Annotated in this window: 48 protein-coding genes and 2 pseudogenes (2 of these 50 cut by a window edge); 22 read left to right on the top strand and 28 right to left on the bottom strand. The window is 71.6% G+C overall.

The window, feature by feature from the left end; translation table 11 throughout:
- The 3 genes in view from IO33_RS0103280 to IO33_RS0103270 are tightly spaced (at most 45 nt apart) and all read left to right on the top strand, a layout consistent with a single transcriptional unit that may run on beyond the window.
- A protein-coding gene (locus tag IO33_RS0103280) for a sugar transferase (RefSeq protein ID WP_209438795.1) crosses the window boundary here: on the top strand, positions 1–1,441 show its 3' portion. It extends 38 nt beyond the left edge of the window; the window shows 1,441 of its 1,479 coding nt (coding positions 39–1,479); its start codon lies off the left edge, out of view; its stop codon occupies positions 1,439–1,441.
- 13 nt (positions 1,442–1,454) lie between these two features.
- The gene (locus IO33_RS0103275; protein ID WP_031159910.1) at positions 1,455–2,021 is read left to right on the top strand and encodes a DapH/DapD/GlmU-related protein; all 567 of its coding nucleotides are present in this window, start codon (positions 1,455–1,457) and stop codon (positions 2,019–2,021) included.
- Between the two features lie 45 nt (positions 2,022–2,066).
- Positions 2,067–3,194: a glycosyltransferase gene (locus IO33_RS0103270; RefSeq protein WP_031159908.1), complete on the top strand. Its 1,128-nt coding sequence runs from the start codon at positions 2,067–2,069 to the stop codon at positions 3,192–3,194.
- 48 nt (positions 3,195–3,242) lie between these two features.
- Here IO33_RS0103270 and IO33_RS0103265 read toward each other — a convergent pair whose 3' ends face one another.
- Positions 3,243–4,442 carry a glycosyltransferase family 4 protein gene (locus tag IO33_RS0103265; protein ID WP_031159906.1) on the bottom strand — a complete coding sequence of 400 codons (1,200 nt, stop codon included), beginning with the start codon at positions 4,440–4,442 and terminating at the stop codon, positions 3,243–3,245.
- Between the two features lie 27 nt (positions 4,443–4,469).
- Positions 4,470–5,450, bottom strand: a complete 981-nt coding sequence (locus IO33_RS0103260) for an NAD-dependent epimerase/dehydratase family protein (RefSeq protein ID WP_031159904.1) — start codon at positions 5,448–5,450, stop codon at positions 4,470–4,472.
- Between the two features lie 212 nt (positions 5,451–5,662).
- Between IO33_RS0103260 and IO33_RS0103255 the strand changes: the two genes are divergently transcribed.
- The 5 genes from IO33_RS0103255 to IO33_RS46865 are packed head-to-tail and all read left to right on the top strand — an operon-like array spanning position 5,663 to position 12,439.
- A complete protein-coding gene (locus IO33_RS0103255) occupies positions 5,663–7,183 on the top strand; it encodes a hypothetical protein (RefSeq protein WP_245235667.1) in 1,521 nt (506 codons plus the stop codon).
- Positions 7,180–8,775 (top strand): hypothetical protein, encoded by a 1,596-nt coding sequence (locus tag IO33_RS53455; RefSeq protein WP_031159900.1) that lies wholly within the window; start codon positions 7,180–7,182, stop codon positions 8,773–8,775. The genes IO33_RS0103255 and IO33_RS53455 overlap by 4 nt, the downstream gene beginning before the upstream one ends.
- Positions 8,772–10,313 (top strand): lipopolysaccharide biosynthesis protein, encoded by a 1,542-nt coding sequence (locus IO33_RS0103245; protein ID WP_031159898.1) that lies wholly within the window; start codon positions 8,772–8,774, stop codon positions 10,311–10,313. Before IO33_RS53455 ends, IO33_RS0103245 begins: the two co-directional genes overlap by 4 nt.
- Before the next feature lie 47 nt (positions 10,314–10,360).
- Complete coding sequence (locus IO33_RS0103240; protein ID WP_031159896.1) at positions 10,361–11,914, top strand: hypothetical protein; 1,554 nt, start codon at positions 10,361–10,363, stop codon at positions 11,912–11,914.
- Positions 11,915–11,917: 3 nt separating this feature from the next.
- Positions 11,918–12,439 (top strand): FAD synthase family protein, encoded by a 522-nt coding sequence (locus IO33_RS46865; RefSeq protein ID WP_078963254.1) that lies wholly within the window; start codon positions 11,918–11,920, stop codon positions 12,437–12,439.
- On the opposite strand, the pseudogene IO33_RS0103235 reads toward IO33_RS46865, so the two are convergent.
- Positions 12,326–13,027 (bottom strand): annotated as a pseudogene (locus IO33_RS0103235) (CDP-alcohol phosphatidyltransferase family protein); the annotation flags it as partial. The gene IO33_RS46865 and the pseudogene IO33_RS0103235 sit on opposite strands and share 114 nt — an antisense overlap.
- 42 nt (positions 13,028–13,069) lie before the next feature.
- Between IO33_RS0103235 and IO33_RS0103230 the strand changes: the two are divergent.
- Entirely contained in the window at positions 13,070–14,437 is a 1,368-nt protein-coding gene (locus IO33_RS0103230; protein WP_245235664.1) for a glycoside hydrolase family 55 protein, read from the top strand.
- A gap of 107 nt (positions 14,438–14,544) precedes the next feature.
- Here the strand turns inward: IO33_RS0103230 and IO33_RS0103225 are convergent, their stop codons facing one another.
- Positions 14,545–14,847, bottom strand: coding sequence for a hypothetical protein (locus IO33_RS0103225; protein ID WP_157857784.1), 303 nt, complete (start codon positions 14,845–14,847; stop codon positions 14,545–14,547).
- Positions 14,807–15,013 carry a hypothetical protein gene (locus IO33_RS0103220; protein WP_031159887.1) on the bottom strand — a complete coding sequence of 69 codons (207 nt, stop codon included), beginning with the start codon at positions 15,011–15,013 and terminating at the stop codon, positions 14,807–14,809. The genes IO33_RS0103225 and IO33_RS0103220 overlap by 41 nt, the downstream gene beginning before the upstream one ends.
- 483 nt (positions 15,014–15,496) lie before the next feature.
- On the opposite strand from IO33_RS0103220, the gene IO33_RS0103215 reads away from it, so the two are divergent.
- Complete coding sequence (locus IO33_RS0103215; RefSeq protein ID WP_031159885.1) at positions 15,497–17,017, top strand: hypothetical protein; 1,521 nt, start codon at positions 15,497–15,499, stop codon at positions 17,015–17,017.
- A 44-nt stretch (positions 17,018–17,061) separates the two neighbouring features.
- Here IO33_RS0103215 and IO33_RS0103210 read toward each other — a convergent pair whose 3' ends face one another.
- Positions 17,062–18,243: a glycosyltransferase family 4 protein gene (locus tag IO33_RS0103210; protein WP_051926370.1), complete on the bottom strand. Its 1,182-nt coding sequence runs from the start codon at positions 18,241–18,243 to the stop codon at positions 17,062–17,064.
- Between the two features lie 337 nt (positions 18,244–18,580).
- Between IO33_RS0103210 and IO33_RS0103205 the strand changes: the two genes are divergently transcribed.
- Positions 18,581–18,913, top strand: a complete 333-nt coding sequence (locus IO33_RS0103205; RefSeq protein ID WP_051926369.1) for a hypothetical protein — start codon at positions 18,581–18,583, stop codon at positions 18,911–18,913.
- 205 nt (positions 18,914–19,118) lie between these two features.
- On the opposite strand, the gene IO33_RS0103200 is transcribed toward IO33_RS0103205, so the two are convergent.
- The 12 genes from IO33_RS0103200 to iolC all read right to left on the bottom strand — a co-directional run bounded on the left by IO33_RS0103200 (position 19,119) and on the right by iolC (position 32,743).
- Complete coding sequence (locus IO33_RS0103200) at positions 19,119–19,436, bottom strand: hypothetical protein (RefSeq protein WP_031159879.1); 318 nt, start codon at positions 19,434–19,436, stop codon at positions 19,119–19,121.
- Between the two features lie 71 nt (positions 19,437–19,507).
- Positions 19,508–19,825 (bottom strand): hypothetical protein, encoded by a 318-nt coding sequence (locus IO33_RS0103195; RefSeq protein ID WP_031159877.1) that lies wholly within the window; start codon positions 19,823–19,825, stop codon positions 19,508–19,510.
- 63 nt (positions 19,826–19,888) lie between these two features.
- Positions 19,889–20,209 carry a hypothetical protein gene (locus IO33_RS0103190; RefSeq protein ID WP_031159875.1) on the bottom strand — a complete coding sequence of 107 codons (321 nt, stop codon included), beginning with the start codon at positions 20,207–20,209 and terminating at the stop codon, positions 19,889–19,891.
- A 346-nt stretch (positions 20,210–20,555) separates the two neighbouring features.
- A complete protein-coding gene (locus IO33_RS0103185) occupies positions 20,556–20,975 on the bottom strand; it encodes a hypothetical protein (RefSeq protein ID WP_245235663.1) in 420 nt (139 codons plus the stop codon).
- Between the two features lie 195 nt (positions 20,976–21,170).
- Positions 21,171–22,025 (bottom strand): ABC transporter permease, encoded by an 855-nt coding sequence (locus IO33_RS0103180; protein ID WP_031159871.1) that lies wholly within the window; start codon positions 22,023–22,025, stop codon positions 21,171–21,173.
- Positions 22,022–24,673 carry a CocE/NonD family hydrolase gene (locus tag IO33_RS0103175; protein ID WP_031159868.1) on the bottom strand — a complete coding sequence of 884 codons (2,652 nt, stop codon included), beginning with the start codon at positions 24,671–24,673 and terminating at the stop codon, positions 22,022–22,024. The genes IO33_RS0103180 and IO33_RS0103175 overlap by 4 nt, the downstream gene beginning before the upstream one ends.
- 213 nt (positions 24,674–24,886) lie before the next feature.
- Positions 24,887–26,293, bottom strand: a complete 1,407-nt coding sequence (locus IO33_RS0103170; protein WP_031159866.1) for an APC family permease — start codon at positions 26,291–26,293, stop codon at positions 24,887–24,889.
- A gap of 330 nt (positions 26,294–26,623) precedes the next feature.
- Complete coding sequence (gene mmsA / locus IO33_RS0103165; RefSeq protein ID WP_031159864.1) at positions 26,624–28,126, bottom strand: CoA-acylating methylmalonate-semialdehyde dehydrogenase; 1,503 nt, start codon at positions 28,124–28,126, stop codon at positions 26,624–26,626.
- Between the two features lie 16 nt (positions 28,127–28,142).
- Positions 28,143–30,020 (bottom strand): 3D-(3,5/4)-trihydroxycyclohexane-1,2-dione acylhydrolase (decyclizing), encoded by a 1,878-nt coding sequence (gene iolD / locus IO33_RS0103160; RefSeq protein ID WP_031159863.1) that lies wholly within the window; start codon positions 30,018–30,020, stop codon positions 28,143–28,145.
- The gene (gene iolB / locus IO33_RS0103155; RefSeq protein WP_031159861.1) at positions 30,017–30,841 is read right to left on the bottom strand and encodes a 5-deoxy-glucuronate isomerase; all 825 of its coding nucleotides are present in this window, start codon (positions 30,839–30,841) and stop codon (positions 30,017–30,019) included. Before iolB ends, iolD begins: the two co-directional genes overlap by 4 nt.
- 7 nt (positions 30,842–30,848) lie before the next feature.
- On the bottom strand, positions 30,849–31,727 hold the full coding sequence (locus IO33_RS0103150) for a Cgl0159 family (beta/alpha)8-fold protein (protein WP_031159859.1): 879 nt from the start codon (positions 31,725–31,727) through the stop codon (positions 30,849–30,851).
- A 65-nt stretch (positions 31,728–31,792) separates the two neighbouring features.
- Positions 31,793–32,743 carry a 5-dehydro-2-deoxygluconokinase gene (gene iolC / locus IO33_RS0103145; protein WP_031159857.1) on the bottom strand — a complete coding sequence of 317 codons (951 nt, stop codon included), beginning with the start codon at positions 32,741–32,743 and terminating at the stop codon, positions 31,793–31,795.
- A 402-nt stretch (positions 32,744–33,145) separates the two neighbouring features.
- Between iolC and IO33_RS0103140 the strand changes: the two genes are divergently transcribed.
- Positions 33,146–33,346, top strand: coding sequence for a helix-turn-helix transcriptional regulator (locus tag IO33_RS0103140; protein WP_031159855.1), 201 nt, complete (start codon positions 33,146–33,148; stop codon positions 33,344–33,346).
- A gap of 208 nt (positions 33,347–33,554) precedes the next feature.
- Here the strand turns inward: IO33_RS0103140 and IO33_RS0103135 are convergent, their stop codons facing one another.
- Positions 33,555–34,604, bottom strand: a complete 1,050-nt coding sequence (locus IO33_RS0103135; RefSeq protein ID WP_031159852.1) for a zinc-dependent alcohol dehydrogenase family protein — start codon at positions 34,602–34,604, stop codon at positions 33,555–33,557.
- A 126-nt stretch (positions 34,605–34,730) separates the two neighbouring features.
- Positions 34,731–36,926 (bottom strand): MMPL family transporter, encoded by a 2,196-nt coding sequence (locus IO33_RS0103130; RefSeq protein WP_031159850.1) that lies wholly within the window; start codon positions 36,924–36,926, stop codon positions 34,731–34,733.
- A 160-nt stretch (positions 36,927–37,086) separates the two neighbouring features.
- Between IO33_RS0103130 and IO33_RS0103125 the strand changes: the two genes are divergently transcribed.
- The 4 genes from IO33_RS0103125 to IO33_RS0103110 all read left to right on the top strand — a co-directional run bounded on the left by IO33_RS0103125 (position 37,087) and on the right by IO33_RS0103110 (position 41,562).
- Positions 37,087–37,743: a TetR/AcrR family transcriptional regulator gene (locus tag IO33_RS0103125; RefSeq protein ID WP_031159848.1), complete on the top strand. Its 657-nt coding sequence runs from the start codon at positions 37,087–37,089 to the stop codon at positions 37,741–37,743.
- Between the two features lie 110 nt (positions 37,744–37,853).
- A complete protein-coding gene (locus tag IO33_RS0103120) occupies positions 37,854–38,801 on the top strand; it encodes a PrsW family intramembrane metalloprotease (protein WP_031159845.1) in 948 nt (315 codons plus the stop codon).
- A gap of 75 nt (positions 38,802–38,876) precedes the next feature.
- Complete coding sequence (locus IO33_RS0103115) at positions 38,877–39,116, top strand: heavy-metal-associated domain-containing protein (RefSeq protein ID WP_031159843.1); 240 nt, start codon at positions 38,877–38,879, stop codon at positions 39,114–39,116.
- A gap of 193 nt (positions 39,117–39,309) precedes the next feature.
- The gene (locus tag IO33_RS0103110) at positions 39,310–41,562 is read left to right on the top strand and encodes a heavy metal translocating P-type ATPase (protein WP_031159840.1); all 2,253 of its coding nucleotides are present in this window, start codon (positions 39,310–39,312) and stop codon (positions 41,560–41,562) included.
- A 785-nt stretch (positions 41,563–42,347) separates the two neighbouring features.
- Here IO33_RS0103110 and IO33_RS0103105 read toward each other — a convergent pair.
- Both IO33_RS0103105 and recD2 read right to left on the bottom strand, forming a co-directional pair.
- Positions 42,348–43,637 carry a citrate synthase gene (locus IO33_RS0103105; protein WP_031159838.1) on the bottom strand — a complete coding sequence of 430 codons (1,290 nt, stop codon included), beginning with the start codon at positions 43,635–43,637 and terminating at the stop codon, positions 42,348–42,350.
- A gap of 236 nt (positions 43,638–43,873) precedes the next feature.
- A complete protein-coding gene (gene recD2 / locus IO33_RS0103100; protein ID WP_031159835.1) occupies positions 43,874–46,126 on the bottom strand; it encodes an SF1B family DNA helicase RecD2 in 2,253 nt (750 codons plus the stop codon).
- 53 nt (positions 46,127–46,179) lie between these two features.
- On the opposite strand from recD2, the gene IO33_RS0103095 reads away from it, so the two are divergent.
- The 4 genes and pseudogenes from IO33_RS0103095 (at position 46,180) to IO33_RS0103080 (ending at position 49,250) form a co-directional block, all read left to right on the top strand.
- Positions 46,180–46,665, top strand: coding sequence for a hypothetical protein (locus IO33_RS0103095; protein ID WP_031159833.1), 486 nt, complete (start codon positions 46,180–46,182; stop codon positions 46,663–46,665).
- 116 nt (positions 46,666–46,781) lie between these two features.
- Positions 46,782–47,114 (top strand): annotated as a pseudogene (locus tag IO33_RS0103090) (substrate-binding domain-containing protein); the annotation flags it as partial.
- An 80-nt stretch (positions 47,115–47,194) separates the two neighbouring features.
- Complete coding sequence (locus IO33_RS0103085; RefSeq protein WP_031159828.1) at positions 47,195–48,097, top strand: ribokinase; 903 nt, start codon at positions 47,195–47,197, stop codon at positions 48,095–48,097.
- A gap of 406 nt (positions 48,098–48,503) precedes the next feature.
- Positions 48,504–49,250 (top strand): VC0807 family protein, encoded by a 747-nt coding sequence (locus tag IO33_RS0103080; RefSeq protein WP_031159826.1) that lies wholly within the window; start codon positions 48,504–48,506, stop codon positions 49,248–49,250.
- Positions 49,251–49,315: 65 nt separating this feature from the next.
- Here IO33_RS0103080 and IO33_RS0103075 read toward each other — a convergent pair whose 3' ends face one another.
- The 4 genes from IO33_RS0103075 to IO33_RS0103060 all read right to left on the bottom strand — a co-directional run bounded on the left by IO33_RS0103075 (position 49,316) and on the right by IO33_RS0103060 (position 52,976).
- Complete coding sequence (locus IO33_RS0103075) at positions 49,316–49,765, bottom strand: hypothetical protein (RefSeq protein ID WP_031159824.1); 450 nt, start codon at positions 49,763–49,765, stop codon at positions 49,316–49,318.
- Positions 49,766–49,834: 69 nt separating this feature from the next.
- The gene (locus IO33_RS0103070) at positions 49,835–50,644 is read right to left on the bottom strand and encodes a sugar phosphate isomerase/epimerase family protein (RefSeq protein WP_051926376.1); all 810 of its coding nucleotides are present in this window, start codon (positions 50,642–50,644) and stop codon (positions 49,835–49,837) included.
- A 32-nt stretch (positions 50,645–50,676) separates the two neighbouring features.
- On the bottom strand, positions 50,677–51,828 hold the full coding sequence (locus IO33_RS0103065; RefSeq protein ID WP_031159820.1) for a dihydrodipicolinate synthase family protein: 1,152 nt from the start codon (positions 51,826–51,828) through the stop codon (positions 50,677–50,679).
- Positions 51,825–52,976: a Gfo/Idh/MocA family protein gene (locus IO33_RS0103060; RefSeq protein ID WP_031159819.1), complete on the bottom strand. Its 1,152-nt coding sequence runs from the start codon at positions 52,974–52,976 to the stop codon at positions 51,825–51,827. The genes IO33_RS0103065 and IO33_RS0103060 overlap by 4 nt, the downstream gene beginning before the upstream one ends.
- Before the next feature lie 234 nt (positions 52,977–53,210).
- On the opposite strand from IO33_RS0103060, the gene IO33_RS0103055 reads away from it, so the two are divergent.
- A complete protein-coding gene (locus tag IO33_RS0103055; RefSeq protein WP_031159818.1) occupies positions 53,211–54,257 on the top strand; it encodes a LacI family DNA-binding transcriptional regulator in 1,047 nt (348 codons plus the stop codon).
- Between the two features lie 253 nt (positions 54,258–54,510).
- Here IO33_RS0103055 and IO33_RS0103050 read toward each other — a convergent pair whose 3' ends face one another.
- Both IO33_RS0103050 and IO33_RS51635 read right to left on the bottom strand, forming a co-directional pair.
- Positions 54,511–55,758, bottom strand: a complete 1,248-nt coding sequence (locus tag IO33_RS0103050) for an FAD-dependent monooxygenase (protein WP_031159816.1) — start codon at positions 55,756–55,758, stop codon at positions 54,511–54,513.
- Positions 55,759–55,902: 144 nt separating this feature from the next.
- The gene (locus IO33_RS51635) at positions 55,903–56,220 is read right to left on the bottom strand and encodes a hypothetical protein (protein ID WP_107069209.1); all 318 of its coding nucleotides are present in this window, start codon (positions 56,218–56,220) and stop codon (positions 55,903–55,905) included.
- Between the two features lie 363 nt (positions 56,221–56,583).
- Here IO33_RS51635 and IO33_RS0103035 point away from each other — a divergent pair, with 363 nt between their 5' ends.
- Positions 56,584–57,171: the 5' portion of a bifunctional helix-turn-helix transcriptional regulator/GNAT family N-acetyltransferase gene (locus tag IO33_RS0103035; protein ID WP_031159812.1), read on the top strand. The gene runs 342 nt beyond the window's last position; 588 of the gene's 930 nt are visible here — the first part of the coding sequence; the start codon lies at positions 56,584–56,586; its stop codon lies beyond the right edge, outside the window.

Genomic DNA, 57,171 nt, shown 5'->3' with positions numbered 1-57,171 from the left:
CTTCTCCACGCCGTACCGAACTGTTCACCGCCACGGCACGCGAGGTCATGGATACGGCGCCCTCTCCGTCTGTGTGGACCTCGCCGGGGCGGCGCTGCCCGTGACGGCGGCGATCACTCGGGGCCAGGGGCCCCGTACGCTGCTCCTGGCCGCTGCCGCCGTCGCGTTGTGGCCGCTGATCGGCGCGGCGAGCAAGCGGTACGCGTCCGGGGTCTGGGCCGACGCGGTCGATCTGCGGGCCGTGCTGAGGGACTGGCTCATCCTGGTCGGCGCCCTGGCCGTGCTCCGTGTGCTGTGCGGACAGAACGACGGCCACATCGAGGCCTTCACCGCGCTGCTGCCCGCGCTGGCCCTCACCGCGACCTGCCAGATGGTGATCCGCCGCCGGCTGCGGGCCGCGCGCAGGGACGCCCGGGTACTGCGTCGCGTACTGGTCGTCGGCGAGGGCCCCCTGGTGGACGCCGTGGTCGCGCAGCTCGCCCAGCGCACCGACCACGGCTATGTCATCGTCGGCGCCTGTGCGGTGGGCGAGCAACCGGTGTCCTCGGGTGTCGCCGTGTGCGTACGGCTGGCCGGCGAAGCGCCCCAGCCACCGGAGACGGACGCGGCGGGGGTGCTCGACGCCGTCGACGAACTGGCGGCCGACCTGGTCTTCGTGGCGGTGAGCCGGCACATGTCGGGCGAGCGGCTGCGCCGGCTGTCCTGGGCGCTGCACGACCGGGGCTGCCCCCTCGTGGTGCTGCCCGGCATCGTCGACGTGGCCCGCCGTCGGCTGCGGGCCACCTCGGCCGCCGGACTGACGATGCTGCACATCGCACCGCCCGCGCGCCGCGGGATCCCGGCGCTGTTCAAGGCCGTCGTGGACCGGGCGGGCGCCCTGCTGCTGCTCGTCCTGCTCTCCCCCCTGCTGCTCGCCGTGGGACTGGCGGTGCGGTGCGGCTCACCCGGTCCCGCCCTGTACCGCCAGACACGGGTGGGCCGATACCACACGCCTTTCTCCATGTGGAAGTTCCGCACGATGGTGGTGGGCGCGGACCGGCTCAAGACCGAGCTGGAACTGGAAGAGGCGAACGAGAACGACGGGCACATGTTCAAGATGCGTCGTGACCCGCGGATCACCCCCGTCGGCCGCATCCTGCGCCGCTACTCGCTCGACGAGCTGCCCCAGCTCTTCAACGTCCTGCTCGGCCACATGTCCCTGGTCGGGCCGCGCCCCCCGCTGCCCGAAGAGGTCGTCAAGTACAACCTGGTGGAACGGCGCCGGCTCACCGTCAAACCGGGCCTGACGGGGCTGTGGCAGGTGAGCGGACGAGCGGACCTCTCCTGGAACGAGACCGTCGCGCTCGATCTGCGGTACATCGACAACTGGTCCCTGGCCGGGGACGTCACCGTGATGGCCCGCACCGTGCGAGCGGTACTGGACGGCCAGGGCGCCTACTGAAAGGCACAGCGTCATGGCAGCGACATGGTCCCTGCGCGACTTCACCGGTGCCGGTTACGACAAGGGGCGGCCCCTGCTCGTGCAGGCCGCCTGGTTCGCCGTCGAGCACCTCGTCTTCGTCAAGTGGTGGTGTCCGGCCCGCTGGCGTCCGTCGCTGCTGCGGGTCTTCGGCGCCCGCGTCGGCCGGCGGGTGCTGATCCGGCACGGGGTGCGGGTGCACTGGCCGTGGAAGCTGGAGATCGGCGACGACGTGTGGCTCGGCGAGGGCGCCTGGATCATCAACCTCGAACCCGTCAGCATCGGCCACGACTGCTGTGTCTCGCAGGACGCCCTGCTGTGCACGGGCAGCCATCTGCGCCGTTCCCCCACGTTCGAGTTCGACAACGGCCCCGTCCGCCTGGAGCCGGGCAGCTGGGTCGCCGCGCGGGCGGTCGTCCTGCGCGGCGTCACCGTCGGCCGTGGCGCGGTGGTGGGCGCCGGTGCCGTGGCTCACCGGGACCTGGCGCCGGGCACCGTCCTGACGGCGGGCGGCGCAGCGGGGACGACAAGGTCGACATCCACGAAAGAGGTCAGGGCATGAGAGGCCAGGGCATGAAAGAGGTCGGCGCATGAGAGAGGTCAGCGCATGAGGGTGGTCCAGGTGGTCACGCTCGTCAGCGACGACGGCACCTTCGGCGGCCCGCCGAGCGTGGCGCTCGCCCAGCTGCAGGAGATGGCCGAACGCGGACACGACGTACGGCTGGTGTCGTTGTGGCGGGGCCGCACACCGGCTCCGGGGCACCTCGGCACCGTCCCCTTCGTCTCGCGCCGGGCGCGGACCGTGGTTCCCGGCCAGGGCTGCCTCGGCCTTCTGCACCCCTTGCTGCTGGGGGATCTGTGGCGGGCCATGGGGCGCGCCGACGCCGTTCACCTCCATGTGGGCAGGGACCTCGTGTCCCTGGCCGCGCTCGCCGTCGCCCGGCTGCGGCGCGTCGGCTTCGTCGTCCAGACCCATGGCATGGTCGAGCCCCGGACCGGTGCCGTCCCGCTCCTCTTCGACAGCGTCTTCGTCCCCTTGCTCCGGCGGGCGCGCTGCTGCCTCGTGCTCACCGAGCGGGAACGGCGGGCCCTGTCCGCGGTCCTGGGCGCCGGGCAGCCGCCGCTGGTGACGCTGCCGAACGGCGTGCGCCTGTCCGCGCACGCGCGCCCCGAGCGGTCGTCCGACGGCCAGGAAGTGATCTTCCTGGCCCGGCTGCACCCGCGCAAACGCCCCGAGGCGTTCGTGGAGATGGCCGCGCTGGTCCACAAGGAGATCCCGAAGGCACGGTTCACCCTCTACGGCACGGACGAGGGATCGCTGGGGCAGGTGAACCAGCTCGTCGCCGACCGGGGGCTGACCGACGTGGTGCGCTACGGCGGCCCGCTGGAGCACTCCGCGGCGCTGCGGGCCTACCGCGGGGCCGCCGTGTACGTCCTGCCCAGCGTGCACGAGCCGTTTCCCATGACGGTTCTGGAAGCACTGGCCGAGGGCACCCCGGTCGTGTGCACGAGCAGCTGCGGCATCGCCGGGGAACTGGCGGACAGGCAGGCCGCGATGGTGACCGACGGCAGCCCGCAGGCCCTGGCCGAGGCGGTGAGCGGACTGCTGACCGACGAGGCGCTGCACCGCCGGCTGACCGGCGCCGGCCACCGGGCGATCCGGGAGGTCTTCTCCATCCGCGCGGTGGTGGACCGGCTGGAGGGCATCTACCGCAACCGCTCCCGGCAGAGGTGAGCGCGGCGCCCCGGCGCGGGATCCGGCGCGGCCGAACGGCTTCGCCGCTCAGCGCGCCGGGGCGCCTGCCACCGCGGTGAGGATGTCCTCGAAGCGGGAGGCGGAACCCTCCAGGGCGAACTCCCGCTCGGCCAGGGCACGGCTCCGCTTGCCCAGGGACGCGGCGTGCTCCGGGTCGGACAGGACGTCCCGGACCCAGGCGGCGGCGGCCTCCAGCGAGGACTCGTCCGGCGGGAAGACCGCCGAGCCGGCCTCGTCGAGCAGCCGGGCGGCCAGGTTGTCGGCGGGCATCAGACCGAGCACCGGGCGCCCGGCACACAGGTACGACAGGGTCTTCGAGGGGACCGAGAACCTCCCGGCGTCCCCTTCCAGCAGGACGACGAGCACGTCGCCGGTGCCCAGTACCTCGGGCAGCCGCCGGTAGGGCTGGAAGGGCAGCAGCGTCAGCTCGACCGCGCGGGCGGCGGCGGCCTCCCTGAGCACGGGCACGGCCGGGCCTTCGTTGACGACCACGAGCCGCACCCGCTCGCCCCGCTCGCGCAGGCGTTCCGCCAGCCGCACCAACAGGACGGGGTTGTGCTTCAGGCCCAGTGTGCCGGCGTAGAGCAGCGTCTTCACACCGGTCAGCCGCTGCTCGTCCGACCAGGCGTTGGCCCGGGCCACGGGCACGATCTCGTCCAGCGGCGCCCAGTTGGGGATCACGGTGACCTTGTCGGCGGTGCCCCACTGCCGGTGCACCTGCACGAAGGAGTCGGCGATCACCACGATGGCGGCGGCCTGCCGGGCCGCCCACTTCTCGCCGGCACCGAACACCTTCGCCGCGATACCCATGGCGCCCGCGACATCGGCGGCGGCGAAGCTCCTGAGCGCGACGGCGGTGACGTCCTGGTGCCACAGCACCCAGGGGACGCGCCGCCGCTTCAGGACCGCCGCGGTCACCGCGAGCACCGGAATCGGCAGGTTGGCCAGCAGCGCCACCTCGGGCCTGGCCCGTGCGACCTGCCGGGCCAGCTCGACGCCCAGCCGGGTCTCCTGGAAGAGCCGGTGCACATAGGCCTGCTTCCGCAGCACCGTGCGCTCGCCGATGGTGGCGAAGCGCAGCCCGGCGACGTCGGCGCCCAGGTCGCCCTTGCCGCTGAGATAGGCCGCGCAGGTCGAGTGGACCACCGCGTGCCCGCGGCGTGCCAGTTCCCGGCTGAGCTGGGCCTGGAAGGGGTGACCGCTGTAGTCGTGAACGAAGATCCTCATCGGCTTGTCGCGTCCTCGCACCGGGGCTCAGCCGTGGGCACGCTTCACCTGGTCGTAGACCCAGGCGTAGGTCCTCTCCAGGCCGTTGGCCAAGGAGATCGAGGGCTCCCAGCCGTGGATCTCGCGGATCAGGGTGTTGTCGGAGTTGCGGCCGCGCACCCCCTGCGGGGCGTCGAGCCGGTAGCTGCGTTCGCAGCGGATGCCCGCGATCTGCTCGACGATGTCGACGAGCTGGTTGATGGTCACGAGTTCCGAGGAGCCGAGGTTGACCGGTACGCCGCTGTCCCCGCGCATGATCATCCGGGTGCCGTGCAGACAGTCGTCGATGTACATGAAGGAGCGGGTCTGCCGGCCGTCGCCCCAGATCTCGATCCGGTGGTCACCGCAGAGCACCGCCTCGGCCACCTTGCGGCACACCGCCGCCGGGGCCTTCTCCCGGCCGCCGGCCCATGTGCCGTGCGGGCCGTAGACGTTGTGGTAGCGGGCGACACGGGTGGTGAAGCCGTAGTCCTCCGCGTAGTGCCGGCACATGCGCTCCGAGAAGAGCTTCTCCCAGCCGTAACCGTCCTCCGGCTGCGCCGGATAGGCGTCCTCCTCCCGCAGCGCCGTGACGTCGGGGTCCGTCTGCTTGCCGGCGGCGTAGACGCAGGCGGAGGAGGAGTAGAAGTAGCGCTCCACACCGGCCTCGTGCGCGGCCTGCAGCATATGGGTACTGGTGAGCACCGACATCATGCACGCGGCCTTGTTGTTCTCGATGAAGCCCATGCCGCCCATGTCCGCGGCCAGCATGTACACGTGCCGGGCCCCCTGGACGCCGCTGCGGGCGCCGTCCAGCAGCGAGAGGTCCGCGATCACGTTCTCCGCGCCCTCGTGGACCTGGTACCAGGCGCGCAGGGGCTTGATGTCGATGGAGCGGACGGTCAGCCCCTGGTCCAGAAGGGCGCCCACGAGGTGCCCGCCGATGAAGCCCCCGCCCCCGGCAACGACGGCGTCGACCTGCTTGTTCATGGACAACTCCTCGGGTGAAGGGGAGACCTGGGGGAGGGCCGGCCGGACCGGCAGGAACGTTCGCCGCCCAGAGTATTCACCTTCGCCCTATTTGCCCCGCATTGGCACGCCCCCGGTTCCCACCCGCCCCCTGCCGCCAACAGGAGTGGATCACGCCCGATTTATGCGTGGCTGAGGTGGTTTAAGGGCATTGCGACGCTATATATCGGCCAGTGAGGTTTCCGCAGCAGCACTCGCCGACCACAGAAGTCCCGGTGCGGGGCGCGGGCGTCCGCAGTGCGCCCGCGGTCTGCGTCTGGGCCGTCGTACTGACCGTCCTGCTGCCGGTGCTGGTCCTGCGGCCGCACCAGGGGCCCGTGCCGATGGCGCTCGTGCTGCAGGCTGCCGTCGTGGCACACACCGGTGCCGCCCTCACCCGCGTGCTCACCGCACCCCAGGTCCGGCTCGTCGGCCTCGGCTTCTGGATGTTCTCCTACATCTGGTTCGGGCTGGCCCCCCTGTCGATGCTCTCCTCGGACAGCTACCCCTGGCCCTACCGGGCCGGCGCCGAAACCTCTCTGCGGGCCGTGGCGACGGTCGAGCTGGGGCTGCTCGCCTACAGCGCCGGAACCGCCCTCGCCGCCCGGCGCGCACACCTGCACGCCGCCCGTCCCGGCCTGCCGGAACGGCTGCTCGCCCGGCGCCTCGCACCCTGGCGCGTCCTGCTGCTGTGCGGATGCGCACTGTCCCTGGCGGTGGTCCTGCTGCACGGTCAACCCGGCGGCGTCGGCGCCTACTTCACCAGTCGTCAGGCCATCAACGAGACCGGCGCCCTGGACGAGGCACCGGACTCCTTCCTGCAGCCGCTGCGCAGCTGGTCCCTGTCCGTGCCCGCGTTCTGGGGCCTGCTGGCCCTGCTGCGCGTGCCGCGCCTGCCCGACGGCGACCGCCTGCTGCGCGGGGCCCGCCTGCTGCTGCTCCCCCTGCTCGCCGCGGTGAACATCATCGTCAACAACCCGATCAGCAAGCCCCGGTTCTGGGCCGGCACGGTGCTGCTGACGCTGCTGTTCAACGTGCCCCGGCTGAGCCGGCCCCGGGCCGCCCGCGCGGTCGCCGGCGCCGTCCTCGCCACGGTGCTCGTCGTCTTCCCCTACAGCGACTACTTCCGCTACGACGACCGGCACGCCCTCTCCGTCGTCTCACTGTCCGAGCAGTTCACCACCAAGGGCGACTACGACGCCTTCCAGCAGGTGCAGACCGGTCTCGACTACGCGCGGGAGAAGGGGATCTCCCCCGGACAGGCACTCGGACCCCTCTTCTTCATGGTGCCGCGCTCGGTATGGCCGGACAAACCCGAGGACACCGGGATCGCACTGGCGCAGTACGCGGGTTACCGCTTCCTCAACCTGTCCGCGCCCCTGTGGATCGAGAGTTACCTGTGGGCCGGACCGCCCGCCGTGGCCCTCGTGTTCCTGCTGCTGGGCGCGGTGGGACGCCGTATGGACGAGGCGCGCGACCGCCTGCTCGGCCGGCCCGGCGCACTGGCGGTCCTGGTGGTCCCCGCCTTCGCCTTCTACCAGTTGATGTTCCTGCGCGGCAGCCTGCTCGGCATCACCGGTCCGATGCTGCTGCTGCTGACCGTTCCGCTGCTCATCTCCACACCGGCCCGCCGGGCCCCCGAACTCGCCTCACCGGCGCTGCCGTCCGCCCCCACCCCGCACGCCTCACTTCCGCACGCAGGAGGACATCTGTGACCGGCCCGCTCCCCTTCGACGACCGTTTCGACGAACCGGAACAGCTCCGCGAGCAACTGCGCCTGCTCCTTCGCCACCGCGTCGCCATGGCGCTGGGAGTCGTCCTGGGCCTGCTCGGCGGGCTGGCGGTGGCGTGGTACGGCACCGGCACCTACAGCTCCGCCAGTGACGTGCTGGTCCGCGCCGGGGCCGACCCCTTCGGCTCGGTCAACGTGCCCGCCGACAACCAGATCAGCATGAGCACGGAGCAGCAGATCGCCGCCAGCGCGGCCGTGGCCGTCCGTGCGGCGCACACCCTGGGGCAGCCCGACAGCCGTGCCGCCACGCTGCAAAGCCGTCTCCGCGTCACCAACCCGGGCAAGTCCCAGGTGCTGCGCTTCGAGTTCACCGCCCGCGATCCGGGACGCGCGGCACGCGGCGCCAACGCCTTCGCCGAGGCCTATCTCGCCGACCGCAAGAGCCGTGACGAAAGCGCGGTGCAGCGTGCCGTCGGCGGCATGAAACAGCAGATCGCCGCGCTGACCCGGCAGGTGAAGAAGGACTCCGAGAAGGACTCCGAAGACGACAGCGGCACCTCCGCCGCGAAGAGCGAGATCAGCAGCCTGCGCAAGCGCGTGTCCGAGATCAGCTCCCGGGACACCGACGGCGGCGACATCGTCCGCCGGGCCACCGCACCCACCAGGCCCTCGGGCCCGGGGCCGCGGACCCTGATCGTCCTCGGCCTGGCCTGCGGTGCCGTCCTGGGCGTCCTGCTGGCCTGGCTGTGCTCGGCACTCGACCGCCGGGCCCGGTCGGCCCGCGAGGTGCAGGCCGCCCTGCGGGCACCCGTGCTGGGCGTCCTGCCCCGTGGCCGCCGCACGGGCGACGCCCCGCTGACGGTCGGCCGCACGGCCGGCGCCCGCTCCCAGGCCTACCGCTCCCTGGCCTACCGCCTGGCGCACGCCTGGCTGTCCGGGGGTACCGGCTGCCTGCTCGTGGTGGCCCCCCGGCGCCACGACGCCGCCGGCACCGTCGCCGCGAACCTGGCCGCGGCCTTCGCGGAGTGCGGCCGGCAGGCCGTGCTCGTCGACGCCGACCCCGACGCGCCCGCCCTCGCGGGCCGGCTGCCGCTGGTGCCGGAGGCGGAGCGCGCCGGGCAGGAGACGCCCCTGCCCGAGGGGGGCGTCCTCGTCGACGCGGGCTCCGCGGGCCGGTTCGCCCTCTGCTCCAGCGACAGGACCGGCGCCCCCCTCCAGGCCGACGTGTCCCGGGCGACGGAGCAGGTGGCGTCCGGCACCGGCTCGCCCGTCACGGTCGTCGCGACCCGGCCCCTGCTGGAGCACCCGAACGCGCTGGCGCTCGCCGAGCACGTCGGCGGTGTCCTGGTCGTCACCGGACGGGACACCCGGCGGGAGGACCTCAGGCAGGTGAGCGACCTCATCGGCTGTTCGGGCGGGCTCCTGCTGGGCGCCGTGGTGGACACCGGGCCGGTGCGGCGGGGCCGGTACGCCGCCGTGCTCCGCCGGCTGCGGCGCCGGTCCCGGACCGAGAGCGTCCTGCCGGCCGCGCAGCGTGCGGGACAGCACGACACGCTGACGGTCTCCCGGCGATGACGGCCCCCGGGGCGGCCCCGTACGCCACTGCCGGGACCGGCGCCCGCGGCACGGTCGCCGCCGCCGCACGGGGCGGGGTGTGGGGCGCGGTGGGTTCCGGTACGAACGCCGTGTTCGCCTTCCTCCTGGTCGGCCTGATCACCCGGGCCCTCGGAGCGCACGGGGCCGGCGCGATCTTCACCGGCGTCGCCCTGTTCACCATCGCCAGCAACGTCTGCAAGCTCGGCGCCGACACCGGGCTCGTCCGCTTCATCCCCGGTGATCTCGCCCTCAACGGCGGCCGCTCGGTGGGCTCGCTGCTGCGCATGGCGGTACTGCCGGCCCTGGCGGCCTCCTCCGCGGCAGCCCTGGTGCTGCTGTGGTGCCCCGCGGTGGCGACCACGCTCCTGCCGCACCTGCCGCCCGCCGACGCGCTCGTCCTGATCCGGTTTTTCGGCCTGGTCCTGCCGGCTGCCACCGTCAGCCTGATCCTGCTCGGCGCCACCCAGGGGTACAGCACCGTGGTGCCGTTCGTCTCCGTGGAGCAGATCGGCAAGCCGGTCCTGCGGGTGCTGATCGCGGTGCCCGTGGCGTGCTGGGCGCCCGGGATGCTGTCCCTGGCGGCGGCATGGCTGCTGCCGGCGCTGGCCGGTCTCGCCGCCGCGTGGCGGGGCCTGGGACGCTGCCGGGCCGCCCACCCCGGCTCCGCCCGCGCGGGCGGGGCGTCGGTCTCCTGGCGGGACTTCTGGGTCTTCTCCGCGCCCCGCGCGATCTCCTCCGTCTTCGACATCAGCGCGGTCTGGGTCGGGGTCATCCTGCTGTCGGCGCTGGCCACGGACACCGAGGCGGGCATCTACACCGCCATCGGCCGCGTCGTCACCGCGGGCACCCTCCTCCAACTCGCCGTCCGGCTGGCCGTCGCACCCCAGCTCAGCCGGCTCCTCGCGGTCGGCGAGGCCGCCGAGGCACACCATCTGCACCGCACCTCGACCTGCTGGATCGTCCTGTTCTCCTGGCCGCTGTTCGTTCTGATCGCCGGCTTTCCCCGCACCGTTCTCGCCCTGTTCGGGCCGGAGTTCACCCAGGGTGCGCCCGCGCTGGTGATCCTGTGTGCCGCCGCCGTCGTCAATGTCGCGGTCGGCAACGCGCAGACCGTGCTGCTCATGGCCGGCAGGAGTTCGTGGCACCTGGCCTGCACCGCCGCGGCGTTCGCGGTGCAGCTCACCGTGGGCCTCCTCGCCGTGCCCCGGTGGGGCATCCTCGGCGCGGCCGTCTCCTGGGGTACGGCCATCGTCGTGGAGAACCTCTCGGCCGCTCTGCTGGTGCGGCTGCGCCTCGGATTCACCACCGTGGCCGCCGGTTACCTGCGCGCCCTCGGCATCGCGACGGCCGTCTCGGTGGTGCCGGCAGGCGTGCACACCCTGTTGGGTGACACCCCGTCAGGACTCGCACTCAGCCTGACTGTCGGAATGTCGGTATTTGGTACTTTTGTGTGGCGATACCGTACGCCTCTGGGAGTAAGCGAGCTGGTCCAGGTGCTGCGCCGTCGCACCGTGTGAGGCATTGCCCTCAACCTGCCCGCCCCCTCTCCTTCGAGGTGTCCCCCTTGCGCCACAGCAAGCTCCGTAAGAAGGCGGTCACGGGTCCGGCTGCCGCCGTCCTCATGTGCGCAGGCGCCCTGCTCTGCTCCCCCGCCGCCGCCGTCACGCGGCACGATCCGGCCACGCTCACCGCCGATCCGCTGGCCACCTGGCAGACGGACGGCGTCGTCTGGTCGCTGGCCCAGGCCCGCGGTGTCGTCTACGCCGCGGGCTCCTTCCAGTCGGTCCGCCCGCCCGGTGCCGCCGCCGGCACCGGGCAGGTTCCCCGGCACAACTTCGCCGCGTTCGACGCCGCGACCGGCGCCCTGCTGCCCTGCGCGCCGTCCTTCACCGACGGCGCCGGCCCGTACAGCGCCGGCACGGTACGGGCCATGAAGCCCTCCCCCGACGGACGGGTGCTGTACGTGGGCGGCTCCTTCGGCCACGTCGGGTCCACGGGGGTGGCCAACGCCGTGGCCCTCGACACCGCCGACTGCACCCTGCGCAAGGACTTCCGGCCCGTGGTGTCCGCGACCGTCCGGGCCATCGAGACGACCGGCCGACAGGTGTATCTGGGCGGCGACTTCGACAAGATCTACGGCCGGAGCCGACCCCACGTCGCCGCCCTGACCTCCACGGGCTCCCTCCTGCCCTTCAAGGCGGACGTCGACCGGCCCGTGCGTGCCCTGTCGGCCGCGCCCGTGCAGCGCGTCCTGCTGACCGGAGGGGACTTCGAGCGCGTCAACGGCAGGCGGGCCCACTCCTTCGCCGCACTGGACCTCACCACCGGGGCGACGGTCCGCACCTTTCCGGGCTGGCTGCCGCCCGGGTCGACGGTCAAGGCGATCGCACGGGACGGCTCCCGCTTCTACGTCGGCGCCGAAGGGGAAGGGGTCGGCGTCTTCGACGGACGGATCGCGGGCCGGCTCCGCGACGGCGCCCTGCTGTGGAAGGACACCTGCCTCGGCGCCACCCAGGCTGTACTGCCCCACGACGGCATCCTCTACAGCGCCTCCCACGCGCACGACTGCTCCCGGACCCCCGGCGGGTTTCCCGAGCGGGGCGTCCGGCACACCCTCCTCGCCCAGTCGGTCACCGACCGCAGGATCCTGCACTGGTTCCCCGACACCGACGGCGGCCTCGGGGAAGGGGTGGGTCCGCGCACCCTGACCATGGCGGGCGGTGTCCTGTGGGTCGGGGGCGAGTTCACCCAGGTCAACGACCGGCCCCAGCAGGGGCTCACCCGCTTCGCCGCCACCGCCCCCCCGAGCGCGCCCCAGAGCCCGGCCCTCGGGGTCCTGGCCGCGCACCCGGGGAAGGTCACCATCGGCTGGCACGCCGTGTGGGACCGCAGCACCGCCGTCCTGACGTACCGGCTCTACCGGGACGGAAAGCTCGTCTCCCGGCAGGCCAGGGCGTCCGCGGCCTGGGACCTTCCGGCCATGAGCTACACCGACTCGGTGGCCGCCGGCTCCCGCCACCAGTACGCGATCGAGGTGACGAACGGCAGCCGCACCTCGCCCCGGTCCGCGATGATCGTGACGGTGCCCGCGCGCGGTGGCCGGACGAGCGGAGCGTGAGCGGTGACAGCGACACTCACCGGGTACGCGCCCGGCGTCTGGGACCTGTTCCACATCGGGCACCTCAGCATCCTGCGCGAGGCGCGCCGGCACTGTGACCGGCTCGTGGCAGGGGTGGCGTCCGACGAACTGACCAGGCGCCTCAAAGGAAGGCCTCCGGTCATCCCGCTGGCCGAGCGCCTGGAGATCGTCCGCGGCGTGCGGCACGTCGACGATGTCGTCGTGGAGACGCACGGGGACAAACTGCAGATCTGGAAGCAGGTCGGCTTCCATGTCGTGTTCAAGGGGGACGACTGGAAGGGCACACCCAAATGGGAGATCCTCGAACGCCGTTTCGCGAAGGTCGGTGTCGAAGTCGTCTACTTCCCCTACACCGTCCACACGTCCAGCACGCTACTGCGCAGGGCGCTGGAGCTGATGGAGCTCGCGGAACCACTTCACCAAGAAGGCCACCATGAACAGGACATGGGCCAGCAGGAGCACGCAGTACAGGACAAGGAAGAGGTCCCGACTGCCCAGAAATAGGAAGCAGACGCAGGTCGTGCCGTAGTCGACCGGCAGGAGCAGGACGGACCCCCACGCCGAGGCGGGGCCACCCCTTACCGCCGCCACCCGCCCCTTGAGCTGCTGCGTGAGAATGCCGGCGAAGAAGATCACCACCGAGGCGAGCTGGAACACCATCGGGGCCAGCAGGAGCAGCGGACTGCGCAGGTCGAAGAAACGGTAGAACGCCACCAGCACCACCAGGTGCAGCAGGACGATCCTGACGCAGTCCAGCACATGGTCCAGCCATTCGCCCGACAGGCTCGCGGAACGCTGGCTCCGCGCGAGCTGACCGTCCGCCGCGTCCAGGGCGAATCCCAGGGCAAGGGCCACGCCGACACAGACCGACATCACGGGCTCGGGCCGCAGCAGAGCCACCGCCGCCAGGGCCGGAAAAGTGAACAAGGCGCCGAGTAGCGTCAGCTGATTGGGCGTCGCACCGATCCGGCAGGCCAGCGCCGCCATCACCCGGCCGGCCGGGCGATTGACGAACCGGCTGTAGACCGACACGCCCTTCGCCGGCTTCTGTGCCGTCGACAGTTGCCTCAGCATTTCCGCGAACTCGGCCATAACCCTCCTTGGTGACACCAAACGCGAGAAAGGAAGGCAACTATGACAGAACAGGATGGCGAAATGGCCCGCGACCGTCGGCGCATTCTGCGCGGCGGAACATCACTGCTGGTCGCGGCGGCTCTGCCCGCCGGCAGCGCGTCCGCCAAAAGTGCGTCTCCCCGGCGTGCGGCCGTCGGGCCGATGTCCACCGTCAACGTCACCGATCTCGGCGCCGTGGGCGACGGATCCACCGACGACACCCAGGCATTCGAAACCGCGTACGCGCTCGCCGCCACCCACGTCCGCGGCGGGGTGGGCCGGCTGGTCGTCGAGATCCCCGCCGGGGACTTTCTCATCACGCGTCCGCACGCCCTGCTGAACGGCGTCGCCCCACCACGGCCGGCCAACGGTCTGCGCTTCGTCGGGGCGGGAAAGAACATGACCACGCTCGTCTTCCGCCCGGACACCGGGCCGGGCTCCTATCTGTGCCGGAACGAGGACGCCTGGTCGAACCTCTCCTTCGAACGCATGCAGTTCCGCTCCGACACCCCGGGCGCGTCCTTCTTCAGTTCCTACTCCACCGGACTGGCCCAGGACTACCGGTTCTCGGAGTGCGAATGGCTCGGGGAATGGGAGTACGGGCTGGCCCTCGACGGCACCAACACCAACTCGGAGATGCTGTGGCAGGCCTGCACGGTCGCCGGCAGCTACCGCAAGGCCTTCCTCTACTCCGGGATCACCGGACACGCGCAGACCACCCCCAACGACCAGGACCAGTTCCTGAACTACTGGTTCACCGACATGAAGGTCGAATACGAGTGGGGCAACTTCCTGGAGTTCCCCTACGGCGGATCCATCTCCTGCCGCGGCGGGTCGTACATCATCACCGGCAAACGCCCCGTGCGCACCGAGGAATACGGCACCACCAGCACCTTCTTCCGCTTCCCGGTCAGCCGGCACCACGATTCGGTGCAGCGCTTCCACGCCCAGGACATCCGCTTCGAGGTGCGCAGTCCGGACGTGCGGGTCATCGACTGCGTGTGGAGCAGCGGCACGATCCACTTCGCCGACTGCGACGACACCGCGAACGCCTTCATGGACTTCTCCGCCGAGGTCCGTCCGCACCAGTACAGCGTCGGACCGCGGGGGCCGCTGATCCGCTACGACTCCTGCCAGCTCGTGGGCCGTCACCAGTACCGGACGACCCACCGGCAGGACACCCAGCCGGCCGTCGTCCGCTACGACATGTGCCTGCTGCGGAACCACCCGCAGAGCGAGTTCGCCGTCACCGACGGCGCCGACGCGAATCCGGCCCCCTTCGTACGCTTCACCGACTGCCTCGGCACCGGGCCCGCCGGCGACACGCCCGCACCACCGCCGTCCACCGGCCCGGCCGTGCCCCCCGGCGGGACCTCTCCCACGGACTGAGGCGGCCGCCCGGTCGCCGGCGTAGGGGGCCCGGGGGTCCCCGGCGCCCCGCCTTTGTGTACGGCACGGTGGTCCGGCACCGCCAGGCGGTGCCGGACGCCGCCGCGTCAGACGTACTTGGTGGTCTTGACGCAGAAGTCGATGCGGGTGATGTCCGGGTCCTTGCCGTTCGCGTTGGCCAGGGCGTGCAGTCCGGTGTCGGCCGCCTTGCCGTCGGGGAAGCCCGTCGTGCTGTCGTACTTGTAGACGTTGACGCCGGTGCTGCCCGTGACCGCGACCTGGACGACGCTGCGGTGCGCGGACGAGGGGATGTTGAAGCCGAACACCTCGCCCTGGGCGTTGCTGCCGATGGTGAGCTGGAGGTTTCCGTCACCGGGGATCGCGACGGGCCCGGTCACCGGGTTGGTCACGCTGATCGCGGTCGCGCCCGAGGGGCAGGGCGGGGGCGGGGGCGTCTGGCACGGCGTGCACCCGGTGGGCGGCTTCGTCGAGCACGCCGAACACCCGGACGTGGGGGGCTTCGTCGCGCACGACGACGAGCACCCCGGTGTGCTGCTCGTCGAGCAGGTCGGGCACGCCTGCGCCGCGCGGGGAACCGCATGGGCCGCCGCGGGCCCGGCGGCGATACCGAATGCCACGGTCGCGGTCAGGCCGGCGCCGACGAGCCCCGCTCCCCAACCCAACCGTCGTGACTGCGTCTTCGTTCGGCCAGCTACTCGCATAACGAGCACTCCTCCTCAATGCTTGGGTACCTGACCTCGGGTACCTGATCTCGCCCTGGCGAACTCTCACGCCATTTCCTTTGGCAGTTCGAGCTTGACCAAGTGTCCGCGCCGGGCGTCCCCACACTGGCACGAGTGGACTGCCGTTATGGATTACGACTCCTTTTCCTAGGCCATTCGAGCTTCAGTAGGGGCCTGAAGGGCGGAGCGTGGATCCGCACGGTGCCAATCGGATGGATCTCGCGGCAAGCCCGCTTGTCGAATTCGGTGACGCGGGGCGGGGTGTCTACTTTCGGAAAGCTTCTCGCCACCCGTATCCCTCGACCCGGGATGTTCCATGCGCCTACGGAAAAGCACCTCAAGGACCGCCACCACGGCCTTTGCAGCGGTCCTCCTTGCCGCCGCCTCCCTCACGACCGCCTCCGGCGCGCCGGCAGCACACGACGAAAAGACCCTGACCGCCGCACCGTTGGCGACCTGGCAGACGGACGGTGTCGTCTGGTCGGTGGCGTACGCACGCGGTGTCGTCTACGTCGGCGGCACCTTCGGCAGTGTCCGCCCGCCCGGCGCGAAGCCCGGTCACAAGGAGGTCGCCCGAAGGAACTTCGCGGCGTTCGACGCCGTGACCGGCAAGCTGCTGCCGTGCGCCCACTCCTTCACCAAGGGCGCCGGCACCGTACGCGCGCTGAAGGCGTCGCCCGACGGCAAGGTGCTGTACGTCGGCGGGTCGTTCGGCCGGGTCGACCGCACCGGCGTGGCCAGCGCGGTCGCGCTCAACACGGCCGACTGCTCGCTGCGCAAGGACTTCCGCCCCGCCGTGTCCGCGACCGTGCGGGCCATCGAGACCACGGACAAAGCGGTGTACCTGGGCGGTGAGTTCACCCTGGTGAACGGCCAGACCAGGAATCACCTCGCGGCGCTCGGCCGCAACGGCTCGCTGCTGCCGTTCCGTGCGGACCTCGACGAGCCGGTCCGCGCGATCCTGGCCGCGCCCGATCACGGCCAGCTGCTCGTCGGCGGCTCCTTCCACACCGCCAACGGCAGTCCGGAACAGGCGCTCGTCTCGCTGGATCCCACGACCGGCGCGACGGTGAAGTCCTTCCCGGACTGGCTTCCGGAGCGGTCCGCGGTGTCGTCCCTGGCGCGCAACGGCGAGCACTTCTACCTGGGGGCGGAGGGCGCAGGGACGGGCATCTTCGACGGCCGTATCGCCGGCCGGCTGTCCGACGGCGCGATGGTCTGGAAGGACAACTGCCTGGGCGCCACCCAGGATCTCCTCGTGTACAAGGACGTCCTGTACAGCGCGTCCCACGCCCACTACTGCGCGCTGACACCGGGCGGCTTCCCGGACGGGCCCCGCCGGCACTTCCTGGCGCAGTCGGCCGACGAGAAGCGCATCCTGCACTGGTTCCCCGACACCGACGACGGCATCGGTGAGGGTGTCGGCCCCAGGACGCTCACGATGGCGGGCGAAGTGCTGTGGGCCGGCGGCGAGTTCACCACGGTCAACGGCAAGCCCCAGCAGGGCCTGACGCGTTTCGGGGCCGGCCCCGGCAGCTCGGCTCCGGAGGCGGTTCCGGCGCTCGCGAGCGACGACTCGCGCGCCGGAAAGATCACGCTCACCTGGCGTGCCGCATGGGACAGGGACGACGCGGAGCTGACCTACCGGATCTACCGGGACGGAAAGCTCGTGGCCACACGGAAGAAGCGGTCGGCCGAATGGGACCGCCCGGAGATGAGGTACACGGACTCCGTCTCCCCCGGCTCCCGTCACCGCTACACGATCGCCGTCAGCGACGGAGAGAACACCATGCCCCGGTCGGCGCCGCTCGACGTGACGGCGGCGACCGCCAAGTGACCGGCCGGAGCAGGGAGACGGGACGACGCCGAGGGGACAGCCCCTCAGGTGGTGATGGACTCCCTGCTCTGGCTGGGCACGAACGGCGTGGTGCCGGTGCCGAGCAGTTCCCGGTACACGTCGAGCACCGCGTCGCCGGTCTGCCGGACGTCGTGGTCGGCGACCACATGCGCGCGGCCCTGGGCACCCAGGGCCGCGCGCAGCGGCGCACGGCGCAACAGCGACGTCAGCGCCCGGGCCAGCGCGTCCACGTTCTCCGGCGGCACCAGGCAGTGCGGCAGATGTCCGGGCGGCAGGCTCTCGCGCACACCGTCCACGTCGGTCACGAGGACCGGCCGGGCACACGCCATGGCCTCCAGCGGGACCAGCGCCCGGCCCTCCCGGCGGGACGGCAGGACCACGACGTCGGCGGCCCGGTACCAGGGGGCGGCGTCGGGTGCCGGGCCGGCGAACTCCACCGACGCGGGCGCGCCGGCGCGCAGCCGGTCCGCGTCCGGACCGTCACCGACCAGCACCAGCCGGGCGGCCGGCGCCTGCCGTACGACGGCCGGCCAGGCCCGCAGGAGCACGTCCTGGCCCTTCTGCCGGCACAGCCGCCCCACGCAGACCACGAGCGGGCCCGCCGCGGACCGGGCGACGGCACCCTCGGGCCGGAACCTGCGCGTGTCGACTCCGTCGGGGACCATCTGCCACTGGGCGCTGATGCCGTGCCGTTCCCCGGTACGCCGCTCCGCCTCGCTCACACAGAGGACGCGCGCCGCCCACCGTGCCCCGAACTGCTCCCAGCGCACGGCCGCGTGGGCCCGGACGCCGTCCACGGCCTCGAACGACCAGGCGTGCGGCTGGAAGACGGTCGGGAGCCGGCCGCGCACCGCGAGCCGCACGGCCAGACCCGCCTGGGCGCCGTGCGCGTGCACCACGTCGGGGCGCAGCTCGCGCAGCACCTGGGTCAACCGGGCCACCTCGCCGGGGAGCCGGGACCCGGGTGAGCGGCTCGCGTTCCAGGGCAGCACCCGGCAGCCCTGCGCGCGCAACGCGTCCGTCAGCGTGCCGCCACGCGGACAGGCCACGCTGACGTGCGCCCCCGCCTCGCGCTGCGCCGCCGCCAGGTCCGTCACGAACCGGGCGACACCGCCCTCGACCGGCTGGGTGACGTGCAGGACGTGCGGCTCACGTGCGGCGGACGGCGTCGCACGGCGCGGGACCGGACCGAGGGGAACGCGCATGGCCGAGGCTTCCCTTCCGAAGAAACATTTCGAACCCGGCGCAGGGCGTACGATCGTAGGTTCGACATAAAACGCGTCGGATTCGGGAGGCAACACTAGCCCCTGTTTCCACACGGACGTCAACCGTGTCGGAATGACGATCCTCCTCCGGAGCTATTCACCGCGCAGAAATCACCTGCTTGGCGCCGCGCCGGACCGGCGGAAGCCAAGGGATAATCCGATAAGAATTCCCGGGATGTCGTGCGGGATGTACGAGTTCTGGAGAACTTGTGGTCAGCGGAGTTTCCCGCGACGCCCCTCTCTCGTTAACTCAGCGGAAGCGAGAGAAAGGAACACAATGAAGAGTCTGAAGGCTGCCGCCATCGTTGTCGGCACCCTGGCCATGGCGGGCGTCGCGGCGCCGGCCGTCGCGGCGGACGTACCGGCGCAGGGCCTCCTCGATGACGGCAAGACGGTTGCCCGCACTCTCCCTCACGCAGCCGACATCCCGACGGGCGAACTGGCCAACGACGTCAGGCAGACGACGGACGGCGTGAAGAAGTCGGGTGTCGTCAAGACCCCCGTCTTCGGCGGTACCCTGCCGAACCCGATCAACGGCAAGACGCCCGCCGCGCTTCCGGTCCTCAACAAGGGGGGCAAGGCGCCCGCTGCGCTTCCCGTCCTCAAGTAGAAGACGCACCCGCAGGGCTTCCGGGTCGGCTCCGTTGTTCTCGGAGCCGGCCTTTCCTTGTTCCGGCGTTCCGGCGTTCCGCGGTATCGCCGTCTCGTCAAAAGGTCAAAAAACGCGTGCAGAATGCACGAGCACCATGCACGGGAGAGCGGGGACAGCCGACAGCGGCCCGCCGAGACTCGACGGGCCGCCAGGCTGGGGCTGCTCAGAACAGGAGGCCACCGGCGTAGGGGGCCCACTGCGACTGGTCGACCTCCGCCGTGTTGCAGGCGGCGTAGTGCGAGTTCGGCGCGGCGACGCCGCCGAGGACGGCACCGTTCGACCACGGCGCGATGCAACGGCCGTCGACCAGGGAACCGTTCACGACGGCGATGCCCTGCTGCGGAGCGTTCACCACAATCGGCGACTCCGAGAAGCCGTCGCCGCCGGTGACGGTGGTGTTGTTGTCGGCCGCAGCGGTACCGCCGGCCGCCAGGACGATTCCCGCAGCCAGGACGCTGAGGGCCGTGACCTTCTTACGCATGAGTTGCGCCTTTCGGGTGAGTGACGGGGAGGGGACGTCTGCCCTGCTCCGAGTGCTCGGAGCGCGGGGAGTTAGAAGAGCAGGCCGCCCGTGTAGCCGGCGTGCTGCGACTGGTCGACCTTGGCCGTGTCGCACGCGGCGTAGTGCGAGTTCGGCGCGACGACCCCGCCGAGGACCGCACCGTTCGACCACGGCGCGACGCAGCGGAGATCGACGGCATTGCCGTTGACCACGGCGACGCCCTGCTGGGGGGAGTTCACGACGACCGGGGACGACGAGAAGCCCTTGCCGCCCGTGACAGTGGTGCAGTTGTCGGCTGCGGCGGTACCCGCGGCCGCCAGGACGACACCCGCGGCGAGGGCGGAGATGGCCGTAACCTTGTTACGCATGGGATGTCCCTTCCGGACTGCGTTTCGGGGGGTTCACCTGCTCGGAATTGCTCGAAGCAGGGGTCAGAAGAGCAGGCCGCCCTGGTACGCGGCGCGCTGCGACTGGTCGACCTGCGCCGTGTCGCAGGCGGCGTAGTGCGAGTTCGGCGGAACGACACCACCGAGAACGGCACCGTTGGACCACGGCGCGATGCAGCGACCATCGATGAGCGTGCCGTTGACGACGAGCACACCCTGCTGCGGGGCGTTCACGACGACCGGGGACGACGAAAAGCCGTCACCACCAGTGGCGTTGGTCGTGTTCGAGTGGGCGGAGGCAACGCCAGCGCTGCCGCAGACAGCGCCAAGGGCGAGTGCAGTGATGACCGCGAACTTCCTGGTCAACTCGGTTCCTTCCTGGATTCACGGTAAGCCGCGCTTACATAGCAAGAAACCGAAATATGCGGCGAAAAGTCACGCGGACACCGGGCATACCGGGCGGATTCCACCGGATGGCGGAACGGCGCCGCGCATTCGATTCATTCGGGCTGCACGGACCCGGAGTGAACGCCGACATGCGTCCGGCCCACTGGCAAGGAGGAATCCAGTGGGCCGGACAGGTTTTGAGGCGTGGGTGCGGCACGACATCGACGCCGGGTGGGTGTGCGGCAGCAGCGGTGTCGGGTCTCCGGCGAGGGAACCGGATCAGAGTGTCAGAACCCCGGTCACGCCGACTCCTGACGGTTCCGCGTCACCCCTGATTGAGCAGGCTACCGAGCCCGGCGCTGGTCGGCCCATTCAGCGGGTGGACCTGAACGGCTCCGGTACCGAGCGGATTCTTCACCGGAATAGCGGGCTTCTTGTTGGTGCTGCGCCCCATACCGTCCAGGTATACACCGGAGATTTTCGCGGCCTTGTTCTTGCCGGTCACCGTCGACGCCTGGTTCTGGTCGAAGGCGCTGCCCTTGGTGAGGTTCCCCTGCTTGGCCACTCGCATCACCGTGTCGGCCGCGGGCACGAGCGCCGGGGTCACCTCGGTCTGGGACATGAGGCCGAGCGGTCCGGTTTCGCTGGCCGGCGCCTTTCCCGCGGCCGACGCCGCGACAGCCGAGCCACCCACGAGACTCGCGCCGATGGCCAACGCCGCAGTTGTGAAAACTGCCTTCTTCATGATTCACCTCACTTGAAGTTATCTCTGATCCGACAGACGCAGAACATAGCAGTCCACAGTCGTCCCAAAGTGACGCACTACTCCATACGCATGAATGCCATGGGAGTGAAGGAGCGCATTCCCGGGGTTTATACAGAGGTATTCACATCTGGTCGGCGAATCAATTGATCGTATGGTGCTTCAAGCGTGGGAGAACTACGACACCACGTCCTTGCGGGCGAACCCGCGGAAGGCAAGCGCGATGAGCACGAGTGCGTAGCTCAGAGAGATCGCCGTCCCCTGGATGATGCCGGACCACTCGGGGTGCGGCTGGACGGTGTCGGCCCAGGCGAACTGCCAGTGCGCGGGCAGGAAGTCACGCCAGTGGCCGAGAGCGGTGACGGCGTCCAGGACATTGCCGACGACGGTCAGGCCGACCGCGCCGCCGACCGCGCCGAGCGGGGCGTCGGTCTTCGTCGACAGCCAGAACGCGAGCCCCGCGGTGACCAGCTGGGACACGAAGACGTACGCCACGGTCACCGCCAGCCGCTGCAACGCCGTACCGGGGTCCAGCGCGCCGCCGGTGGGAATCTGCAGCGGGCCCCAGCCGTAGGCCGCCGTACCGACGGCGAGCGCGACCACGGGGAGCAGGACCATCGCGGCGAGGCTCAGCCCGAGCGCCACCACCAGCTTGGACCACAGCAGCCGGGCGCGCGGCACGGGCGCGGCGAGCAGATAGCGCAGCGAGGACCAGCTCGCCTCCGAGGCGACCGTGTCCCCGCAGAACAGGGCGACCGGGATGACCAGCAGGAAGCCGGCCGAGACGAACAGGTTCACCGCGGCGAAGTTGGCGCCGGAGGCGGTCGCCGTGTCCATCAGGGTGACCTGGCTGTTCCGGCCGCCCGGGTCACCGCCGACGGCGAAGGCGATCAGCAGCACGAACGGCAGGAGCGCGAGGATCGCGCCCATGACCAGGGTGCGGCGCCGCTTGAGCTGCCGGACCAGCTCGACGCGCAGCGGCAGGGTGTGCCGCGTCCGGTAGCCGGAGGCGACCTCGGTGAGCGTGCTCATGCGGAACCTCCGATCAGGGTGAGGAAGGCGTCTTCGAGGCGGCGGTGCGGGCCGACCGAGGCGAGGGGCACTTCCAGCCGCACCAGCTCCACCACCAGCCGCTCGGCGGTGCCGCCGGGTTCGAGCCGGATCAGCAGTCCGTCGTCGGTGCGCACGGCGGAGGCGACGCCGGGCAGCGCGGCCACCTTGTCCACGACCGGCTCCTCCACGCTTCCGGCGGTGCCGACGAGCAGGGTGTCGCCGGAGCCGACGATCTCGCCGACCGGACCGGCCTGGACGAGCCGGCCGCGGTCCATGACCACCAGATGGGTGCAGGACTGCTCGACCTCGGCGAGGAGATGGCTGGAGACGATCACCGTGCGCCCGCCGGCCGCGTAGCGGATCATCACCTCGCGCATCTCGCGGATCTGGGGCGGGTCGAGACCGTTGGTGGGCTCGTCGAGGATGAGCAGGTCGGGCAGCCCGAGCATGGCCTGGGCGATGGCGAGGCGCTGGCGCATGCCCTGCGAGTAGGTGCGCACCGCGCGGGCGAGCGCGTCGCCGAGCCCGGCGATCTGCAGGGCCTCGTCCAGGTGGGCGTCGCCGGGCGGGCGGCCGGTGGCCTGCCAGTACAGCTCCAGGTTCTCCCGGCCGGACAGGTGCGGCAGGAAGCCCGCGCCCTCCACGAAGGCGCCGACCCTCGACAGCACGGGCGCTCCGGGCCGGACGGCGTGGCCGAAGACGCGGATCTCGCCGTCGTCCGGTGTGATCAGGCCCATCAGCATACGCAGGGTGGTGGTCTTGCCCGCGCCGTTGGGTCCGAGCAGACCGAGCACCTGGCCCTTCTCGACGCGGAAGGACAGCTCGCGCACCGCGTACCGGTCGGCGGACTTCGCGTACCGCTTGCTCAGGTCCTTGATCACCAGCGGCACCTCGGCCAGCCCTGCATCGGGCGCGGGGCCGGCCGTCCGGCGGCGGGCGGTGAGCAGCAGGGCGAGCGCGGTGGCCGCCGCGGCCACCGGAAGCCACCACACCCAGGCGGGCAGGGGCGCCGCGGCGGTGGCGACGGCGGGGGCCGTCGGCACGCTCAGGTCGCTCTTGAGGGAGACGGTGTAGGTGGCCGGGGCGGCCGGTGAGGCGTAGCCGAGGTCGGTGGAGGCGAGGACCAGGCGGAGCCGGTGGCCCTTCTGTACCTCGTGGTCGATCGCCGGGAGGGTGAGCGGGACGTCCTTGCCGGTCCTGGCGCCGGTCACCCGGAGGGGGGCGACCAGCTGGGAGGGCAGCACCTGCTGGGTGCCGTCGGGGCCGACGTCGTAGACCTTGCCGAAGAGGACGGCGTCGTCGCTGGTCGAGGCGATGTGGACGGTCGCGGTCGGGGTGCCGGTGATCTGCAGGTCGCGGGTGAGCGGGGCGGAGTCGAACCGGGCGTACTGACCGGGGAAGTCGAGAGAGACGCCGAGGCCGAGCGCGGAGAGCCGGCTCAGGCCGCCGGAGCCGCCGAGGCCGGGCAGCGCGGAGACGCCGGGCGGGCTGGCGCCGGCCGGGTTGGCCACCCGCTGGGCGCCGCCGGTCAGGGCGATGCCGCGCGGGTGGTCGCGCAGGCCGGGGTAGGCGGTGGCGCTCGCGCCGCGCAGCTGGGCCGTGCCGTCCGTGGAGTTCACGCCTCCGGTGCGGGTGATCCGGAAGGCCGGACCGGTCGCGGCGCTCCTGTCGCCCTTCAGATACCGGTCGAACCACGCGCGCACGCGTGCCTGGCCCCGGTCGCTCTCCATGTCGCCGCCGTCATGGCCGCCCGCGATCCAGTCGACGTCCACCGGGGCGCCGTTCGCCCGGATCGTCTTCTCGGCCGCGTCGGACTGGGCGAGGGTGAACAGGGAGTCCGTCTGGCCCTGCATGAACAGCGTGGGCACCTTGATACGGGAGCCGACGGCGGACGGCGAGCGCTCCCGAAGCATCTCGCGGGCGGCCGGGTCGGGGGTGCCGGACTCGGCGACCCTGTCGTACATCCGGCACAGCGCGGGGTCGAAGCGGGTGCAGCCGCCGCCGGTGTTGAAGAAGACACCGGCCCACAGCTTCTTGAAGACGCCGTTCGGGAACAGGGCGTCCGCGAGGTTCCAGTAGGTGATGGCGGGGGCGATGGCGTCGACCCGGTGGTCGTGTCCCGCGGCGAGCAGCGAGACCGCGCCGCCGTACGAGCCGCCGGCCATGCCCACGCGCGGGTCGCCGGGTTTGTCGAGCCGGACCTGGGGCCGCTTGGCCAGCCAGTCGATGAGCCGGGAGACGTCGGCGACCTCGCCCTCCGGGTCGTTGAGCCCGATCCGGCCGGTGGACCTGCCGAAGCCGCGCGCGGACCAGGTCAGGACCGCGTAGCCGTGCCGGGCGAGGTCCTGGGCCTGCTCGCGCACATCGTCCTTGCTGCCGCCGAAGCCGTGCGCCAGCAGGACGGCGGGGTGGCGGCCGGTGTCGGCGGGGGTGAAGAACGAGGTGTCCAGGCGCACGCCGTCGACCGCCATCACCTGGTCGCTCACCCGCACCGCGCGCGTGTCGTCGGAGGCGACGGCCGCCGTCCATGTCCCGGTGCCGGCGAGCGCCACGACGGCGGCCGCGGCGGCGAGCAGCCGGCGCGGCCCCTTGAGCAGCCCTCGCAGCGAGGACACCCGAAGATCCATGCCCTCAACGGTAAGGGCCGCCACCGACATCGGGGGAAGCCGCTGGGCTGAACGCCGGGCCCTCCCCCGGGAGTACGGGGCGGGCCCGGCGTACAGCAGGCGTGGTAGGAGGGACCGGTCGGGCGCACGCGGCGGGGCCGCACCTCGGATGCGGCCCCGCGCCTGACTGTGTCGGTTGTACTGCCCGGAGGCCGGGAGCCGGAAGCCGGCCCCCTACGCCACCGCCTCCTCCGCCTGGACGTCCTCCGGCAGGGACACCAGCCAGCGGGTCTCCCGGCGCGGGCGGAGGTAGAAGGCCCAGTAGAGGGTGGCGACGGCGGTGATGCCACCCGTCCACCACAGGTACGTCGGGTCCTGCTCGACCAGGATGTAGAGGAGCACCGCGATCAGCAGGACCGGCATGACCGGCCACAGCGGCATCCGCCACGCCTGCTTCCCGCCGTGCGCCCCGCGCCGGGCGAGCAGCGCGGCGACCGCGACCAGCAGGTACAGGCCGGTGACCGCGACGCCGGTGACGCCGTAGAGCGTGTCCAGGTTGACGAAGCAGAGGAAGGCACCGGGGACGCCGACGACGAGGGTGGCGACCCACGGGGAGCCGAACCGGCCCAGCTTGGCCAGGGCCTTGTTGACCGGCGAGGGCCAGGCCTTGTCGCGGGCGGAGGCGAACAGGACGCGGGAGTTCTGGATGACCATGACGATGCCCGCGTTGATGATCGCGAGGGCGACGCACAGGCTGACGAAGGTGCCGACGCCCGAGTTGCTCCAGGCGATGACCATGCTGGAGATGTCGCCGCCGGTCAGGGCCTTCAGGTCACCGGCGCCCAGGGTGATCGCGACGACCGGCACCAGGATGACGACGCTGGAGATGGCGAGGGTCGCGAGGACGGTACGGGCGACGTTGCGACGCGGGTTCTCCAGTTCCTCGGAGAGGTAGACGGCGGTGGAGAAGCCCTGGGTGGCGAAGAGGGCGATGGCGAGTCCGGACAGGACCATCATGGCCGTGACCGGGTTGACGTGGGCGTGCTCGCCGGCGACCTGCAGGGAGCCGAGGCTGCTCACCGCGCGGTGGGAATGGGTGAAGCCGAGGAGGGCGACGACTCCGGCGGCGACGACCTCCAGGACCAGGAAGATGCCGGTGATCCAGGCGTTGGCGCGCAGGTCCAGCAGACCGGCGAGGGTGGCCGCGAGCATCACGCCGGCGCCCGTCCAGGACGGGTCGAGGTGGATGAGCGGGGCGAGGTAGTCCGCGGTGCCCATCGCGATGACCGGAGGGACGATCATCACGACGAGCAGTGACATCACGAAGGCCAGCCACCCGGCGAGCCGTCCGGCCAGGGTGGAGACGATGGCGTACTCGCCGCCCGCGCTGGGGATGAGGGTGCCCAGCTCCGAGTAGCAGAACGCCACGGGGATGCAGAGCAGCGCGCCGATGGCGAGGCAGAGTGCCGTCGCGGTGCCCAGGCTGGAGAACAGGTCGGGCACGATCACGAAGAGCGTGGAGGCGGGCGTGACGCAGGACAGCGTCAGCAGGGTGCCGCCGACGACACCGATGGAACGCTTCAGCCCGGGTGAGTGGGCCGGCGCGGTGTCAACCACGGACTTCTGGAGCGTGTCGGTCATGCGGCGGTTCCGATCGACTCGTGCGGATGCCTCCGGCGGATGGGACGATGCCGCATGGAACCCCGACGAAAACCGCCACGTCAATGGGCGTTTACCTTCGGAATCCGCACCTCCGTAGAGTCCTACGCCGCATCACTTTCCCAGGCCATGGCGACCAATAGGAGCATCCATCAAGCCCTTTCGGAATGTGACCTTGCTTTCGAAGGTCAATTAACTCAAGCTCCTTCGCCACCCGTTTCGTCCCGCACAAACGAGAACCGCAGCGTACGGCTCAAAAAAATGTCAGGCCGTCCGGAATCCGGACGGCCTCACGAAGGGCGGTGACTACCCTCAGTGGTTACGCGGGAAGCCCAGGTCGACGCCCGCCGGGGCGTCGGCGGGGTCGGGCCAGCGGGTGGTGACGACCTTGCCGCGGGTGTAGAAGTGCGTGCCGTCGTTGCCGTAGATGTGGTGGTCGCCGAAGAGCGAGTCCTTCCAGCCACCGAAGGAGTGGTAGCCGACGGGGACCGGGATCGGGACGTTCACGCCCACCATGCCGGCCTCGATCTCCAGCTGGAAGCGGCGGGCCGCGCCGCCGTCCCGGGTGAAGATCGCGGTGCCGTTGCCGAACGGCGAGGCGTTGATGAGGGCCACACCCTCCTCGTAGGTGTCGACGCGCAGCACGCACAGCACCGGGCCGAAGATCTCGTCCTGGTAGGCCCTGGCGCTCGTCGGCACCCTGTCGAGCAGCGAGATGCCGATCCAGTGGCCGTCCTCGAAGCCCTCGACGCTGTAGCCGGTGCCGTCGAGCACGACCTCGGCGCCCTCGGCCGCCGCACCCTCGACGTAGGAGGCCACCTTGTCGCGGTGGACCTTCGTGATGAGCGGACCCATCTCGGAGGCCGGGTCGCTGCCGGGACCGATCTTGATCTTCTCGGCACGCTCACGGATCTTGTCGACCAGCTCGTCGCCGATGGAGCCGACCGCCACGACCGCCGAGATGGCCATGCAGCGCTCGCCCGCCGAGCCGTACGCCGCCGAGACCGCCGCGTCCGCCGCCGCGTCCAGGTCGGCGTCCGGCAGCACCAGCATGTGGTTCTTGGCGCCGCCCAGGGCCTGCACACGCTTGCCGGCCGCGGACGCCGTGGCGTGGATGTAGCGGGCGATCGGGGTGGAGCCGACGAAGGAGACGGCCTTGACGTCCGGGTGCTCCAGCAGCCGGTCGACGGCCACCTTGTCGCCGTGCACGACGTTGAAGACGCCGTCGGGCAGACCGGCCTCCGACAGCAGCTCGGCGATCCTGACCGACGCCGACGGATCCTTCTCGGACGGCTTCAGCACGAAGGTGTTGCCGCACGCGATGGCCATCGGGAACATCCACATCGGGACCATCGCCGGGAAGTTGAACGGCGTGATGCCGGCGACGACACCGAGCGGCTGGCGGATGGACGAGACGTCGACGCGGCTGGCGACCTGCGTGGACAGCTCGCCCTTCAGCTGCACGTTGATACCGCAGGCCAGCTCCACGATCTCCAGACCGCGCGCGACCTCGCCGAGCGCGTCGGAGTGCACCTTGCCGTGCTCGGCGGTGATCAGCTCGGCGATCTCGTCGCGGTGGGCGTCGAGCAGCGCGCGGAACTTGAAGAGGATGTTGGTCCGCTGGGCCAGCGAGGACTGGCCCCAGGTCGCGAAGGCGTCCTTGGCCGCCGCTACGGCCGCGTCCACCTCCTCGACCGACGCGAACGCGACCTTGGTGGTGACCGCGCCGGTCGCCGGGTCGGTGACCGGCCCGTACGTGCCCGACGCGCCTTCGGCGGTCTTCCCGCCGATCCAGTGGTTGACGATCTTCGTCATGCCCAGAGACTCCTTCTTACAGATGGCGGCGTCGGGTCGAGACGTGCCGTTCGTACAGCTCACGGGCCTTGACCGCGGACGGTCGGGTCGCGGTCTCGGCCACAGGAACATCCCACCAGGCCTGCGCCGGAGGCGCGCCCGACACAGTGTCGGACGTTTCGGTCTCCACGTAGACACATGTGGGAGTGTCGGCGGCGCGGGCCTGAGCGAGCGCCTCCCGCAGGTCGCGCACGGTCTTCGCGCGCAGCACCCGCATCCCCAGGCTGGCCGCGTTGGCGGCGAGGTCGAGGGGCAGCGGGGCACCCGTGTACGTCCCCTCCGGTGTGGGGAAGCGGTAGGCGGTGCCGAACCGCTCGCCGCCCACGGACTCCGAGAGCCCGCCGATGGACGCGTACCCGTGGTTCTGCACCAGCAGCACCTTGATCGCGATCCTCTCCTGCACGGCGGTCACGATCTCCGTCGGCATCATCAGATAGGTGCCGTCGCCGACCAGCGCCCACACGTTCCGCTCGGGGGCGGCGAGCTTCACCCCGAGCGCGGCCGGGATCTCGTAGCCCATGCAGGAGTAGCCGTACTCCAGGTGGTACTGGTCGCAGGACCGGGCCCGCCACAGCTTGTGCAGGTCGCCGGGGAGCGAGCCGGCCGCGTTGATGATGATGTCCGAGGCGTCCACCAGGGCGTCCAGGGCGCCGATGACCTGCGTCTGGGTCGGCCGTACGTCGAGCTCGTCGGCCTCGAAGCAGGCGTCGACGCGCTGCTCCCAGCGCTCCTTGTCCTCGGTGTACTCGCCGACGTACGACTCCGCCGCCCTGTGCCCGTGCATCACCAGCGCCTCCGTCAGCTCGCCCAGGCCGCTGCGGGCGTCGGCGATCAGCGGGAGCCCGGCCAGCTTGTGGCCGTCGAAGGGCGCGATGTTGAGGTTGAGGAAGCGGACGTCCGGGTTCTCGAAGAGGGTGCCGGAGGCGGTGGTGAAGTCGGTGTACCGGATGCCGACGCCGATCACCAGGTCGGCGGTGCGGGCCAGTTCGTCGGCGGTCGCGGTGCCGGTGTGGCCGACCCCGCCGACGTCCTGCGGGTGGTCGTGGCGCAGCGAGCCCTTGCCGGCCTGGGTGGAGGCGACCGGGATGCGGGTGGCCGACGCGAACTCGGCGAGGGCCGCCTCGGCCCGGCTGTGGTGGACGCCGCCGCCCGCGATGACCAGCGGCCGGCGCGCCTCGCGGACGACGCGCACCGCCTCGGCGAGCTCGGTCGGGTCCGCGCCCGGCCGCCGTACGGTCCACACCCGGTCGGCGAAGAACTCCTCCGGCCAGTCGAAGGCCTCCGCCTGCACGTCCTGCGGCAGCGCGAGGGTGACCGCGCCGGTCTCCACGGGGTCGGTGAGGACCCGCATCGCCTGGAGGGCGGACGGGATCAGGGCCTCGGGGCGGTGGACGCGGTCGAAGTACTTCGACACCGGGCGCAGCGTGTCGTTGACCGAGACGTCGCCCGCGTACGGCACCTCCAGCTGCTGCAGGACCGGGTCGGCCGGGCGGGTGGCGAAGACGTCACCGGGCAGCAGCAGGACCGGGAGGTGGTTGATGGTGGCGAGGGCGGCGCCGGTGACCAGGTTGGTGGCGCCGGGGCCGATCGACGTCGTCACCGCGTGCGTGGACAGGCGGTTCGACTGGCGGGCGTAGCCGACCGCCGCATGGACCATGGACTGCTCGTTGCGGCCCTGGTGGTACGGCATCTCCCCGGCGTACTCGATCAGCGCCTGGCCGAGCCCCGCGACATTGCCGTGGCCGAAGATGCCCCAGGTGGCGCTGATCAGCCGGTGCCGTTCGCCGTCGCGTTCGGTGTACTGGACGGCGAGGAAACGGACCAGTGCCTGGGCGACGGTCAGCCGGATCGTCATCGGTAGCCCCCTGTGCTCTCTACGTGGTCGGGGTGGAAGCAGATCCGCCACTCCCGGGTCTCGCCCGGACCCGCCATGACGTTCAGGTAGTACATGTCGTGCCCGGGCTGGGCGATGGACGGGCCGTGCCATCCGTCGGGGACCAGGACGGCGTCCCCGGAGCGGATCTCGGCGAGCACGTCGGAGCCGCCCGCGCGCGAGGGGAACACCCGCTGGTAGCCGAGACCGTTCGGGCCGTCGATCTCGAAGTAGTAGATCTCCTCCAGCTCGGACTCCTCGCCCGGCCGGTGCTCGTCGTGCTTGTGCGGCGGGTACGAGGACCAGTTGCCGCCCGGAGTGATCACCTCGACGGCGATCAGCCGGTCGCAGTCGAAGGAGTCGGCCGAGGCGAAGTTGCGCACCCGGCGGGCGCAGCCGCCGCTGCCGCGTTCCTCGACGGGGACCTCCGGCGCGGGGCCGTAGCGGGCGGGGAGTCGTCGCTCGCACTTCGCTCCTGCCAGGGCGAAGCGGCCTCCCGCGCCGGAGGCGATCTGGACCCGGGTGTCCCGGGGCGCGTACGCGAAGTCGGAGACCGACGCGAACACGCTTTCCCGACCCAGGAGTTGGAACTCACTGTGCTCAATTTGTACGGTACATCCGCCTTCCAGCGGAAGCACGATCCATTCACTGTCCCCCGTGGTGAACGTATGCGTACCGTTCGGTGCCAACTCCACGACACGCAGGCTGCTGTGCGTCCAGCCGGCCCGCTTCGGGTCGATGTCGACGGCGTACTGGGCGTTCGCGGTGGCACCCCGGGGCAGGTGCAGGTCGGTACTGGTCATGCGGCCCTCACAGCAGTCCTACGGCGGTGTCCACGGCGGCGGCCACATCGCCGTCCGCCGGGTACAGCAGCGAGCGGCCGACCACCAGGCCGCGCACGGTGGGCAGTTGCAGCGCGCCGTGCCACTTCTCGTACGCGGCGACCTGGTCCTCGGGCGAGTCGCCGATGTCGCCGCCGAGCAGCACGGCGGGCAGCGTGGAGGTCTCCATGACCCGGGCCATGTCGTCGGGGTTCTCGGTGACGGGCACCTTCAGCCAGGTGTATGCGGAGGATCCGCCGAGGCCGGAGGCGATGGCGATGGACTTGGTGACCGCTTCGGCGGACAGGTCGTTGCGGACCTTTCCGTCGGGGGTGCGGCGGCTGAGGAACGGCTCGACGAAGACCGGCAGCCGGCGCGCGGCCATCTCGTCGATGGCACGGGCGGTGGACTCCAGGGTGGTCAGGGAGCCGGGGTCGTCGTAGTCGATGCGCAGCAGCAGCTTGCCCGCGTCGAAGCCGAGGCGCTGGATGTCCTCGGGGCGGTGCCCGGTGAAGCGGTCGTCCAGTTCGAAGCTGGCCCCCTGCAGGCCGCCCCGGTTCATGGAGCCCATGACCACCTTGTGGTCGAGGGCGCCGAGCAGGAGCAGGTCGTCCAGGATGTCGGCGGTGGCGAGGACGCCGTCGACGCCCGGGCGGCTCAGGGCCAGGCAGAGGCGTTCGAGCAGGTCGGCACGGTTGGCCATGGCGAGCTTGCGGTCGCCGACGCCGAGCGCGCCGCGGGCCGGGTGGTCGGCGGCGACGATCATCAGCCGGCCGCTGTCGTTCAGCAGGGGGCGCCGGGCCCGGCGGACGGCGGCCTCGGCGATCGCCTCGGGGTGATGGGTGCGGATGCGGACGAGTTCGGCCACGTCGACACGGGAGCGCCGGCCGGCGTCCCCGCCCTCGGTGTGCGTGCCCGCGACCCGGCCGGCCCTCACAGCACCGCTCCGGCGTCGAGCGCGGCGGCCACCTCGTCGGGGGTGGGCATCGCGGAGGAGCACTCCAGGCGGGAGGCGACGATGGCGCCGGCCGCGTTGGCGTGCCGCATGATCGTCTCCAGGTCCCAGCCGGCCAGCAGGCCGTGGCAGAGCGAGCCGCCGAAGGCGTCTCCGGCACCGAGGCCGTTGAGGACCTCGACGGGCAGCGGCGGGACCTCGGCCGACTCGCCGTCGCGGCTGACGGCGAGCACCCCCTTGGGTCCCTGTTTGACGACGGCGATCTCGACTCCGGCCCGCAGGAGCGCTCGGGCCGCCGCATGCGGGTCGCGTACGCCGGTGGCGACCTCCACCTCGTCCAGATTGCCGACGGCGACGGTCGTGTGCTTGAGGGCCTCGGCGTAGAAGGGGCGGGCCTCGTCGGGGTCGGTCCAGAACATGGGCCGCCAGTCGAGATCGAAGACCGTCGTGCCCGCCTTCGCCCGGTGGGTGAGGGCCGCGAGGGTGGCCGTACGGCTGGGCTCCTCGCTCAGGCCGGTGCCGGTGACCCAGAAGACCCGGGCCTCCCGGACGGCGCCGAGGTCCAGCTCGTGGGCGTCGATCTCCAGGTCGGGGGCCTTGGGCTGCCGGTAGAAGTAGAGCGGGAAGTCGTCCGGCGGGAAGACCTCGCAGAAGGTGACCGGGGTGGGCAGGCCGGGGACCGGGGTGACCCAGCGGTCGTCGACACCGAAGCCGCGCAGCGCCTCGTGCAGATAGGTGCCGAACGGGTCGTCGCCCGTGCGGGTGATCACGGCCGTGCGCCGGCCGAGCCGGGCCGCGGCGACCGCGACGTTCGTCGCCGACCCGCCGAGGAACTTGCCGAAGGACGACACCTGGGCGAGCGGGACACCGGTTTGCAGCGGGTAGAGGTCCACTCCGATCCGCCCCATGGTGATCAGGTCGTAGGCCATCGGCTTCCCTTCGTCATGACTCTCCCCGGTTTTGTAGTCCCGCACGCCGCGCCCTGTCAATGTTTTGTCCAGACATTCGGACCAATTCTCGACGGTACCCGTTCTCGGCGCTGCTCCCGGTCGCCCGCACGCCCGCGCCGCGCGCGGGCAGCGGCGCGAGAGCGACGCGACCCACCGACACCCCCGCGTACGCTTTTGCGACGCCTCCGTCACAAACACCCCTTCCGTGTCACGGGTGTCACATGTACGCGGGTTGTGCGTCACACCGTCTCGACAGGCCCTGCCCTGTGGTCACTCAGCGTCGTTCACCGGACACAGGCTTGGTGATCGCCAGCGCAGCGCCCGGCTCCCCCGACGACCGCCCCCGGTCGCCGCTGCGGCGCGCGCAGGGAGGTGCAGCTCATGACCGACCAGGGACTCTGGTCCTACAAGGAGATCGCGGCACACATCAGAGTGCAGCCGGACACCGTACGGTCCTATCGCAAGCACGGGCTGCTGCCCCCGCCCGACCATGTGGAGGGCGGCAAGCCCTACTGGTACGCGGACACCGTCCGCGCCTGGGTCGCCTCCCGCCCCGGCAACCGCGGCCGCCGCCCCGACTGACCCGGCCCGGTCACACGGCCCGGGATACCCGCGCTGTGCCCCACCGTCCACGTGGGGCACAGCGCCGCTCAGGGGCCTGTCCGCACATCCCGTGCCCACCGGCACGCCCGCGGCTGCACCTTCCGGAGGGTGAGGGCGGTCCTCGGTCAGAAGTGGGCGGCCCGCCGAGGGCGCCCCGGGACGGGCGCGACCGGCACCGGCACGGCGGTCAGGCGCGGCTCCAGGGCTCGATGACCGTGACCCCGGCCCCCGGCGCCGTGCCCATCGCGGCGAGGGCCGCCGGTGCCGCGTCGAGGGTGAGGGTGGACGTCACCAGGAGGTCGGGGCGCAGGACACCGGAGCGGACCAGGCGGAGCATGCCGGGGTAGGCGTGGGCGGCCATGCCGTGGCTGCCGAGCAGTTCCAGCTCCAGGGCGACGGCCCGGGCCAGGGGGACGGGGGTGGTGCCGTCGGCGGAGGGCAGCAGCCCGACCTGGACGTGCCGGCCGCGGCGGCGCAGGCCGTTCACGGAGGCCGCGCAGGTGGCGGGTGAGCCGAGGGCGTCCAGGGAGAGATGGGCGCCGCCGCCGGTGAGCTCGCGGACGGCGGCGGCCGGGTCGGACACATCCGTGGCGTCCAGGCACTCGGCGGCGTCGAACTCCCGCGCCAGGCCGAGCGCTTGCGGGGAGACGTCGACGGCGACCACCCGGGCCCCCGAGGCCGCCGCGATCATCACGGCCGACAGCCCGACCCCGCCGCAGCCGTGCACCGCGACCCACTCCCCCGCCGCCACCCGGCCCTGCTGCACCACCGCGCGGTAGGCGGTGGCGAAGCGGCAGCCGAGGGCGGCGGCGGTGGCGTAGGCCATGTCGTGCGGGATCGCGACCAGGTTGACGTCGGCGTGGTCGAGCGCGACGTACTCGGCGAAGGAGCCCCAGTGGTGGAAGCCGGGCTGGGTCTGGCGTTCGCACACCTGCTGGTCGCCCGCGGCGCAGGCAGGGCAGGTGCCGCAGGCGCAGACGAACGGCACGGTGACCCGGTCGCCGGGCCGCCATCCGGTCACCCGGGAGCCCACGGCCTCGACGACACCGGCGAGTTCGTGCCCGGGCACGTGCGGCAGCGTGATGTCGGGGTCGTGGCCCATCCAGCCGTGCCAGTCGCTGCGGCAGAGACCGGTGGCCTCCACTCTGACGACCACGCCGTGCTCAGCGGGTTCCGGATCGGGTACCTCCCGCACCTGTGCGGGGGTGCCGTACCGCTCGAAGACGACCGCTCGCATGCGCGCTCCTTCCGGGAACCTCCGCGAAGACTAGTGCTGTGGCCGGACCGGGTGACCGGTCACCGATCGTCCTGGCCGGTCGCGGCCGCACGACGGGAACCGCAGGGCCGGTGCGGACCCGCGCCCCTACGGGGCGTCCCCGCCGCCCTCGCTCACCCCGAACCGCGCGTGGAAGCGCCGCAGCGGCGCCGGCGCCCACCAGGTGGCCCTCCCCGTGAGCCGCATGATCGCCGGGACCAGCAGGCTCCGGACGACCATCGCGTCCATCAGCACGGCGAGCGCGATACCGAGGCCGAGCATCTTGGTGTTGGTCACCCGAGACGTGCCGATCGCCACCATCACCACCGCGAGGATGACCGCCGCCGCGGTGATCAGCCCGCCCGTGCGCTGCAGTCCGTGCCGCACCGCCGCGTCGTGGTCGCCCGTGCGGTCGTACTCCTCCTTGATGCGGGAGAGCAGGAACACGCCGTAGTCCATGGACAGTCCGAAGGCCACGCAGAACATCAGCACCGGCAGGGTGGTCTCGATGGAGCCGGGGCTGGTGAAGCCGAGCGCACCGGAGAGATGGCCGTCCTGGAAGACCCAGACCACGGCGCCGAACATCGCCGTCAGGCTCAGCGCGTTGAGCACCACGGCCTGCACGGGTATCAGCACGCTCCCGGTGAGCAGGAACACCAGCAGGAGGGTGACGACGGCGATGAACACGGCCGCCCAGGGCAGACGCTGGGCTATCGCGTGCTTGGTGTCGACGAGGACGGCGGCCGTACCCGTCACCCGGGTGCCGAAGGGGGCGTGCAGCGCGCGCAGGTCACCGGCCAGGCGCTGGGCCGTGTCACCGACGGCTTCCCCCTTCGGCTGCACCGTGAAGTAGGCGGCGTCGCCCTTGACCAGCGGGCCGTCGACACGGACCACCTCGGGCAGGGCGGCCACCCGCTGCTTGTACGCGGCGTACTGGGACGCGGTGGCCCTGCCTTCGGCGAGGACCTCCAGGCCGCCGCCGGGGCTGCCCGGGAAGCCTTCCCTGATGTGCTCCTGCACCACGTGGGACTCCGCGGTCGAGGGCAGCTGCCGGTCGTCGGCGGTACCGAACTTCACGCCCAGGAAGGGCAGTCCGAGGGTGACCAGCAGGACGGTGGTGCCGAGGGCGAAGAGCGGGGCGCGGCGCATCACCAGGCCGGCGGTGCGCGCCCAGGCCGTCCCCTCGGCCGCCTTCGGGTCGCGGCGCCGGCGCAGCAGGCGGCGCAGGTCCAGGGAGTTGACCCGGTGGCCGAGCAGGACCAGTGCGGCCGGGAGCAGGATCAGCGCGGCTGCCGCGGCGAGCAGGACCACGGCGATGCCGGCGTAGGCGAAGGACCGCAGGAAGTACTGCGGGAAGACCATCATGGCGGCGAGGGACACGGCCACCGTGAGGGCGGAGAAGAGCACCGTGCGCCCGGCCGTGCGCAGGGTCGCGCCGACCGCGGTCAGCGGGTCGGCGCCCGTGGACAGTTCCTCGCGGTAGCGGCGGACGATGAACAGGGCGTAGTCGATCGCGAGGCCGAGGCCGAGGGCCGTGGTGAGGTTGAGCGCGAAGACGGAGACGTCGGTGAAGGTCGTCAGACCGCGCAGCACGGCGTTGGTGCCGAGGATGGCGACGATGCCGATTCCGAGCGGCAGCAGGGCGGCGACCGCGCTACCGAAGACCATCACGAGCAGCACGAGGGTGATCGGCAGGGCGATCAGCTCGGCGCGGGTCAGGTCCTCCTTGATGATCGTCTGCATCTCGTGCCGGACGGCGACGATGCCGCCGACCTTCACCTTCAACGGGCCGTGCGTGCCCCGGTAGTGGGGCGCGATGCGGTCGAGCGTCCTGCCCATCGCGTTCTCGTCGCCGGTGATGCGGGCGGCGATCAGCGCCTCATGGCCGTCCTTGGCGCGCAGGGCCGGTGATCCGCTCTGCCAGTAGGAGCCGATGCCGCTCACGCCCTTCTCCCCCGCCAGCCGGCCGGCCAGGTCCCGGGCCTCGGCGGCGACCGCCGGATCGTCGACCGAGGCGCGGCCCGCGTCGAGCAGGAGCAGCAGATTCGGCTGCGAGTCGGGGAACTCGCGCTCCAGCGCCTTGGTCGCGTACGTCGACTCGGCGGCCGGATCCTCCCAGCCGCCGCTGCCGAGACGGTCCGCGACCCCGCTGCCGGCCAGCACGGCGAGCGCGGTGAGCAGCAGGGCCACCAGCAGCGACAGGCGTGGGCGGGCGGTGACGAGGCGGGTGTAGCGCCCGATCCGGGCGGGCGCCTTCGCCGGCGCCTCCTCCTCGGTCCGCGGTGGCGTGTTGACTTCGGTCATCTTGCGGTGTCCCCTTCACCACGACCCGTGCCCGCACGAACGGGCGGCACGGAGGAGCCGGTGCCATAAACTGGCAAACACGAGAGATCGCTCGCGTTTCTCAAGAATGCGAGCGACCACTCGCGTTTGTCAATGACCTTGGGAGAGCTGGGGATAACGCGTGTCCGACACCTCGGAGAAGGAGCAGGCGCGGGAGAAGGAGCAGCCGCGCCGTCGGCAGGCCCGCGGGGAGCGCCGCATCACCCAGCTGCTCGAAGCGGCCGCCCACGTCTTCTGCACCTCGGGCTACACCGCCGCCAGCACCAACGCCATCGCCCGCGAGGCCGGCGTCTCACCGGGCACGCTCTACCAGTTCTTCCCGAACAAGGAGGCCATCGCGATCGAGCTGGGCGACCGGCTCGTCCACGAGATGCGGGCGGCCTACGGCGAGGCGCTGGGTCCCGTCGACCCCGCCACCTCACTGGAGGAGGCCATCGGGTCCGCCGTCGACCGGTTCATCACCTTCAACACCGAACACCCGGTGTTCTTCGCGCTGATGCACGGCCCCGACATCCCGGGCCGGATGGCCGAGCAGCACGACCAGCTGCACACGACGGTGCTCGGCCGGATCGAGGACCTGCTCGCCTCGCTCATGACCGGCGCCGCCCCGGCCGACGTCACCCGGACGGCGCACGTCTGCCTCGGCGTCTACAAGTCCGGCCTGGAGTTGGTCCTCGCCCACGAGGGCGCCGAGCGCGTGGCCTACGTCCAGGAGATCAAGGACGTCCTGATCCGCTACCTGGAACCGCTGGTGGGCGAGCGGCTCGGCCGCAGCTGAGACCGGAGGCGGCCCCGGAGGGGTGATCCCCGGAGTCACCCGGACTGCGGCGGGCGGCACATCTGCCTAGAGTGCGGATAAATCGCCCAGCAGCTGTCCGAGGGACCCCCGTGAGCCACTTCCCGCCTCCCGGCACGCCCAGGGCCCGCATTCCCGGCCCCCAGCAGCCGCCCCCGCCGTACCCGCGTATCGCGGCGGGCCTGTGGCGGCGCTGCCTGGGCGGCGGTTGCGCCCTGTGGGCACTGATCGCCTGGATCACCTACGAGACCCGCAACGGCATCCTGCTGCCGACGCTGATCCTGCTCGGCGGCTTTCTCGTACCGGTCGTCTTCGTGCTGTGGGCGTACGAGCGGCACGGCCGCGACCTGGGCGTCAGCGCGATCCTCGGCTGTTTCCTGACCGGCGGGGCCCTCGGCGCGCTCGGCGCCTCGCTGGCGCAGGCTCCCCTGGCGCACCCCTCCGCCGGGATGTTCGCCGGTCTCATCCTGATCGAGGAGACGGCCAAGCTCGCGGCGCTGGTGTTCGTGCTGCGCCGCCAGCCGGCCATCCGCGGACTGCGCGCCGGACTGGTGCTCGGCGCGGCCGTCGGCTTCGGCTTCGCGGCCCTGGAGAGCGTCGGGTACGCCTTCACGGTGGCCGCCTCCCCCGGCGTCGAGCTGCGCGCACTGCTGGAGACGGGGTTGCCGCGCGGGGTGCTGACCCCCCTCGGACACGGCCTGTGGACCGCGATCGCCGGTGGTGTGCTGCTGTCCCGGCGCCGCCTGAGCGGGCACTTCCGGTTCGCCGCGCCGGTGGCCGGCGCCTGTCTGGGCGTCTCCCTGCTGCATGCGCTGTGGGAAGCCACGCACGGCCTCGCGATCCGGGTGGTCGCCCGGCTGACGGGCCCCGGCATGGAGGGGCCGCTGTTCGCACCGGGGTATGCCGCACGGCCGAGCTCCGAGCAGGAGCACCTGTTCGCGCTGTTCTCGGTGGGCGGGCTGGCCCTGGTGGCCTTGGCGGCCGTCGGATGGGTGCGCTCGCTGGCTCGCCGGGACACTCCTTGGAGAAATACCCCCTAGGGGTATAGTCTTGGGAAGCGTGGGGCTCCCCCGTGGACCCCACCGGCCCCACACGCCTCGACGAGGAGTAACGACATGACCGCCCACACCGACACCCCGGGCTCCGTCACCACCGTCTACCAGGTGACCGGCATGAGCTGTGGCCACTGCGAGGGCTCCGTCTCCGGTGAGATCTCCCAGATCCCCGGCGTCCGCTCGGTGAAGGCCGTGGCGTCGACCGGCGAGGTCACCGTCGTCTCCGACGCCCCGCTGGACGACGAGGCGGTACGCGCCGCCGTGGACGAGGCCGGCTTCGAGCTGGCCGGCACGGCCTGATCAGCACGGCCTGATCAGCAGGGTCGGTACGAGCAGGCCCGGCGGACACGGCTCGCGCGCCGGGACCTCGGAGACAGGGCTCGTACGACCGGTCCCGCCCGCGCGCGGGGCCCGAAACCTTTCGCCGACCGGGCCGTGCCGACCAGCTGATACTGGATCCGCACGGTTCCGGTCCGATGTCTGGAGTCCGGACATGACCAGCACCACCGCAGAGACAGCCATAGCCACGGGTACGACCTCCGAGGTCGAGCTGCTCATCGGCGGGATGACCTGCGCCTCCTGCGCCGCCCGGGTGGAGAAGAAGCTCAACCGGATGGAGGGCGTCAGCGCCACCGTCAACTTCGCCACCGAGAAGGCGAAGATCGCCTTCGGCGAGGGTGTCCGGGTGGCCGACCTCATCGCCACCGTGGAGAAGACGGGCTACACCGCCGAGGAACCCGCGCCGCCCCGGCCCGAACCCGTGGCGGCCCCGCAGGCCCCCGAGCAGGATCCCGAACTCGGCGCGCTGCGTCACCGCCTGCTCGTCTCCGCGCTGCTCGCCGCGCCCGTGGTCCTGCTCGCGATGATCCCGGCGCTGCAGTTCGACAACTGGCAGTGGCTCTCCCTCACGCTCGCCGCGCCCGTCGTCGTCTGGGGCGGCGCGCCCTTCCACAGGGCCGCCTGGACCAATGCCCGGCACGGCGCCGCCACCATGGACACCCTGGTCTCGGTCGGCACGCTGGCCGCGTTCGGCTGGTCACTGTGGGCGCTGTTCTTCGGTGACGCGGGCATGCCCGGCATGCACGACGCGTTCCGCCTCACCGTCTCGCGGATGGACGGCGCCTCCACCGTCTATCTGGAGGTCGCCGCCGGAGTCGTCGCGCTGATCCTGCTCGGCCGCTATCTGGAGGCCCGCTCCAAGCGGCGCGCCGGAGCGGCCCTGAAGGCGCTGATGGAACTGGGCGCCAAGGACGTGGCGGTGCTGCGGGACGGCCGCGAGATCCGGGTCCCTGTGTCGTCCCTGGCCGTCGGCGACCGGTTCGTCGTACGACCCGGCGAGAAGATCGCCACGGACGGCACGGTGACCGAGGGTGTCTCCGCCGTCGACGCGTCCATGCTGACCGGCGAGTCGGTGCCGGTGGACGTCGCCCCGGGCGACCGGGTCACCGGCGCCACGGTCAACGCGGGCGGCCGGCTGGTCGTCGAGGCCACCCGGGTCGGCGCCGACACCCAGCTCGCCCGGATGGCGAAGCTGGTGGAGGACGCGCAGAACGGCAAGGCCGAGGTGCAGCGGCTGGCCGACCGGATCTCGGCCGTGTTCGTGCCCGTGGTCATCCTCATCGCCCTCGGCACCTTCGGCGTCTGGCTGGGCGTCACGGGCGACACCGCCGCCGCGTTCACCGCCGCCGTCGCCGTCCTGATCATCGCCTGCCCCTGCGCGCTGGGCCTCGCCACGCCGACCGCGCTGATGGTCGGCACCGGCCGCGGCGCCCAGCTCGGCATCCTCATCAAGGGCCCCGAGGTCCTGGAGTCCACGCGCCGCGTCGACACGGTCGTCCTCGACAAGACCGGCACGGTCACCACCGGCCGGATGACGCTCCAGCAGGTGTACGTCGCCGACGGCGAGGACGAGAAGGAGCTGCTGCGCCTCGCGGGCGCCCTGGAGCACGCGTCCGAGCACCCCGTCGCGCGCGCCGTCGCCGCGGGCGCGGAGGAGCGGGCCGGCAGGCTCCCCCGGGTGGAGCATTTCGAGAACGTCCCCGGGCGGGGCGTACGCGGGCGCGTGGACGGCCGTGAGGTGGCCGTGGGGCGCCTGTACGACGAGCTGCCGCAGGAGCTGGCCCGCGCGGCCCGCGAGGCCGAGCAGGAGGGCCGTACGGCCGTCGTGGCCGGCTGGGACGGCCGGGCCCGCGGCATCCTCGCCGTGGCCGACGCGGTCAAGGAGAGCAGCGCCGAGGCGGTGCGGGAACTGCGCGCGCTGGGCCTGCGGCCGGTGCTGCTCACCGGGGACAACCGCACGGTCGCCGAGGCGGTCGCCCGCACGGTCGGCATCGACTCCGGGGACGTGTTCGCCGAGGTGCTCCCCGAGGACAAGGTCGATGTCGTACGACGGCTGCAGCGCGAGGGGCGGGCCGTGGCCATGGTCGGTGACGGCGTCAACGACGCGGCCGCGCTCGCCACCGCCGATCTGGGTCTCGCCATGGGCACCGGCACCGACGCGGCGATCGAGGCCGGCGATCTGACGCTGGTGCGCGGGGACCTGCGCGTGGCCGCCGACGCCATCCGGCTGTCCCGGCGGACCCTGGCCACCATCAAGGGCAACCTGGTGTGGGCCTTCGGCTACAACGTGGCCGCGCTGCCGCTGGCCGCCGCCGGGCTGCTCAACCCGATGATCGCCGGCGCGGCGATGGCCTTCTCCTCGGTCTTCGTGGTGACCAACAGTCTGCGGCTGCGCCGGTTCCGCTGAAGTCCCGGGGGGTTACCGGCGGTTCACCGACAGCTGAAGTGGGAGACCCCCTGGAGTCCTGCGCGAGCCTCACATAAGCTCTTCACAAGGCTCGCGCATCATCCTTACGCTTGGGCTCCGATCGCCGTATCGGGGCTCTTGCGCACCTAAAGGACATATGCAAGAGACGCAGATCACAGTGATGCGAACGTAACCATCGAAGGGGTTCGAAGGTCTAAGTTGGCGATGTCGGTTCGGCGTCTTGGGGGGCGTCGATCGGCATCTGGGGATGTCTTGGGGGACTTCCTCAGAGATGCGTTGCCGGGGCACGCACACCGGGAAGCTTTGAGCGGCCCTCCCGCGTGCGTTGTCCCGGCAGATCGCACCGCATCACTGGGGCAGGACGAGTTTTGCTCGTTCTGCTCACAGACAGCGATTCAGGCGCTGTCCTCTCCGAGCGCCCGGCCGGATCCCGTGGGGGGAATCCGCACCGGGACATGGGAAGGCGCCCTGGTCGTCGGCCCGTGGGGGGACCGGCGTCTCAGGGCGCCTTCTGCATTCCGTTTCCGCTTCGGGGCAGCCTCCGCTTGAGAGGCAGGCTCCGCTTCGGGGCCGGCCCCCGCTTCAGAGACAGCCTCCCCTTCGGGGCCGGCCCCTGGCCCGGGGCTCGCCTGCGGCTCAGAGCCCCCCTCCGACTGAGGGCCCGCCCATGGGGCAGGCCCTGTCGCCCGGCGGTTCTGCAGCCATCCAGCAGGCCGGCACCGGCCGACGGGGCACCACCCGAGCGGCGCCCGCACCGGCAGGTGTCAGCGCTCCTCGACCGGCACGAAGTCGCGCAGCTCCACGCCCGTGTAGATCTGGCGCGGGCGGCCGATGCGCGAACCCGGCTCCTTGATCATCTCGGTCCACTGGGCGATCCAGCCCGGCAGGCGGCCGAGGGCGAACAGGACCGTGAACATCTCGGTCGGGAAGCCCATGGCCCGGTAGATCAGACCGGTGTAGAAGTCGACGTTCGGGTAGAGGTTGCGCGAGACGAAGTAGTCGTCGGAGAGCGCGTGCTCCTCCAGCTTCAGCGCGATGTCCAGCAGCTCGTCGCTCTTGCCGAGCGCGGAGAGGACGTCGTGCGCGGCGGCCTTGATGATCTTGGCGCGCGGGTCGAAGCTCTTGTAGACCCGATGGCCGAAGCCCATCAGACGGACGCCGTCCTCCTTGTTCTTCACCTTGCGGATGAAGGAGTCGACGTCGCCGCCGTTGGCCTGGATGCCTTCCAGCATCTCCAGCACGGACTGGTTGGCGCCGCCGTGCAGCGGACCCCACAGGGCGCTGATGCCGGCCGAGATCGAGGCGAACATGTTGGCCTGCGAGGAACCGACCAGGCGGACCGTCGAGGTCGAACAGTTCTGCTCGTGGTCGGCGTGCAGGATCAGCAGCTTGTCCAGCGCCGCGACGACCACCGGGTCCAGCTCGAACTCCTGCGCCGGGACCGAGAAGGTCATCCGCAGGAAGTTCTCGACGTAGCTGAGGTCGTTGCGCGGGTAGACGAACGGGTGGCCGATCGACTTCTTGTACGCGTACGCCGCGATCGTCGGAAGCTTGGCGAGCAGGCGGATGGTGGAGAGGTCGCGCTGGCGCTCGTCGAACGGGTTGTGGCTGTCCTGGTAGAAGGTGGACAGCGCCGAGACGACCGAGGACAGCATGGCCATCGGGTGGGCGTCGCGCGGGAAGCCCTTGTAGAAGTTCTTGACGTCCTCGTGCAGCAGGGTGTGCCGCGTGATGTCGTTCTTGAACGTCGTCAGCTCGTCGACGGTGGGCAGCTCGCCATTGATCAGCAGGTACGCCACCTCGAGGAAGGTGGAGCGCTCGGCCAGCTGCTCGATGGGGTAGCCGCGGTAGCGGAGGATGCCCGCCTCGCCGTCGAGGTAGGTGACGCCGGATTTATAGGCGGCCGTGTTGCCGTAACCGCTGTCCAGAGTCACCAGACCGGTCTGGGCGCGGAGCTTCCCGATGTCGAAGCCCTTGTCACCGACGGTGCTGTCGACCACCGGGTAGGTGTACTCGCCGTCGCCGAACCGCAGTACTACAGAGTTGTCGCTCACGTCTTCCCTCACCGACGTAGTGCCTCATCTTCGAGGTGCCCTGACTGTCTCTACCATCCCCCATTTGGCTCAGGAGAGTGCACTCGGGGTCGACCATTGGGCCTATCGGCGGCACTCAGTGCCGCCAACCTGCTCATCCTGCCCCCTCCGAACGGCATCTGGAAGTGCTCTGTGACCTTCACGACTCATTTGATCGATCATTTTTTGTGATGCCGCCCGCCAGCCGTACGAGGCGGTTACGCCAGCCTGAAGTCGAGCGCCGTGCACCGCCGTCCGGCCGACACCGTGCGCACCGCCTGTCCGATCGCCTTCCGCGAACCGACGAGGACGACCAGCCGCTTGGCCCGGGTGACCGCCGTGTAGAGCAGGTTCCGCTGGAGCATCATCCATGCTCCGGTCGTGACGGGAATCACCACAGCGGGATATTCACTCCCCTGTGAACGGTGGATGGTCACCGCGTACGCATGGGCCAGTTCGTCCAGTTCGTCGAATTCGTACGGAACCTCCTCGTCCTCGTCCGTCAGCACCGTCAGGCGCTGGTCGACCGGGTCGAGCGAGGTGACGACGCCGACGGTGCCGTTGAAGACACCGTTCTTCCCTTTCTCGTAATTGTTGCGAATCTGGGTGACCTTGTCGCCGACGCGGAAGACCCGGCCTCCGAACCGCTTCTCCGGCACATCGGGCCGGCCGGGCGTGACGGCCTGCTGCAGCAGCCCGTTGAGCACGCCCGCCCCGGCCGGCCCCCGGTGCATCGGCGCGAGCACCTGCACGTCCCGGCGCGGGTCCAGCCCGAACCTGGCCGGGATCCGCCGTGCGGCCACGTCCACCGTGAGCCGCCCAGCCTCCTCGGTGTCGTCCTCGACGAAGAGGAAGAAGTCCTTCAGCCCGTCGGTGAGCGGATGCTGACCGGCGTTGATCCGGTGCGCGTTGGTGACGACGCCGGACTCCTGGGCCTGCCGGAAGACCCGGGTGAGCCGGACGGCGGGAAGGGGGCTCCCGTCGGCGAGCAGATCCCGCAGGACCTCGCCGGCGCCGACGCTGGGCAGCTGGTCGACGTCTCCCACGAAGAGGAGGTGCGCTCCCGGGGGCACGGCCTTGACCAGCTTGTTGGCGAGCAGCAGGTCCAGCATGGAGGCCTCGTCCACGACGACGAGGTCGGCATCGAGCGGCCGGTCCCGGTCATAGGCGGCGTCCCCGCCGGGCCTCAGCTCCAGCAGCCGGTGCACGGTGGAGGCGTCGGCGCCGGTCAGCTCGGCCAGCCGCTTGGCGGCGCGCCCGGTCGGCGCGGCGAGCAGCACCTTGGCCTGCTTGGCGCGGGCCAGCTCCACGATCGAGCGGACCGTGAAGGACTTGCCGCAGCCGGGTCCGCCGGTGAGGACGGCGACCTTCTCGCTGAGCGCGAGCCGCACGGCGGCTTCCTGCTCGGGGGCGAGTTCGGCGCCCGTGCGGCCCTTCAGCCAGCCGAGCGCCCTGCCCCAGTCCACGTCCCGGAAGGCGGGCATCCGGTCCTGGTCGGTCCGCAGGAGGCGCAGCAGCTGGGAGGCGAGGGACAGCTCGGCGCGGTGGAAGGGGACGAGGTACACGGCGGTGACGGGTTCGCCGGCGGCACCGTCCGGCCCGGGCACCTTCTCGCGTACGACGCCCGGGTCCGCGCCGTCCTCTCCCGGCTCGGCCAGCTCCGCGAGGCACTCGATGACCAGTCCGGTGTCGACGGCGAGCAGCTTCACGGCGTCGGAGATCAGCCGCTCCTCCGGCAGGAAGCAGTGCCCCTGGTCGGCGGACTGGGAGAGGGCGTACTGCAAGCCGGCCTTGACCCGCTCCGGGCTGTCGTGCGGGATGCCGACGGACTGGGCGATCTTGTCGGCGGTCAGGAAGCCGATGCCCCAGACGTCGGCGGCGAGCCGGTAGGGCTGCTCCTTGACGACCGAGATCGACGCGTCGTCGTACTTCTTGTAGATCCGCACGGCGATGGACGTGGACACCTCGACGGTCTGGAGGAAGAGCATGACCTCCTTGATCGCCTTCTGCTCCTCCCAGGCGTCGGCGATCTTCCCGGTCCGCTTGGGGCCGAGACCGGGGACTTCGATGAGGCGCTTCGGCTCCTCCTCGATGACGCGGAGGGTGTCCAGCCCGAAGTGCTGCGTGATCCGGTCGGCGAACACCGGCCCGATGCCCTTGACCAGGCCGGATCCCAGATAGCGCCGGATGCCCTGGACGGTGGCGGGCAGGACGGTCGTGTAGTTCTCGACATGGAACTGCTTGCCGTACTGCGGGTGCGACCCCCAGCGGCCCTCCATCCGCAGCGACTCCCCGACCTGGGCGCCGAGCAGCGCGCCGACGACCGTGAGGAGGTCACCGCCGCCCCTTCCGGTGTCGACCCGGGCGACCGTGTAGCCGTTCTCCTCGTTGGCGTACGTGATGCGCTCCAGCACGCCTTCGAGCACGGCGAGCCGCCGCTCGCCGCTCTGGGTCCCCGCCTGTTGAGCCATGATCCGACGGTACCGGTGGGGTCTGACAACGCGCGCTGTTACTGTCCGTACCCATGTGGGGGAGCTACAGAGCAGACGCCGTCGGGGAGTTCCAGTCCCGCGTCGCGGCCGCCGTCGCGGACACGCCGTACCGGATGCGCCCGACGGGCCAGGGATTCGAGCTGACCGTGGACGTACCGGGCCCGGAGCGGCGGGTGCACACCTACCGTGTCGTGCTGCGTCAGCAGGAGAGGGCCTTCACGATGACGGACGTCGTGCGCACCACCGGGTACGGGGCCGGTCCGGACGGCGCCCGGCCGGGCAAGGCGGTCTCCGTCGGCCGGAGCGTGTACATCGTCAAGGGTGCGAACGTGGACGGCACGGGGCGCTACCGCTTCTCGTCCGCCGACGGCCACCGCCTGATCCGGGGCGTGGCCGAGGAGCTGGGGTGGCGGGAGCTGCGCCCCACGAGCGTGAAGGTCGCCATCGGCTTCGGCATCTTCGGCGCCGTGATCTGCCTCGGCACGCTCATCGCCCTCGCCGTCGTCTTCCGGCCCTGACGGGTCCCCGTCCGCCACGACCCCGAAGCTGGGTCTGTCCCTGTCCGCCCTGAACAACCCCTTCTTCGTGCAGATCCGGGCCGGCGCCCAGGCGGAGGCGGACAGGCGGGGCGTGGAACTTCCAGCGCGCCAAGGCGCTCGACGTGATGTCGAACCTGCTCCAGGCCCACCCGGACGTGCAGGGCGTCATCGCCGCCAACGACGAGATGGCGCTCGGCGCCAAGGCCGGCCGGCCGGTCCAGGTGGTCGGCTTCGACGGCACCCCGGACGGGCTCACGGCGGTGAAGGACGGCACGCTGTACGCGTCGGTCGCCCAGCAGCCGACGCAGTGGGGGCGGATCGCCGTGGACAACGCGCTGAACGCGGTCCAGGGCAAGAAGGTGGAGTCGACGGTGAAGGTGCCGGTGAAGGTGGTCGCGAAGGACGACGTGGCCGGTTTCAGCGGCTGACAACGACGGACGGGCGGGCCTGCCCCGGAGAGTCTTCCGGGGCAGGCCCGCCTGAGGTCATCTCTCTGGGGAGTCAACTGATGTACGACTACGACCTGCTGGTCGTTGGTTCGGCCAACGCCGACCTGGTGATCGATGTCGAGCGGCGGCCGGCCGCCGGGGAGACGGTGCTCGGCGGTGACCTGGCCGTCCACCCCGGCGGCAAGGGCGCCAACCAGGCGGTCGCCGCCGCCCGGCTCGGCGCGGGTACGGCCCTGCTGGCCCGGGTCGGTGACGACGGTCACGGCCGGCTGCTGCTGGACTCCCTGCGCGCGGCCGGCGTCGACACGGTCGGCGTGCTGGTGGGCGGGGCGCCGACCGGCGTGGCGCTGATCACCGTGGACCCCTCCGGGGACAACAGCATCGTGGTGTCACCGGGTGCCAACGCCCGGCTCGCCCCGGCGGACGTCCGGACGGCGGTGAGCCTGTTCCTCGCCTCCCGGGTGGTGTCGGCACAGCTGGAGATCCCGCTGGAGACCGTCGTGGAGGTCGTACGGACCCTGTCCCCGGGCAGCCGCTTCGTGCTGAACCCGTCTCCGCCGCGGCCCCTGCCCGGCGAGGTGCTCGCGGCCTGCGACCCGCTGATCGTCAACGAGCACGAGGCGCGGGTGATCCTCGGCGAGGCCTGCGTGAGCGAGGAACCGGCCGACTGGGCGCGCCTGCTGCTGGCCAAGGGACCGCGCTCGGTGGTGGTGACGCTGGGCGCGCAGGGGGCGCTGGTGTGCGACGACCGGGGGGTGACACGGGTGGCGTCGGTGCAGGTGGACGCAGTGGACACCACGGGTGCCGGGGACGCGTTCGCGGCCGCGCTGGCCTGGAAGCTGGGCGCGGGCGCCCCGCTGACGGAGGCGGCGGCCTACGCGGCGCGGGTGGGTGCGGCGGCCGTGACCAGGCGGGGCGCGCAGGCGTCGTACCCGACGGCGGCGGAGGTCGACGCCCTGTGAAGAAGGCGGGGATCCTCAACCGCCGGCTGGCCGGTGCCCTGGCCGAGCTGGGCCGGCACCGGCGAGGCCCGGCCGTGCGCCGATGTGCCGCTGCGGTGGGGGGTGTTCTTCCAGGCCGGCCCCCGGACCGGCCCCGTGCGGCAGCGGCCCCCGCCTCTCCGTGCCCGACGGCCCGTCCGCCAAGTACGCCCTGGAGCTGAGCACTTCCGCTGGAGGCAGCACGGTAAAGGCCGTCTGAGGAGGTCCCACCCGCTCTTGCCAAAACGGAACTTGCTCGTGAATGATCTCGCCCGGCGGACGTGGTGAGCTGACGGTGGTCTGTGGCCCTCTCACTGCCACACACCCGCCCCACCATCGAGGCGACCACTTACATCAGCTTTCATCAGCACAAATCTCAGGGGGAACCATGTCTGCCCAGGATGCCATGGGCGCATCAAGCGTGCCGGATGCGCGGGCGGCGCAGGTGGAGGAACGTCCGCAGCCGCCCGCCCGGTCCCAGGGCAACGCCATGGCCGGCTGGATCCTCACCATCGCGCTGAACGTGGCGGCGCCGATCCTCACCTACAACGCCCTGCGTGACCAGGGGTGGAGCGAGTTCGCCGCGCTGCTGGCGAGCAGTGCCTGGCCGGTGCTCGACAGTGCCGTGCACCTCGCCTGGCGGCGCCGCCTCGACGAGTTCGCCGTCGTGACCCTGGTGTTCCTGGTCATCACGGCTGTCGTCTCTCTCGTCGGCGCCCACTCGGCCCGGGCCCTCCTGATCAAGGACTCGGCCATCACCGGTCTCTTCGGCCTGCTGTGCCTGGTGACGCTGCTGGCGCCGCGCCCGCTCATGTTCTACTTCGGCCGCAAGTTCGCCACCGACGGCACCGCCGCCGGCACCGCCTGGTGGAACGGGCTGTGGGAGTTCGAAGGGTTCCGCACGACCATGCGGACCATGACGGCGGTCTGGGGCGTGGCCTACTGCCTGGAGGCGGGCGGCCGCATCGCGCTGTCGTACGCGCTGAGCACCGACACCATGGTGAGCCTCAGCCCGGTCCTGATCTACGGCGTCCTCGGCGCCCTCATCCTGTGGACGGTCATGTACAGCAAGCGGGCCCGGCGCAGGGGCGAGGAGCGAGCCGCCGCGGCCGCCGCGGCAGCCGCCCAGGGCTAGGCCCGCCGCGCCCGTGCCGAGGGGCGTGCCCCGGTCGTCGGACCGGGGCACGCCCCTCGGCGTTTCTAGGGCTGCCGGCGGGGCTCGGGGCCGGACAGCACGATGCCCCAGGTGTCGCCCTTCCCGATCCGCACCGTGAGTTCCTGGGTGCGGCGCGGGCCGGAGAAGCGCAGGACCACGTCCTGGCGTACGGAGCCCTCGTCGCGGAAGTCGGCGCTCACCTCGTCGCGGGCGGCCTTGCCGTAGGCCCTGATCCAGGCGCGGGCCGCCGGACCCGCGTCGCCGCCCTCGGTGTTCAGGGCGGCGACGGCGTCGGCGTCCCCGTCGGCGAGACGCCAGACGAGCTTCTGCACCGTTTCCAGGCTGCCCGTGCTGGGGTGGCCCGTGACGCGCAGCGGCGGGTGGTTGGCGTAGTCCGTCTGGTAGTCCGGGCTGTCCTGTCCGCCCGCGCAGGCCGTCAGGGCGGCACTGAGCGCGAGCGTGACCACCGCGGCCCCCGTCAGCTTCGGTCGCATCGGCCGGCACCTCCTCCTTCGTCCACGTGAAGAGGACGAAGCCGGCGGGACCGGAGTTCCTGGGGTGCCCTAGGAAGGACCCGGTGCGACGTGTTCGGCGAAGCGTGCCGCCGTCTCCGCCAGCACCTCCCTGCCGTCGCGCGCCCACAGGCCCTCGTTGAACAGCTCGACCTCGATGGGGCCGGTGTAGCCGGCGGCCTCCACGTACCCCGCCCACTCGCGCATGTCGATCGCGCCGTCCCCGATCTGGCCCCGGCCGTTGAGGACGCCCTCGGGCAGCGGTGTGACCCAGTCGGCCAGCTGGAAGCTGTGGATACGGCCGCCCGCCCCCGCCCGTGCGATCTGCGCCGGCGCCTGGTCGTCCCACCAGATGTGGTAGGTGTCCACGGTGACCCCGACCTGGTGCGCGGGGAAGCGTTCGGCCAGGTCCAGGGCTTGGGCGAGGGTGGACACCACGCAGCGGTCGGCGGCGTACATCGGGTGCAGGGGCTCGACGGCCAGGCGGACGCCGTGGTTCTCGGCGTACGGCGCGAGTTCGGCCAGGGCGTCGGCGATGCGTTCGCGGGCCGCCCGCAGGTCCCTGGTACCGGGCGGGAGACCACCCGAGACCAGGACCAGGGTGTCGGTCCCGAGGGTGGCCGCCTCGTGCACCGCGCGGCGGTTGTCCGCCAGCGCCTCAGCCCGTTCGGACGGGTCGATCGCCGTGAGGAAGCCGCCCCGGCACAGGGTCGTCACCGTCAGGCCCGCGTCACGGATCAGCTTCGCCGTCGCGTCCACGCCGTACGCCTGGACCGGTGCGCGCCACAGGCCCACCTGGCCGATGCCCGACTCTGCGCAGGCCTCGGCCAGTTCGGGCAGCGACAGCTGCCGCACCGTCATCTGGTTGATGCTCAGCCGCGGCGGACCGGCGTTCACCGGGCGACTCCGTACAGGGCGAGCAGGTTCTTCATCCGTTCCTCGGCGAGTTCGGGCTCCGGGAACAGGCCGAGGCCGTCGGCGAGTTCGTAGGCGCGGGCCAGGTGCGGGAGGGAGCGGGCCGACTGGAGGCCGCCGACCATGGCGAAGTGTGACTGGTGGCCCGCGAGCCAGGCGAGGAGCACCACGCCGGTCTTGTAGAAGCGGGTCGGCGGCTGGAAGAGGTGCCGGGACAACGCGACCGTGGGATCGAGGAGTTCACGGAAGCCGGCCGTGTCCCCGGTGTCCAGGACCCGTACCGCCTGTGCCGCCAGGGGGCCCAGCGGGTCGAAGACGCCGAGCAGGGCGTGGCTGAAGCCCTGGCCGTCGCCCGCGATCAGCTCGGGGTAGTGGAAGTCGTCGCCGGTGTAGCAGCGCACGCCGTCGGGCAGCCTGCGCCGCAGGTCGATCTCGCGCCGGGCGTCCAGGAGGGAGACCTTGACGCCGTCGACCTTGTCCGGGTGCGCGGCGACGAGCTCCAGGAGCACCTTGGTCGCCGCGTCGAGGTCGCCCGATCCCCAGTAGCCCTCCAGGGCCGGGTCGAACATCGGGCCGAGCCAGTGCAGGATCACCGGCTCGGCGCACTGGCGCAGGAGGTGGCCGTAGATCTCCAGGTAGTCCTCGGGGCCGGCGGCGGCAGCGGCCAGCGCCCTGGACGCCATCAGGATGACCTGGGCGCCCGCTTCCTCGACGACCGCCAGCTGTTCCTCGTAGGCCGCGCGGATCTGGGCCGGGGAGGCGTTCCCGATCTGGTCGGTGCCGACTCCGCAGGCGATCCGGCCGCCGGCCGGCCTCGCCTCCGCGGCCGAGCGGCGGATCAGCTCGGCCGCGCCCGCCCAGTCCAGGCCCATGCCGCGCTGGGCGGTGTCCATCGCCTCGGCGACGCCGAGTCCGTGGGACCACAGGTGGCGGCGGAAGGCGAGGGTGGCGTCCCAGTCGACGGCGGCGGGCGAGTCGGGGGACACGTCGGCCCAGGGGTCGGCGACGACGTGGGCCGCCGAGAAGACCGTACGGGAGGTGAAGGGGGCGCCGGGGGGGAGCACGAGCGGTGCGGGACGGGGCTCGTAGGTGCGCAGGGTGCCGTCGGCGGCGGGGAGTCGGATGGTCACAGGGCGATCTCCGGTACCTCGATGCGGCGGCCCTCGGCGGAGGACTTCAGGCCCAGCTCGGCGAGCTGCACACCGCGGGCGCCGGCCAGCAGGTCCCACCGGTAGGGGGCGTCGGCGTAGACGTGCTTGAGGAACAGCTCCCACTGGGCCTTGAAGCCGTTGTCGAAGTCCTCGTTGTCCGGCACGTCCTGCCACTGGTCGCGGAAGACCTCCGTGACGGGGGCGTCGGGGTTCCAGACCGGCTTGGGGGTCGCGGAGCGGTGCTGCGCGCGGCAGCCGCGCAGGCCCGCCACCGCCGAGCCCTCGGTGCCGTCGACCTGGAACTCGATCAGCTCGTCGCGGTTGACGCGCACGGCCCAGGAGGAGTTGATCTGGGCGACGGCCCCGCCGTCGAGTTCGAAGATGCCGTAGGCGGCGTCGTCGGCGGTGGCGTCGTAGGGTTTGCCCTGTTCGTCCCAGCGCTGCGGGATGTGGGTGGTGGCGAGGGCCTGGACGGACCGCACGCGACCGAACAGCTCGTGCAGGACGTACTCCCAGTGCGGGAACATGTCGACGACGATGCCCCCGCCGTCCTCGGCCCGGTAGTTCCAGGAGGGGCGCTGGGCCGGCTGCCAGTCGCCCTCGAAGACCCAGTAGCCGAACTCGCCGCGCACGGAGAGGATCCGGCCGAAGAAGCCGCCGTCGATCAGCCGCTTCAGCTTCAGCAGGCCCGGCAGGAAGATCTTGTCCTGGACGACGCCGTGCCTGATGCCCTTCCGGTGGGCGAGGCGGGCGAGTTCGAGGGCTCCCGTGAGGCCCGTCGCCGTCGGCTTCTCGGTGTAGACGTGCTTGCCCGCGCCGATCGCCTTCTTGAGCGACTCCTCGCGGGCGGAGGTGACCTGGGCGTCGAAGTAGAGGTCGACGGTCGGGTCGGCGAGCACGGCGTCGACGTCGGTGGAGACGTGCTCCAGGCCGTGCCGTGCGGCGATCTGGGCCAGGGCGTGCTCGCGGCGGCCGAGCAGGATCGGCTCCGGCCACAGCACGGTGCCGTCGCCGAGGTCGAGGCCGCCCTGTTCGCGCAGGGCGAGGACCGACCGGACGAGGTGCTGGCGGTAGCCCATGCGCCCGGTCACGCCGTTCATGGCGATACGCACCGTCTTGCATGTCACGTCAGTTCCCTTCGCACAGCTCCGGCATGAGTGCAGCAAGCGCTTTCTATCCGATCCGAAGCTAGCCCCTGGACAGGGGTCCGTACAAGACCGTGTCCCCTTCGAGTTGTTCGAGGGGGCGAACAAACGAGGACCATGGCTTTAAGGTCTGCTGGAAGATCTGCTCGGAACCAGGAGCGGGGTCTGGCTGTCTACGAGGGCGTACGACACGATGCACGACCGGAGGACGACGACATGACGGTGACACTGGCGGATGTGGCGGCCCGCGCCCAGGTCTCCCCCGCGACGGTGTCGCGCGTGCTGAACGGCAACTACCCGGTGGCCGCCTCGACGCGCGAGCGGGTGCTGCGGGCCGTGGACGAGCTGGACTACGTCCTCAATGGCCCGGCGAGCTCCCTGGCGGCCGCCACCTCCGACCTGGTCGGCATTCTCGTCAACGACATCGCCGACCCGTTCTTCGGGATCATGGCGAGCGCCATCCAGGCCGAGATCGGCGGGCCGGGCGGCCGGGCGGGTGGCGAGCGGCTCGCGGTCGTCTGCAACACGGGCGGCTCGCCGGAGCGGGAGCTGACGTATCTCACCCTGCTGCAGCGGCAGCGGGCGGCGGCCGTGGTGCTGACCGGCGGGGCCGTGGAGGACGCGCCGCACGCGGCGGCGGTCGCGGCGAAGCTGCGCAAGCTCACGGAGGCCGGGACCCGGGTGGTGCTGTGCGGACGGCCGCCGGCGCCCGACACCGGCTCGTTCGCCCTCGCCTTCGACAACCGGGGCGGCGCCCACCGGCTGACCGAGCACCTCCTCGGCCTCGGCCACCGCCGCCTCGGCTACATCGCGGGCCCCGAGGAGCGCACGACGACCCGGCACCGCCTGGAGGGTCATCGGGCGGCGCTGGCCGCGGCGGGCGTCGAGGACGACCCGCGCTGGACGGTGCACGGGCGCTACGACCGTCAGTCGGGTTACGAGGCCACGGTGGAGCTGATGCGCCGCGATCCGTCGCTGACGGCGGTCGTGGCCGCGAACGACTCCGTCGCGCTGGGGGCGTGCGCGGCGTTGCGGGAGTCGGGGCTGCGGATCCCGGCGGATGTGTCGGTGGCCGGCTTCGACGACCTGCCGTTCAGCGTGGACGCGGTGCCCGCGCTGACGACCGTGCGGTTGCCGCTGGCGGAGGCGGGGGCGCGTGCCGGGCGGATCGCCATGGGGCGGGAGGAGCCGCCGCCGGGGGGTATCGCGACCGTCCGCGGGGAGCTGATGGTCCGGGGGTCCTCAGCGGTTCCCCGCGCCTGAGCCGCCCGCAAGGGTTTCCCGGCGGCCCACCTCTGCACGGCCATCCCTTCACGATCGGCCGCTCACCGCCGACCGGTCGCTGCCCCTCTCCGGCTGCCGGCCGTTCGCTGCCGGCCGCTCACTGCCACTCTTTGACTGCCGGCGGTTCGCTGCCGGCCAGGGCACTGCCGGCCTTTCACTGTCGCCCTTCGGCTGCCGGCCACTCACCGCCGACCACCGGTCGCTGCCGCTCGCTCCTTGGGCTGCCGGACGTTCACCGATGGTCGGGGAGGGAGCGGCCCAGCAGGGGGAGGGGGGCCTCGCCGCGGCGTCGGTCGCGGTACCAGCGCTTTCCGGTGTCGTACGCCCGCCGGGCCCGGCGGGCCGCGGCGATCTGGGTGGCGAGGTGGACCTGGTAACGCCAGGGGTGCTGGCGGCCCTGGCGTACCGACATGGCGTAGGCGAAGGAGACCGGGTCGCGGTCCAGGTAGTCGTCCAGCTGCTCGAACCAGGCCATGCTGGAGCGCGCCGCGGCCTGGACGGGGTGGAGTTCCGCGCGCCGGTGCCGGTCGTACTCGCGCAGCGCCACCCGTGGATCCGGGTACCGCGCGAGGGCGTGGGCCAGCACGATCGCGTCGATCATCGCCAGGCGGGTCCCGGAGCCCAGCGTGAAGTGCGTGGTGTGGGCGGCGTCGCCGGCGAGGACGAGGTTGCCGTCGGTGTCGTCGTACCACGTCGTGTTGCTGAGGTGCTGGAAGCGCTGCCACTTCGCCGGTTCGCCGCGTGAGCTGCTGATCAGGCTGTGGCCGTCGAGGGCGCGGTGGAAGATCTTCTCCAGCAGGGGCAGGGCGTCCTCCGGCTCCAGCGTGTCGAGGCCCAGGCCCTGCCAGGTCTGCGGTGAGCACTCCACGATGCAGGTGCTGATCCGTCCGCGGACCGAGGGGTAGGCGTGGAACCAGATCCAGCCCGCCGGGGTCTCCTCGAAGTCGAACACGAAGCTGTCGAACTGCCGGTCCGTGCCCAGCCAGAGATAGGGGTTGCGGCCGGTCTCCACCCGGGTGCCGAAGTGCTCGGCACGGCTCTGCCGGAGCCGGCTGCCCGCGCCGTCGGCGGCCACGATCAGGTCGGCCTCCGGCAGGTCGGCGGGGTCCTCCAGCCGCTGTCCGTGCCGGACGTCGACGCCGAGTGCCCGGGCGCGCCGGGTCAGGACGTCCAGCAGGGCCGCGCGGCCCATGCTGTAGCCGTAGCCGCCGAAGTACGCGGTGCCGTCGTGCCGGCTGCCGTGCAGACGGATCTCCTGGTCCTGCCAGAGCACGGAACCGGCGCTCACCGCGCGTGCGCTCTCGGGGTCGTTGCGGTGCAGGATGTCCAGCAGGTCGTTCCAGTACACGACACCCCAGCCGTACGTGGCCTCCGGGGGGTCGCGCTCGATGACGGTGATCTCGTGTCCGGCGTCCCGCAGCTTCGCGGAGATGGAGAAGTACAGCCCGGCCGGGCCTCCGCCCACGCAGACGATCCTCATCAGGTCCCACCGCCTTCACGGCCACGGGGCCCGGGGCCCCTGCGTCACCACACCGCGGATGTCGTCACATGGATCCGGGCGCCCCTTGGGTCGGGCACCCGGATCCGCTGTCGCTGTCAGTGGGCGGCAATCACGACGGTCGACTCAGTAGTCGTCGTCGTCATCGCCCCAGCCCCAGCCACCGTGGTCTCCTCCTCCGTGATCGCCGTGGTCGCCTCCGCCGTAGCCGCCGTGGTCGCCTCCGCCGCCGTAGCCGCCTCCGCCGTGGTCACCTCCGCCGCCGTAGCCGCCTCCGCCGCCGTGGTCGCCTCCGCCGCCGCCGTTGTCATAGGCGACGACGTGGTCGGGGGCCGCAGCGGTGGTGGCTGCACTGACGGCTCCTGCACCGGCGGCGATGGCGAGGATCGGCGCCGAGCAGACCGCGATGGCCACTCTCTTGATGCGGGTGGTGTGCGCGCGCATGATGAGCCCCTCTCCGAGGGTGTGGATGATTTCGACGGCCTCGACGGGCCGTCAGTCTGCGCTCGGAGCCTGCGCGTAGCTCCGCGCGCCCTCTCGCCGCCCGCGATGCGTTTCGGCGGCGGGTCGTCACGTCCGGTACAGAACGGATATCTGTGACGTTTGTTCTTAAATTACGACGCAAACGCGACGAAGTCAAAAGGAGTGGCGGCGGAGGCGGAATGTGTGGGTGCAGCCCCAACTCCCCACCGAACCAGCGGTTTCCCGTCGTCTCCACAACGGATTCCCAGCTGTGGACGAGGACGTACCCCGGGTCTACGCTCGGAGCGACGGCATCTCTGACTAAGTCAAACATCCGGGGCGATCATGACTGTCCAGGACGTCCGCGCCTTCAACCGCTTCTACACCGGCGTCCTCGGCGCCCTCGACCACGGCCGCCACCTCTACGCCCCGTACACCCTCACCGAATCCCGTGTGCTGTACGAACTCGCCCAGGTCCCGCACCTGGACGCGGCCGACCTGCGCACCCTGCTCGGCCTGGACGCGGGGTATCTGAGCCGGATCCTCAACAAGTTCGAGGACGCGGGGCTGATCGACCGCAGCCCCTCCGACAGCGACCCACGCCGGCGGCGGGTCCGGCTCACCGTGCCGGGCCGGGAGGCCGCCGGAGTGCTGGACGAGCGGGCCCGGGAGACGGTCGGGGCCCTGCTCGACACCGTGGCCCCGGCCGACCGGCCCCGGCTGGCGGAGGCCATGCGGACCATCCGGGACCTCCTCGGCGCGGAGCGCGCCCGGTCCGGCGCGGTGGTGCTGCGCGAGCCGCTCCCCGGCGACCTGGGCTGGATGGTGCAGCGCAACGCCGCACTGTACGCGGCCGAGTACGGCTGGAACGCCGACTACGAGGGACTGGTCGCCCGGATCGTCGCCGACTTCGCGCAGGACCACGACCCGCAT

Source organism: Streptomyces durhamensis (genome assembly GCF_000725475.1).
In the GTDB taxonomy this organism is placed as follows: Bacteria; Actinomycetota; Actinomycetes; order Streptomycetales; family Streptomycetaceae; genus Streptomyces; species Streptomyces filipinensis.
This window is presented reverse-complemented; position numbering and strand designations above follow the sequence as displayed.

Excerpts from the sequence above, each read along its gene's own strand:
- iolD (WP_031159863.1), bottom strand. The coding sequence starts at position 30,020 with ATGACGATCCGGCTGACCGTCGCCCAGGCACTGGTCCGTTTCCTCGCC.
- iolB (WP_031159861.1), bottom strand. The coding sequence starts at position 30,841 with ATGACCAGTACCGACCTGCACCTGCCCCGGGGTGCCACCGCGAACGCC.
- IO33_RS0103265 (WP_031159906.1), bottom strand. The coding sequence starts at position 4,442 with ATGAGGATCTTCGTTCACGACTACAGCGGTCACCCCTTCCAGGCCCAG.
- IO33_RS0103270 (WP_031159908.1), top strand. The coding sequence starts at position 2,067 with ATGAGGGTGGTCCAGGTGGTCACGCTCGTCAGCGACGACGGCACCTTC.
- IO33_RS0103175 (WP_031159868.1), bottom strand. The coding sequence starts at position 24,673 with ATGGATCTTCGGGTGTCCTCGCTGCGAGGGCTGCTCAAGGGGCCGCGC.
- IO33_RS0103200 (WP_031159879.1), bottom strand. The coding sequence starts at position 19,436 with ATGCGTAAGAAGGTCACGGCCCTCAGCGTCCTGGCTGCGGGAATCGTC.
- IO33_RS0103095 (WP_031159833.1), top strand. The coding sequence starts at position 46,180 with ATGTGGGGGAGCTACAGAGCAGACGCCGTCGGGGAGTTCCAGTCCCGC.
- IO33_RS0103260 (WP_031159904.1), bottom strand. The coding sequence starts at position 5,450 with ATGAACAAGCAGGTCGACGCCGTCGTTGCCGGGGGCGGGGGCTTCATC.
- IO33_RS0103275 (WP_031159910.1), top strand. The coding sequence starts at position 1,455 with ATGGCAGCGACATGGTCCCTGCGCGACTTCACCGGTGCCGGTTACGAC.
- IO33_RS51635 (WP_107069209.1), bottom strand. The coding sequence starts at position 56,220 with ATGCGCGCGCACACCACCCGCATCAAGAGAGTGGCCATCGCGGTCTGC.
- IO33_RS0103050 (WP_031159816.1), bottom strand. The coding sequence starts at position 55,758 with ATGAGGATCGTCTGCGTGGGCGGAGGCCCGGCCGGGCTGTACTTCTCC.
- IO33_RS0103085 (WP_031159828.1), top strand. The coding sequence starts at position 47,195 with ATGTACGACTACGACCTGCTGGTCGTTGGTTCGGCCAACGCCGACCTG.
- mmsA (WP_031159864.1), bottom strand. The coding sequence starts at position 28,126 with ATGACGAAGATCGTCAACCACTGGATCGGCGGGAAGACCGCCGAAGGC.
- IO33_RS0103135 (WP_031159852.1), bottom strand. The coding sequence starts at position 34,604 with ATGCGAGCGGTCGTCTTCGAGCGGTACGGCACCCCCGCACAGGTGCGG.
- IO33_RS0103195 (WP_031159877.1), bottom strand. The coding sequence starts at position 19,825 with ATGCGTAACAAGGTTACGGCCATCTCCGCCCTCGCCGCGGGTGTCGTC.
- IO33_RS0103055 (WP_031159818.1), top strand. The coding sequence starts at position 53,211 with ATGACGGTGACACTGGCGGATGTGGCGGCCCGCGCCCAGGTCTCCCCC.
- IO33_RS0103140 (WP_031159855.1), top strand. The coding sequence starts at position 33,146 with ATGACCGACCAGGGACTCTGGTCCTACAAGGAGATCGCGGCACACATC.
- IO33_RS0103115 (WP_031159843.1), top strand. The coding sequence starts at position 38,877 with ATGACCGCCCACACCGACACCCCGGGCTCCGTCACCACCGTCTACCAG.
- IO33_RS0103075 (WP_031159824.1), bottom strand. The coding sequence starts at position 49,765 with ATGCGACCGAAGCTGACGGGGGCCGCGGTGGTCACGCTCGCGCTCAGT.
- IO33_RS0103070 (WP_051926376.1), bottom strand. The coding sequence starts at position 50,644 with ATGACGGTGCGGCAGCTGTCGCTGCCCGAACTGGCCGAGGCCTGCGCA.
- IO33_RS0103185 (WP_245235663.1), bottom strand. The coding sequence starts at position 20,975 with ATGAAGAAGGCAGTTTTCACAACTGCGGCGTTGGCCATCGGCGCGAGT.
- IO33_RS0103205 (WP_051926369.1), top strand. The coding sequence starts at position 18,581 with ATGAAGAGTCTGAAGGCTGCCGCCATCGTTGTCGGCACCCTGGCCATG.
- IO33_RS0103215 (WP_031159885.1), top strand. The coding sequence starts at position 15,497 with ATGCGCCTACGGAAAAGCACCTCAAGGACCGCCACCACGGCCTTTGCA.
- IO33_RS0103180 (WP_031159871.1), bottom strand. The coding sequence starts at position 22,025 with ATGAGCACGCTCACCGAGGTCGCCTCCGGCTACCGGACGCGGCACACC.
- IO33_RS0103110 (WP_031159840.1), top strand. The coding sequence starts at position 39,310 with ATGACCAGCACCACCGCAGAGACAGCCATAGCCACGGGTACGACCTCC.
- IO33_RS0103080 (WP_031159826.1), top strand. The coding sequence starts at position 48,504 with ATGTCTGCCCAGGATGCCATGGGCGCATCAAGCGTGCCGGATGCGCGG.
- IO33_RS0103230 (WP_245235664.1), top strand. The coding sequence starts at position 13,070 with ATGACAGAACAGGATGGCGAAATGGCCCGCGACCGTCGGCGCATTCTG.
- IO33_RS0103210 (WP_051926370.1), bottom strand. The coding sequence starts at position 18,243 with ATGCGCGTTCCCCTCGGTCCGGTCCCGCGCCGTGCGACGCCGTCCGCC.
- IO33_RS0103170 (WP_031159866.1), bottom strand. The coding sequence starts at position 26,293 with ATGACCGACACGCTCCAGAAGTCCGTGGTTGACACCGCGCCGGCCCAC.
- IO33_RS0103245 (WP_031159898.1), top strand. The coding sequence starts at position 8,772 with ATGACGGCCCCCGGGGCGGCCCCGTACGCCACTGCCGGGACCGGCGCC.
- IO33_RS0103130 (WP_031159850.1), bottom strand. The coding sequence starts at position 36,926 with ATGACCGAAGTCAACACGCCACCGCGGACCGAGGAGGAGGCGCCGGCG.
- iolC (WP_031159857.1), bottom strand. The coding sequence starts at position 32,743 with ATGGCCTACGACCTGATCACCATGGGGCGGATCGGAGTGGACCTCTAC.
- recD2 (WP_031159835.1), bottom strand. The coding sequence starts at position 46,126 with ATGGCTCAACAGGCGGGGACCCAGAGCGGCGAGCGGCGGCTCGCCGTG.